The sequence below is a fragment of the Janthinobacterium sp. SUN033 genome, from assembly GCF_030397595.1.
GTDB lineage: Bacteria > Pseudomonadota > Gammaproteobacteria > Burkholderiales > Burkholderiaceae_D > Janthinobacterium > Janthinobacterium kumbetense.
On sequence record NZ_JAPQNV010000004.1, the window covers coordinates 512,285 to 569,043 of the forward strand.

The following is a 56,759-nucleotide window of genomic DNA, read 5'->3' on the forward strand; positions in this document are numbered from 1 at the left end:
TAGAAGCCGGGCTGGTTGCGCATGGTGCCGTTGGCGCGGAACTGGCCTGGCGAGTGCGGGTCCGTTTTCAGCAAGACCAGTTGCTGCGCTTCGCGCATCTTCATGCGCCAGACCTGGGCAAAACCCGCATAGAAGCGCTGCTCGCCCGTGAAACCGTCGATGACGGGGGCTTTCTTGCCGTTCAGCGACAATTTGTACGCTTTATACGCGATCGCCACGCCGGAATTGTCGGCGATGTTCTCGCCCAGGGTCAGTTCGCCGTTGACGAAGTGGCCCTTGACGGGGCTGAAGCTGTTGTACTGCGCCACCAGCTGCTTGGTTTTCTTGGCGAAGTTTTTATGGTCGGCCTTGGTCCACCAGTCGCGCAAGTTGCCGTCGCCGTCGTACTGGGCGCCCTGGTCGTCGAAGCCGTGGCTGATTTCATGGCCGATCACGCCGCCGATGGCGCCGTAGTTGACGGCGTCGTCCGCGTTGGCGTCGAAGAACGGCGCTTGCAGGATGGCGGCCGGGAAGACGATTTCATTCAGTTCCGGGTTGTAATAAGCATTCACGGTCTGCGGCGTCATACCCCACTCATCGCGGTCGATAGGCTGGCCCAGCTTGTTCAATTCGCGGTTGTAGTTGAGCAAGTGCGAACGCTGGATGTTGCCGATCAAATCGTCCGGCGCCACCGTCAGGCCCGAGTAATCGCGCCATTTGTTCGGATAGCCGATCTTGGTGGTGAACTTGGACAGCTTGATTTGCGCCTGTTTCTTGGTGACGGGGCTCATCCAGTCCAGCTTGTCGATGCTTTGCTGGTAGGCCGTCATCAGGTTTTTCACCAGCGCTTCCATGCGCACCTTGCGCTCGGCCGGGAAATACTGCTCCACGTACAGTTGGCCCACGGCTTCGCCCAGCGCGCCTTCGACGGCGCCCACGCCGCGTTTCCAGCGCGGACGCATTTCCGTCACGCCCGTCAGGGTGGTGCCATAAAACGCGAAGTTTTCATCGACATACGCTTTCGGCAGGTAGCCGGCGTTGGCGTGCAGCAAGTGCCACTGGAAGTAGGCTTTCCACGTTTCCAGCGGCGTCTTGTTGGCGATCTCGGCAAAACCTTTCAGGTAGCTGGGCTGGCTGACGATCACGTAATTGACCTTGCCGGCGATGCCCGTGTCCTTCAGGTAGCGGGCCCAGTCGTAGCCTGGCGCCACGGCGGCCAGTTTCGCCAGTTCCACCTTGTTGTAGGTCTTGACGGGGTCGCGGTTCTGCACATTGCTCCATTGCGCCTTGGCCAGTTCCGTTTCCAGCGCGAGGATGGCTTTCGCATTCGCGGCAGCGTTCGCGTCGCCGGCCAGGCTGAGCATTTTTTCCACGTGGGCCAGGTATTTGGCGCGCGTATCGGCCTTGCCTGCTTCCAGGTAGTAATCGCGGTCAGGCAAGCCCAGGCCGCTTTGCACGATGTCGGCCACGTATTTGGTGGAATCCTTGGCGTCCTGGTGGATGCCGAAGTCGTAAGGCGAGGTCACGCCCAGCTTGCTGAAGTGGGCGATTACGGCCGGCAATTCCGCCTTGTCCTGCAGCGCGGCGATCTTCGCCAGCTCCGCGTTCAACGGTGTCAGGCCCAGGCTTTCCAGCTTGGCTTCATCCATGAAGCTGTTATAAAAATCGCCGATTTTCTGGGCATTCGAACCGGCCGCGCGGGCCTTGTCGGCGGCCGCGCCTTCGACGATGCCGCGCAGCTGCGTTTGCGTATCGTCAGCCAGCTTGGCAAAGCTGCCCCAGCTCGACTTGTCGGCAGGAATGACCGTTTCCGCCAGCCATTTGCCATTCAGGTGCTGGAACAGGTCGTCCTGCGCGCGCACGGCAGGGTCGACGTATTCGACGGCGATGCCGGACGTCAGCGCGGCGGCGGCGACGGCCGTGGCGGGAGCGGCGGCAGCTTTCTTGGCCGTATCAGCGGCGCCAGCCATGCCGGACACGCCGGCCAGCAAGCTCAGGGTCAATGCACTTAACAAATAACGATTCACGGTTGTCCTCTATATTGTATTGTGTGGAATATAAGGGTCAGAAGGCCCAGGGCTTCTGGCCCGGTTTTTGACTGTAGCATACAGGCCGAAACGACAGAAAGAACTTTGGCCAGAATGCAAAAAAGACCACGCGAGGTGGCCTTTTCTGTTGTTACAGTAGTACGTTTTTCACGACGACGCGCATGCGCTTACCAGATGATGACGCGGTTTTCCGGCGCAACGTACATCTTGTCGCCCGGTTTCACGCCAAATGCTTCGTAGAAGCCAGGCTGGTTGACCATGGTGCCATTGGCGCGGTACTGGCCCGGCGAATGGGGGTCGGTCTTGATCTGCACGATCTGCTGCGCTTCACGCATCTTGCTGCGCCACACCTGGCCAAAGCCCATGTAGAAGCGCTGGTCGCCCGTCAAGCCGTCGAGCACGGGTGCAGGCTTGCCGCCCAGCGAGATTTTATAGGCCTTGTAGGCGATCGCCACGCCCGAGTTGTCGGCGATGTTCTCGCCCAGGGTCAGGGCGCCGTTGACGTGGTAGCCAGGCAATGGGCTGTAACCGTCATATTGCTTGGTCAGCGCGTCGGCCTTGGCGGCGAAATTCTTGCGGTCGGCCGGGGTCCACCAGTCGCGCAGGTTGCCGTCGCCATCGGACTGGCTGCCCTTGTCGTCAAAGCCGTGGCTGATTTCATGGCCGATGACGGCGCCGATGGCGCCATAGTTGACGGCGTCGTCCGCGTTGGCGTCGAAGAACGGCGGCTGCAGGATGGAGGCCGGGAAGACGATTTCATTCATCGTCGAGCTGTAATAGGCGTTCACCGTCTGCGGCGTCATGCCCCACTCTTCGCGGTCGATCGGCTTGCCCAGCTTGGCCACCTGGCGCGCGGAGCCGAAGTTGGCGGCGCGCATCATGTTGCCCACCAGGTCGCCCTGGACGATTTGCAGCTTCGTGTAATCGCGCCATTTGTTCGGATACGCGATCTTCGGCGTGAACTTGGCCAGCTTGGCTTGCGCTTCCTTCTTGGTTTCCGGGCTCATCCAGTCCAGGGTGTCGATGCTGTCCTTGTAGGCGGCCAGCACGTTTTTCACCAGTTCCTGCATGTGCGCCTTGCGTTCTGCCGGGAAGTATTGCGCCACGTACAGTTTGCCGACGGCTTCGCCCAGCACGCCTTCGACGGCGCCCACGCCACGCTTCCAGCGCGGCTGGTTTTCCGTCACGCCGCTCAGTACCGTGCCGTAGAAGGCAAAGCTTTCATCGACGAAGTTTTTCGACAGGTAGCTGGCATAGCTGCGCAGCAACTGCCATTCGAAATACGCTTTCAGGGTGTCCAGGTCGCTTGACGCCAGCACCTTGTTGTAGCCGGCCAGGTAGCTCGGCTGGTTGACGATCACGTAATCGACCTTGTTGGCGATGCCCAGCGCGGCCAGGCCGGACTTCAGGTCGTAGCCAGGAGTCAGATCGTTCAGCTTGTTGATGTCGGTCTTGTTGTAGCGTTTGACGGGGTCGCGGTTCTCGACCTTGGTCCATTGCACTTCGGCCAGGGCCGTTTCCAGCGCCACGACAGCCTTGGCGCGGGCGGCGGCATTCTTGTCGCCCGCCATGGCCAGCATTTTTTCCACGTGCGCCTGGTATTTTTCCTTGACGCCAGCCTGCTTGGCTTCCAGGTAGTAGTCGCGGTCCGGCATGCCCAGGCCGCTTTGGCTCACGTAGGCTGCATATTTCGTCGAAGCACGGGCATCCTGGCCCACGTAGACGGCGTACGGCGTGGCCACGCCCGTCTGGCTCAGGTGGGCGATCAGGGCGGGCACGCCCTTCTTGTCGCGCAGCGAGCGGATGCGGTTCAGTTCGCCGGCCAGCGGCTTCGTGCCCAGCGCCTCGAGTTTGGCTTCATCCATGTAGCTGGCGTACAGGTCGCTGATTTTCTGCGCTTCGGAACCGGCTTTCCTGTTCTTGTCCTTTTGCGTGGCTTCGATGATGCCGCGCAACTGTGGCGTGGTGTCATCGCGCAGCTTGGCGAACGAACCCCAGCTCGACTTGTCGGCAGGGATCTCGGCCGTGGCCAGCCACTTGCCATTCAAATGGGTAAAGAAGTCGTCCTGCACGCGCACGGCGGGGTCGATGTACTGCACATCGATGCCGGAAACGACGCCGGCGGCGGCAGGTGCGGAAGGTGCGACACTGGGGGCCACGGTCGGGGCGGCAACGGCGGATGCGGGTTCGGCGGCATGGGCAAACGCAGCCAACAGGGTCAGGGTCAGACTGCTCAAGAGATAGCGATTCACGGATTGTCCTTATGGGGCATGTCAAAAAGACCGGGCGGATAGCTTCGGGCGGATAGCCTGCCGCGCCAGGCGCTGCAGGAATGTAGCACGCAAGCATGCCTTTTGGCCATCCTTGCCCCTTGCTTGCCCCCGCACCTGCCACCTGCTTACCCTCAGTTGCCGGGCAAGGTCATACCGGCACCCCCGCTGCCCATGCTCACGCCCGCACCACCCATGCCGCCCTTGCCACCGCCCTTGCGTCCGCCGTGCTCGCCACCGGGCGCGCCGCGCGATTCGCTGCGGGGCATGGCGGCGTCCATCACGCGCGCCATCTGGCCGGCGATGAACTGGGCCACCATCTGGCGCTGGTTCTCGTCCAGGGCATCGTTGACGCTCAGCCACCATTCGCGCAGCTGCTTTTCCTCGGCCAGGCTCTGCGTGCTTTCTATGTCCAGGCCGGCGAGCAGGTCGCGCAGCTCCAGCCGGGGCGCCTGCAAACCCTGCGCCACGCCCGCTTGCAGGCGTTCGCGGCGCGCCTTGCGTTCGCGCAAGAGTTGACGCGATTTCCCTTCCACCTGCTGCCACAAGGTGGTCTGATTCGCATTGAGCTTCAATTCCGTCTTGAAATCGGGCGCCATCGGCAGCAAGTCTTCCAGGCGCATGTCGGCAATCGGCACGGCCGAGGCGGTCAAGGCGGTGGTGCCCAGCAGCAAGGCCAGGCTGAAACGGCGCACGGCGGGGAGGAAGGTCAACGAGGTCATGGGGGCTCCGGATAAAAAAAAGCCTGCGTCCGCAGACGCAGGCAAAACCACTTCGGGTCGAGAATGCGAGTCCACTATAGGGCCGCGGCACACGCTTTTTTTCGACTCTTACAAATGCTTACTCCCCTCAAGAGTAACTATACATCGCATACAAAACCGCAACATATGGCAAGCTGGCGAGCCCGTTTTCGCGCGTAGACTGGGCCCAGGCATGCTTTTTCCACGGCCGGCCCACGCCGGCAGAGATTCAGGTCTATACTTTCAGGAAAGCGCCGCTCCACGGGGACTGGCGCTTGTGCAAGACACGCTAGCTGCAAAGGTGCAATGATGGGCAAACTCAAAAATACCGGCTTGATCGGCCTGGGCGTGGTGGCCGGCGTCGCCGTGTCGCTGCAATTTTCCGCCATGGCGCAAAAAAACGTCGAGCCGCCCCTGCCGCTGGAAGAGCTGCGCCAGCTGGCCGATGTGTTTGGCCTGATCAAGTCCGATTACGTGGAACCCGTCGAAGACAAGAAACTGCTGGAAGACGCCATTTCCGGCATGGTCGCCTCGCTCGACCCCCATTCCGCCTATCTGGACAAGAAAGCCTACGCCGAACTGCGCGAAGGCTCCGAAGGCAAGTTCGTCGGCCTGGGCATTGAAATTGGCCTCAGCGAAGACGGCTACATCAAGATCGTCTCGCCCATCGAGGATTCGCCCGCCTACCGCGCCGGCATCAAGGCAGGCGATCTGATCACCCGCCTCGACGGCCAGCCCGTGAAAGGCGTCAGCCTGGACGACAACGTCAAGCGCATGCGCGGCGAGCCGGGCACCAAGGTGTCGCTGACCATTGCCCGCAAGGATGAACCGCAGCCGCTGGCCTTCACTATCACGCGCGAGGAAATCCACCAGAAAAGCGTGAAGGCGAAGATGGTCGAGCCGGGCTACGCCTGGCTGCGCGTGTCGCAATTCCAGGAACCGACCGTCGACGACATGGCCGCGCAGATCACGGCGCTCTACAAGCAAGACCCGAACATCAAGGGCATGGTGCTCGACCTGCGCAACGATCCGGGCGGCGTGCTGCAGGGCGCCATCGGCGTCTCGGCCGCCTTCCTGCCGAAGGACGCGGCCATCGTCTCGACCAACGGCCAGTTGCCGGACTCGAAACAGGTGTTTTATGGCCGCGCCGAATACTATACGTTCCGCTCGGAAGGCGATGCCCTGGCGAAATTGCCGGCCGCCATCAAGAAAGTGCCGCTGGTGGTGCTCGTCAACACGGGTTCGGCCTCGGCCTCGGAAATCGTCGCCGGCGCCCTGCAGGATTACAAGCGCGCCACCATCATCGGCACGCAAACCTTTGGCAAGGGTTCCGTGCAAACCATCCGCCAATTGACTGCCGACACGGCCGTCAAGCTGACGACGGCCCGCTACTACACGCCGAACGGGCGCTCGATCCAGGCCAAGGGCATCGTGCCCGACCTGCTGGTCGATGAAAATGCGGACGGCGACGGCTTGAACGGCTTGCGCATCCGCGAAGCGGACCTCTCCAAGCACCTGAGCAACGACCGCGACAAGGAAAGCGCCAAGGCCGCGCCCGTCAACGACGAGATGGAAGAGCAATTGCGCATCATCGCCCTGGAAAAGACCCGCAAACCGTTGGAATTCGGCAGCCAGGACGATTTCCAGCTGCACCAGGCGCTGAACCACCTGAAAGGTTTGCCGGTGCAACTGGCCAAGGCCGAACCGGTGGTGGTGCAAGCCGACGTCAAGCAAGAACAGAAGAAGTAAACAGCAACGCCAGCAGCACGGCGGGGGGCGCCATGCCCCCCGTTACCCCGTCCACGCGACAAAAATCAATCTTCCGCCACACTTCCCCCTGCCCCGCAACACGAAACTCTCTACAGTCGAGCCCGTTTGTGTAAAATTTGCTTCACTTATCGGCATCGCGCCGATTGCCAAATTTGAAAGTTTAACCATGAAACAAGTCGTCATCAGCGGTACCGGACTGTACACGCCGCCATTTTCGATCTCCAACGAAGAGCTGGTCACCTGCTTCAATGCCTACGCGGAAAAATTCAATGCCGACAATGCCGACGCGATCGCCGCGGGCACGGTGACGGCGCTGGACCTGTCGAGCGTGGCCTTCATCGAAAAGGCGTCCGGCATCAAGTCGCGCTTCGTGATGGAAAAGGAAGGCATCCTCGATCCGGCCCGCATGGTGTCGCGCATTGCGGAGCGTGGCGATGACGAACTGTCGCTGCAGGCGGAAATGGCCGTCGCCGCCGCGCGCGACGCCTTGGCGCGCGCCGGCCGCACGCCAGCCGATATCGACATGGTACTGGTGGCTTGCAGCAATATGCAGCGCGCCTACCCGGCCATGGCCGTGGAAGTGCAGGATGCGCTGGGCATCGACGGTTATGGTTTTGACATGAACGTGGCGTGCTCGTCCGCCACCTTCGGCATCCAGCAAGCCGTGGCCGCCGTGCAAAGCGGCCAGGCGCGCGCCGTGCTGGTGTTGAACCCGGAAATCACCAGCGGCCACCTGAACTGGCGCGACCGCGACAGCCATTTCATTTTCGGCGACGCCTGCACGGCCATCATCGTCGAAGCGAAAGACACGGCCGTCTCGCAGCACCAGTTCGAGATCATCGGCACGGAACTGAAAACGCGCTTCTCGAATGCCATCCGCAACAATTTCGGCTTCCTCAACCGTTTCGACGAATCCGGCGTGGGTAAAGCCGATAAATTGTTCCGCCAGCAAGGCCGCAAGGTCTTCAAGGAAGTGTGCCCGATGGCCGCCGAAATGATCAAGGCGACCCTGGCCAAGGCCGGCGTGGAAGTGGCGCAAGTCTCCCGCTACTGGCTGCACCAGGCGAATCTGAACATGAACTTGCTGATCGCGCGCCTGATCCTGGGCCGCGACGCGGAAGCCAACGAAGCGCCCGTGATCCTCGACACCTACGCCAACACCTCGTCGGCCGGCTCCATCATCGCCTTCCATAAGTATCAGGATGACATGGCGGCGGGCGCCACGGGCGTCATCTGCTCGTTCGGCGCCGGTTATTCCATCGGCTGCGTGATCGTGCGCAAGGTGTAGAGACACGGGGTGGCATAGAGTGGAGTCCTTGAATTAGGCGAAGATCCGGGTGGATAACATGCGTTCGTGGCCACCTGGACGAAGATATAGCACAGGTTTTTTGCAATAAAGCCGCAGGAAATTTTCCGGCAGGGGCTTTGATGCGTTTATACTTGGTCGCTGAGCAACATCTTTTTCCATCCGCACGTCCCCATAAGGAACCCCACACGCATGCCCCATGACATCAGCCTGATCACCACCATCGCCGCCGCCCTCGGGTTCGGCCTCATCTTCGGCTTCATCGCCGCGCGCCTGAAACTGCCGGCCCTGGTCGGCTATCTGGCCGCCGGCATCATCATCGGACCGGCCACGCCCGGTTTTGTGGCGGATGCGGAAATAGCGGGACAATTGGCGGAAATCGGGGTGATGCTGATGATGTTCGGTGTCGGCCTGCACTTTTCCATCGAGGATCTGTGGGACGTGCGCAAGATCGCGCTGCCCGGCGCCATCCTGCAGATCGGCGTCGCCACGGCGATGGGCATGGGCCTGGCCCACTGGTGGGGCTGGACCCTCGGTGGCGGACTGATCTTTGGACTGGCCCTATCGGTCGCCAGTACCGTGGTGCTGCTGCGCGCGCTGGAAGAACGGGGCATCCTCGATTCCCTGAACGGCCGCATCGCCGTCGGCTGGCTGGTGGTGGAAGACCTCGTCACCGTGCTGGTGCTGGTGCTGCTGCCGGCGTTTGCCGGCGTGCTGGGCGGCAAGGTCGCACCGGATGCCGAGGCCGTCAGCCTGTGGCAAACCCTGGCTATTACCCTGGGGCAAGTAGCCGGCTTCATCGTCTTCATGCTCGTCGTCGGCCGCAAGCTGTTCCCGTGGATCCTGTGGCAAGTGGCGCGCACCGGCTCGCGCGAACTGTTCACCCTGTGCGTGATCGCCGCCGCCGTCGGCATCGCCTATGCGTCGACCAAGCTGTTCGGCGTGTCCTTCGCGCTGGGCGCCTTCTTCGCCGGCATGGTGCTGCGCGAATCGGAACTCAGCCACCGCGCCGCGGAAGAATCGCTGCCCCTGCGCGACGCGTTCGCCGTGCTGTTCTTCGTGTCCGTCGGCATGCTGTTCGAGCCGAACATCCTCATCGAGAAGCCCCTGCAAGTGCTGGCCGTGTGCGCCATCATTATCTTCGGCAAGTCGATCGCCGCCTTCCTGCTGGTGATGGCCCTGCGCTATCCGCCGAAAACGGCCATCATCGTCTCGGCCAGCCTGGCGCAGATCGGCGAATTCTCGTTCATCCTGGCCGCGCTGGGCCTGTCGCTGGGCCTGATGCCGCAGGAAGGCCAAAGCCTGATCCTGGCCGGCGCCATCCTGTCCATCGCCTTGAATCCGCTCGTGTTCAGCATGGCCAAGCCGCTGCTGCGCGTGATGAGCAACAGCGATTTCGCGCGCAAGTTCGAACGCACCACGGACCCGCTGGCCGAGCTGCCGATGACGGTGCCGCAGGAAAAACTGTCGGGCCAGATCGTCCTGGTCGGCTATGGCCGCGTGGGCCGGCGCATCGCCGCCGCCCTGATGGAACGGGGCATCCACTTCGTCGTGGCCGAGGAAAACCGCGAAATCGTTGACCAGCTGCGCAAGCAGGGCATTCCGGCCGTGGCCGGCAATGCGGGCGAACCGGCCGTGCTGATCCAGGCGCACATCACGCACGCCACCATGCTCGTCATCGCCACGCCGGACACCTTCCACGTGCGCGCCATGATCGAGACGGCGCGCGCGCTGAACCCGGACATCATGACGGTGGTGCGCACGCACAGCGAGGAAGAGGCGGAATTGCTGCGCGCGGAAAACGCGGGCAAGGTGTTCATCGGCGAGCACGAACTGGCCAATGGCATGGCCGAGCACGTGCTGCAGAGTTTTGATGCGGCGAAGAAGGGGCATGGCGGGCATTAAGCCAGCGCCCTTTCCGTCCAGCAAGCCTGCCCGCTCCCAGCCGGCAGGCTTTCTTTTTACAGGCTGGCAGCCAGTTCCGCGCCTTCCCGTATCGCCCGCTTGGCGTCGAGTTCCGCCGCCAGCGCGGCGCCGCCGATCTTATGGAAGCCGGGGCCGCCGGTGGCCAGCGGCTTGCCATCCTTGCCCATGTCCGGCATGAGCTCCGTCAAGCTGTCCTGGCCCGCGCAGATGACCACGTTGTCCACCGCCAGCAGGCGCTGCTCGCCGCCCACGGTGATGTGCAAGCCCTGCTCGTCGATCTTGTCATAGCTCACGCCGGCCAGCATGGCCACGCCGTTTCTCGCCAGCGCCGCGCGGTGCACCCAGCCCGACGTCTTGCCCAGTCCCGCGCCCACTTTCGAGGTCTTGCGCTGCAACAGGAAGATTTGCCGCACGGGCGCAGGCGCCACGGGCGGCACCAGGCCGCCGCCGGTGGCCGCATCCAGGTCCACGCCCCACTCGCCCGCCCAGGTGGCCACGGGCAGCGGCAGCGGATGCGCCGGGTCGTGCAGCAGGTATTCGCCCACGTCGAAGCCGATGCCGCCCGCGCCGATGATGGCCACGCGCGCGCCGACAGGCTTCTTGCTTTGCAGCACATCCAGATACGACAGCACTTTCGGGTGGTCAATGCCGGGAATGGCCGGCAAGCGCACCTTGATGCCGGTGGCGACGATGACGTCGTCATAGCCGCCGGCCAGCAATTGCTCGCGCGTCACGCGCTGGCCCAGGCGCAGCTTGACTTCCAGCAGTGCCAGCCGGCGGGCAAAATAGCGGATGGTTTCCGTAAATTCTTCCTTGCCGGGAATTTGCATGGCCACCTTGAACTGGCCGCCCACGCTGTCGCTGCTGTCGAACAGGGTCACCTCGTGCCCGCATTCGGCCGCCACGCAGGCGGCGGACAGGCCGGCCGGGCCGGCGCCGACGACGGCCACCCGGCGCGGCACGGCCTTTTTCGCGTACACGAGTTCCGTTTCATGGCAGGCGCGCGGGTTGACCAGGCAGCTGGCGCGCTTGTTGGCGAAGGTGTGATCCAGGCACGCCTGGTTGCAGCCGATGCAGGTGTTGATCTCGTCCGTGCGCCCGGAGGCGGCCTTGGCGACAAAATGGGGGTCGGCCAGGAACGGGCGCGCCATCGACACCAGGTCGCAGTCGCCCCGCTCCAGGATGGCATTCGCTTCGTGCGGCATGTTGATGCGGTTCGACGCCACCACGGGAATGCCGACTTCGCGGCGCAGCCGGCCCGCCACGGAGGCGAAGGCGGCGCGCGGCACGGAGGTGACGATGGTGGGCACCCTCGCCTCATGCCAGCCAAAGCCCGTATTGAGAATCGTCACGCCCGCGTGTTCCAGGGCCTTGGCCACCGCCACCACGTCATCCCAGGTATTGCCGCCCTCGACCAGGTCGAGCAGGGAATGGCGGTACATGATGATGAAGTTGGGGCCGACGGCGGCGCGGATGCGGCGCACGATGTCCACGGGCAGGCGCATGCGGTTTTCGATGCTGCCGCCCCAGCGGTCCTGGCGCAGGTTCGTGCGCGCGCACAGGAATTGATTCAATAAGTATCCTTCGCTGCCCATCACTTCGATGCCGTCATAGCCGGCCTTTTGCGCCAGGCGCGCGCAGCGCACGTAGTCGCAGATGGTGCGCTCGATGCCCCGTTCGCTCAGGGGACGGGGGCGGAATGGCGAGATCGGCGATTTCTTCGCCGACGCCGAGACGACGAACGGCTGATAGCCATAGCGGCCCGCATGCAGGATCTGCATGACGATCTTGCCGCCCTCCTCGTGCACGGCGCGCGTCACCTTGCGGTGGTTCGGCACGTCGCCGAGGAAATTGAGCGTGCCGCCGAACGGCAGCAGCCAGCCCTGGCGGTTCGGCGAGATGCCGCCCGTGACGATCAGCCCCACGCCGCCGCGCGCCCGTTCGCGGTAAAACGCGGCGAGCTTGCCATAATGATAAAAACGGTCTTCCAGGCCCGTATGCATGGACCCCATGATGACTCTGTTGCGCAAAGAGGTAAAACCCAGGTCGAGCGGGGCCAGCAGGTGGGGATAGGCAGTCATGGTGATCGGTCCGGTAGAGGTGGTATGCAGGCCGTACGGTAGCAAGCATTGCCGCTCGCCGCAGCGTATTTCTCTAGACCGGGAGTTCTAAATCGCCCGGCGCACGGGCCGGCGATGCGTACAGCTTGTGCCGGGCGCAAGTTTCCCGTAGGCTAGGTGCATGACGCGACTCTTCCTTTGCCTGCTGATGCTGTGCGCCGTCCCCGCTACCGCGCTGGCGCAGGCGATACGCCTGGACAAGCTCAAGGTCGACGTCAAGCGCATCGAGGTCGACGGGCAGCGCATGTATGAAGTCGATGCCAGCGGCAGCGTGCAGGCGCCGCCGGCGTCCGTCTGGAAGACCCTGACCACCTACGAGCGCATGCATGAATTCGTGCCGGACCTGAGTTCCTGCCGCGTGCTGTCGCGCAACGGCAATGAAGTCATCATCGAACAGCAGGGCATGGCGCGCTTCCTGTTCATGAACCACCCCATCCACCTGGTGGTGCGGGCCACGGAAACGCCGTTCACGGCCATCGACATCGCCCTGATCTCGGGCGACATGCGGCATTACGAATCGCGCTGGAATCTGTACCCCATCCCCGAGACGGGCGGCACGCGCATCGTCTTTTCCAGCCGGCTGATGCCGGGCTTCTACGTGCCCGGCATGCTGGGCACGACCATGATACGCGGCGATATCGAGCGCATGATGGCGGCCGTGCTGGCCCGCATCGACAGCCAGTACGCCGATAAATCCGGATAAAACTACGCCAGGTAGGTATCGCGGTCGCGGATTTCCGCGAAGTTTTCCAGGCTGCCCAGCTTTACCGTGACGGGGTTCAGGCTCGCCTGCGGCTGCATCGAGCGCCAGGCGAACAGCCATTCCTGCTCGGGCGCTTCGGCGCGCGTCTTGGTGAAGGCGGCGCCCAGGGCGGCGCGCTGGCCATATTCGACCAGGCCATCGATGCCGGCCCAGCTGGGCAAGGTGCGCTGCACGGCGCGATGCAGGCGTTCGCCGAATTCTTCCGTATTGTGGATGATCAAACAGGCGTCGGCCGGGGCGAACAGGTCGAACAGTTGCTTGTCCCACACTTGGGAAAAGCTCAGGGTCAAACAATTGCCCGCAGGCATAAGGCGGAACTGGCCCAGGCTCAGCGCCAGCTCGAGTTCGCTGCGCTGGCCGTAGCGGTGCAGGGTGGGGGGACGTTTGTAATCGTGCATGCTGGACTCGTTCTTCAATAGTAGGGTAAACCGGCGCGCCGCTTAACGTGGCGGGCGGATATGGCGCCGGATGCGCTGGGCCGTCGCGGCCAGATAAATTTCGCGCAGTAAATAAATAAAACAGCCGATCAGGCAAATCACGGCCAGCACAAAGAAGGCCGCGATGTATTTATCCAGGGTCAGGTTCAGAATATCGCCCAAAAACAGCATGGCGATGATGACGCAGACGAAGAAACCGCACGCCGTGCTGAGCGAAATCGAGTAATTGATCAGATGGGTACGCCGATACAAGGTATCTAGCTCATCCATATAGAAATCGTTATAGCCGATGTCGAGCCGGTCTTCCAGCACGCGCGTGCGGTCGATGATGCGGCCCAGGCGGTTGGTCAGCACCACCAGCATGGTGCCGATACCGGTCAACAGGAAAACCGGCGCAATCGCCAGCTGGATGATATGGCCGATGTCGCCGATCTGTATGTTCATGGATAAAAAGTCGTGGGTTTACACCGGCGCCCGACCGTGGCGCCAGCACAGGCCATAGTGTAGCAGGTGGCGCACGCCGGCTGGCCGCTTTGCCAACCGGCGGGCTCTGGCGTCATGCGAAACCGCGCCCCGGCACGAAGCGCTCGGTGGCGTGCACCAGCGCCGAAGCGATGCCATGCTCGAGCGCGCCATGGCCCGCATCCGGGATCATTTCCAGCTGCGCGCCCGGCCAGGCTTGCTGCAGGCGGTAGGCCGACAGCGGCGGGCAGATGGCGTCGTAGCGGCCTTGCACGATGACGGCCGGCAAATGCGCGATGCGCGCCATGTTGCGGATCAGCTGGTCTTCCTCGAAGAAACCCAGATTGGCCATGTAGTGCGATTCGAGCCGGCCCACGCCCAGGTCGAGCGCATCGTTCGGCGCATCTTCCGGCTGCGGCATCAGGTAGACGCGGCGGCCTTCGAAGCGGCTCCAGGCGCGCGCGGCGGGCCAATACACGGCGGGATCGCTGCTGAGGATGCGTTTCACGTAGGCCGCCAGCAAGTCGCCCCGTTCCTCTGCGGGAATAGGCGCGGCGAATTCCGCATACAGTTCCGGATAGAACCAGCGCACGCCGTCGATGAACCAGTCGATTTCCGCCTGCGTGCACAGGAAAATGCCGCGCAGCACGAAACCGAGGCAAGCCTCGGGGTGCGCCTGGCCATACGCCAGCGCCAGGGTCGAACCCCACGAGCCGCCAAACACCAGCCACTGCTCGATGCCGAACTGGACGCGCAAGCGTTCGATATCGGCGATCAGCAGCTGCGTCGTGTTGTTGCGCCATTCGCCCAGCGGCGTGGACTTGCCTGCGCCGCGCTGGTCGAACAGGATCACGCGGTAGCGCTGCGGATCGAAGAAGCGGCGGTGCTGCGGCGACAGGCCCGCGCCGGGGCCGCCGTGCAGGAACAGCACAGGAATGCCGTCGGGGTTGCCGCACTCTTCCCAATAAATGGTGTGGATGTCATCGACCGCCAGCATGCCGTGCCGGTTCGGCGACAGGACGGGAAACAGGGGGGACAAAGAATCGGGCATGGCGGTCCTCAGAATGGCAGTCGGGGCGCCAGGCACGAGTCCTGGCAACTGTTCCAATTATAGTGCGCCGCCGGCGCCTCAGGCCAGCAGCAAGGGCAGGCGGTTCGACGACTTGATTTCGCGCATCGACAGGCTGGACTGGATTTCCGCCACGCCAGGCAGGCGGCGCAGCACGGTCGAGACGAATTCGCCATACGCTTCCAGGTCGCGCGCCACCACTTGCAGGAAATAATCGGCTTCCCCAGCCACATTGTGGCACGACAAGATCTCGGGAATCGTCGCGATCGCCTGCTCGAACTGCGACGGCTGTTCGCCGCCATGGTTGGCAAACACGACCCGCACGAACGCCACCAGGCCGATACCCAGCTTCTTGCGGTTAAGCAAAGCCTGGTAGCCGGTAATGAAACCCTCCTCTTCCAGGCGGCGCAAGCGGCGCCAGACGGGGGTTTCGCTCAGTTTCAAGCGCTCGGCCAGGCGCGCATTCGACAGCCGTCCTTCATCCTGCAACAGCCTGAGTATCTGCAAATCGGTGGCGTCGAGGCTAACTTCTGAAATTTTCATCTATTTTTTGTTTTTATACGAGTGGAATCTACCCGAATACTAGGGCATGCAGGGCAGGAAAAGCAAGCACATTTCATCGCTGCAAGAACATAATGGGACCCGGCGAGCAGGCCGCACCGTGTGCATGCTCCCGCTTTTCTTTTCGACCGAGCCATGTCCGATTCTACCTTCCTGATGTACCTGCTGGCACTGGCCGGCGCCTTTTTATTACCGGGCCCCGACATGGCGCTGGTGCTGGCGACGGGCGCCGCGCGCGGCGTGGCCACGGCGCTGGTGACGGCCGTGGGCATCGCCGGCGCGCGCGCCGTCCACGTGGCGCTGTCGGGCGCGGGCCTGGCGGCGCTGATGGTGACGCATCCGCAAGCCTTGCAGTGGGTCAAATGGGCGGGCGCCACCTACCTGCTGTACCTGGCGCTGCGCCTGCTGCAGTCGGCCCTGTCGAGCAAAACGGCACAGGAAGCGGCCGCCCCCGCCACGGCGCATGGCGCCCGCGCCAGCCTGGTGCGCGGCTTCCTGACGAATCTGCTCAATCCGAAGGCACTGCTGTTTTGCAGCATGTTCCTGCCGCAATTCGTCGTCGGCAGCGAGCAGGTCGGCATGCAATACCTGCGCCTGGGCGCCGTCCTGGTGCTGGTGGGCCTGCTGTTCGACGCCCTGTACGCCGTGCTGGCCGCGCGCCTGGCGCGCCGCCTGCGCGGCAAGCCTTCGCCTTACGGCAAGTTCGTGCTGCCTGCCGTGTTCGTGCTGCTGGCCGGGCGGCTGGTGCTGGGCTGAACCGGCGCTCCGCACTCGAAAAAGACGGGATAGCCCGTCAGTAACTCCTGTTCCCGGCGGTTCACGCTGGCAAACAGGCGATGCGTGGGTACCAGCGTCCGTCCCGCCTCCCAGCTGCGCCAGGCATTGGCAGTATCGAACTGCGCATACAGCGCATCACCCAGCTCCTTGTAGCCGCCGGCCAGCTGCGGCCGCGCTTGCAGCGCTTCCAGATACAGCGCGATCGCCTCCGGCCATTGCCCTGCCTTGCCCCGCATGCTGGCCTCGAACAAGGTCAGCATGGGCTGATCCTTGCCGACCTGCGCGCGCAATGCCTGTATTGCGGCGAGGCCGGCCTTGATGGCATCCTCGTCCTTGGCCGACAGCGCGCGTATCAATTGCTGTGCCTGTTCATTGGTTTCCAGGGCCAGCCTTTGCTGCGGCGATAATTTCCCCACCGGGGCGCCTGTGGAGTAATTGTCTTCCATCATGATCAGCAAGGCAGCAAAAGGCCGTTGCCCGGCAAACGCCTGCTCCGCCTGCGCGCGCATTGCCGGATGCGCCTCGGCGGCCAATGGCTGCAGCCGTGTTGCCTGGTCCAGCACGCGCTCCAGCAAGGGGGCCCCGGCGCCGGCCCTGCCCGGCCGGTAGCCTTGCAGCGTAAAGGTCGCGGGCGCATCCGCCTGCACGCCGCTGACACGAAAGCGGCGTGTGAGCTTGCCTCCCACCTCCCGGTAGTACAGCAGGAATTGCATGGGGATCTGCCTGCTGTCTGCAAACATTTTCAGCACCAGCGGGTGGCCGCCCCAGGTATAACGCAGAAACTGGGCAAATGCCTTGCTATCCTGCCCATCGCCTGCAATGTGGGCCGGCCCCAGGCGCAGCAAGGGGTGTTCATCGAGCGACCACAGGACCTCGCCATCGAGAATGTTGGGGACCAGCCTGCCTCGCACCTTGCCGGCCCGGACCGACAGCGCCTGCTCCTCGTAAGCCTGGGGCGTGACATGATCGGCCCGCTTGGCAAGCGTCAGCACGTCGGCAATGCCCAGCCGGTGGCGCATCTCGCTCTGGCGCTGCCCGACAACATCGAACAGCGAATATTGCTCGTAAGTGCCAGCCGCCTTGTCGATAACATAGCGCCGGCGCGTGGAAAAATCGAGCACGGACAGCGTCTTGCCATCGCTGACGCTGATGTACTGCTGGCCCAGCACCACATCGTTTTCCTCCACTTCTTGCGCGGGCAAGCGGCTTTTCACGCCGGGGAATTTCTCTCGCTCGGTGGTGACGCTCACGTGAAACGAGACAGCAGCCTGGACCGCACTGGCGCCCAGGAAAAGGATGGCGGCCACGCTGGCGCGGCGCAAGGCGGGAACTAGGGTCATGGAGATGATGCAGTGGAGAAATACTGATTTTAAGGCAAATCCGGCGATTCCCTTGTTTTGCTTGCAAGCATAAAAAAAGACAGCCGCAGCTGTCTTTTTGTTTTACCTCAACACCGATTACGACATGTGCTGGCCGCCGTTGATCGAGATGTTGGCGCCCGTGACGAAGGCTGCTTCATCGGAAGCCAGGTAAGCCACCAGGCCGGCCACTTCTTCCGGCTTGCCAAGGCGCGCCATCGGAATTTGCGGGATGATTTTGCTGTCGAGCACTTCCTGCGGAATCGCCATGACCATCTTGGTGCCGATGTAGCCTGGCGAGATGGTGTTGACGGTAACGTTCTTGCGCGCCACTTCCAGCGCCAGCGACTTGGTGAAACCATGCATGCCGGCTTTCGCGGCCGAATAGTTGGTCTGGCCGAAGGCGCCCTTCTGGCCATTCACGGACGAGATATTGATGATGCGGCCCCAGCCGCGTTCCACCATGCCGTCGCAGACGGGCTTGGTCATGTTGAAGACGGAATCGAGGTTGGTGCCCATCACGGCGTCCCAGTTCGGCTTGTCCATCTTCTTGAACGTCATGTCGCGCGTGATGCCGGCGTTATTCACCAGCACGTCGACAGGACCGATTTCCGCTTCCACGGCCGCCACGCAAGCCGCCGCCGAATCGTAGTCGGCCACGTCGCACGGATACGCCTTGAAGTCGTAGCCCATGTCCTTGGTCGTCGCCAGCCATTCCGCGACCTTCGGATTGCCTGGGGAATATGTGGTCACCACGCGATAGCCGAGCGCCGCCAGCTTGAAACACACTGCTTCGCCCAGACCACCCATGCCACCAGTTACCAATGCAACTCTTGCCATTTTCATCCCCTCAGTGTCGTTCTATTGCTAAAAAATTAATAATTTAATGAAAGCAATCCAGCTCCGCCGCGTGACGGCGGCGTACCGCACCCAGTCGTCACGCACAGCGCGCGACGGCCTGGGTGCGGTGCCAGCTACTTAGTCGCGCTCGATGGCTAAAGCTACACCCATGCCGCCGCCGATGCACAGTGCTGCCAGGCCTTTCTTGGCGTCGCGGCGGATCATTTCGTGGATCAGGGTGACCAGGATGCGCGCGCCGGACGCGCCGATCGGGTGGCCGATGGCAATCGCGCCGCCGTTCACGTTGATCTTGCTGGTATCCCAGCCCATTTCCTTGTTGACGGCAATCGCTTGCGCGGCAAACGCTTCATTGATTTCCATCAAGTCCAGCTCTTCATGCGTCCAGCCGGCTTTTTTCAGGCACAGACGCGATGCGGAGACGGGGCCCATGCCCATGACGGCCGGGTCCAGGCCCGACGAGGCGTAGGCCTTGATACGTGCCAGCGGCTTCAAGCCCAGTTCCTTCGCTTGCGAAGCGGACATCATGATGACGGCGGCGGCGCCGTCGTTCAGGCCGGAAGCGTTGCCGGCCGTGACGGTGCCATCCTTGGCGAACGCGGGGCGCAGGCCGGCCAGCGATTCCAGGGTCGAACCGGGCTTGATGTATTCGTCGCTGTCGAAGACAACGGTACCTTTTTTGTTGGCGATTTCCAGCGGCAGGATTTCATCCTTGAACTTGCCCGCCTTTTGCGCCGCTTCCGCCTTCAGTTGCGACTGCAGCGCGAATTCATCTTGCTCGGCGCGCGTCACTTCGTATTTCTTGGCGACGTTTTCCGCCGTGATGCCCATGTGGTACTGGTTGTACACGTCCCACAGGCCGTCGACGATCATGGTGTCGATCATCTTGAAGTCGCCCATGCGGAAACCGTCGCGCGAGCCGTTCATCGCGTGCGGCGAGGCGCTCATGTTTTCCTGGCCGCCGGCGATGATGATGTTGGCGTCGCCGCACTTGATCGCTTGCGCCGCCAGGTGCGTGGCCTTCAAGCCGCTGCCGCATACCTTGTTGATGGTGAATGCCGGGATGCTGCTCGGCAGGCCAGCCTTGATGACGGCCTGGCGCGCGGCGTTCTGGCCGACGGCAGCCGTCAGCACCTGGCCCAGGATCGCTTCGCCGATCAGGTTCGGGTCGATGCCGGTTTGTGCCAGCAAGCCCTTGATTACATGCGCGCCCAGTTCGGACGCAGGAATCTTGGCCAGACTGCCACCGAATTTGCCGACTGCGGTACGGCCGGCGGCCACGATTACGACATCATCCATTTATTTCTCCGATATGCTGGCCACGAGGGCCAAGGTCAAGGTGCTAATAGAATCCCATTGGAATCCTGTGAATCCGGGAAGACACAGCAAGCTGTGTTTCATTCTAGCGCGGCATGCGCCGCAGTTCCAGCGCCGCACCGCAGGCGGCGGCGATGACAGCCTGCCTGCGGTGGCGGCGGGCGGCCTGGCGCGGCGGATAGCCGCTGCCGGGCCGCAACGCGCTTACGCCTGGCGAGCAGGACGCGTGTTTTTATTTTTATCATACCCTTCATCGGCGCCGCCGAAAGTGGTTTTTAGAAAATTATTGAAGGGAATAATCAGGGGTACGGGCGTTTGCTTTACCACCTGCAACAGCTCGCCAAATTTTTGACGCGATGCAGCAAACTCACCCTTTGTCACAGTGTCGAATTTCTCCTGGGTTTCTTGAGCAACATCCTTTGCCTGGCGGCTATATGCACCGATGCGTTCGATGGCCAGTTGCGACTGCGTGCGCGACAGTTCCAGCAGCGCTTGCGGGTCCTTCGCGGACAGCAGCTGATTGCCCGCCACAGTAGCGGCCGCCAGCGCCGTGCGGGCCGCATCGAGCTGCAATTCCAGCACGCTGGCGCCGCTGTCGACAGCGGCCTGGGCATACGCTTGCGCGCTGATCAATTGTGCTTCCACCACGGCCTTGCCGGCCCGTGCCCATTGTTCGGAAAATGAAAACATCGTGTTCCTCCCCAAAGAGTAGGCAGCGCATGTTGCGCCGCACAGTGCTCAACTGTAAGCGGTGGTTCATTGCTGAACCTTGATATTTATCAAACTTTGCTGTTGGTTTGTTTCCAACCCAACGCTGGTCAGGACAACAACTTGATACCGTCCAGCGAGGCCGCGCACTGCTCGCGTATCACGCTGACGAAATCGCGCACATACGCCTTGTCCTGCAGATGCTCGGGCACGGACACGTACAAATCGCTCCACAAGCCGTGTTCGCCCACCGGGCGCGCCACGACGTAATCGTAATCGACGTAATTCTTGATGGCCCAGTTCGGCAAGGCGGCAATGCCGCGCCGGCTCGCCACCAGTTGCAGCACGGCCACCGTCAATTCGGCCGTGCGGCGTTCAAACGCGATGCCGGCCGGCCGCAGCACTTCGCGGATCAGGTCGATGCGCTCTTCCGGCACGGGATAGGTAATTAATGTCTCGCCCGTGAAGTCGGCCGCCGCCAGCCGGCGCTGCGCCTGCAGCCGGTGCTTTTGCGCCATCACCACCAGCATTTCAAAGCGGAACAGGGGAAACACGGTGAAATCGGGGCCGTACGGCGAGCCGATCACGAGGTCCGCCTCGCCCGAACGCAGCAAGTCCGCCGGTTCGCTGTGAAAGCCGGAAACCAGATCGATCTCCACTTCCGGCCAGCGCTGGCGGAAGGCATCCATCACCGGCATGAGCCAGTCGAAACAGGTATGGCATTCGAGCGCCACGCGCAGCTGTCCCTTGTCGCCCTGCGACAGGCGCGCCACGTCGCGCTCGGCCAGCTCGATCTCGGGCAGCAGCTTGTCGGCCAGGGCCAGGAGCCGGCTGCCCGTGGCCGTAAACGCGATCGGCATCGACTTGCGCTCGAACAATGGCGCCTTGTAGCGCTCTTCGAGCAAACGGATCTGGTGCGACAGGGCCGACTGGGTCAGGTTGAGCAGCTGCGCGGCGCGCACCAGGCTGCCGGACGAACGCAGGGCACTCAAGGTGCGCAGGTGACGGATTTCTAGCATCGGAGAAATGGATTCTGTGCGTGAATTATTTTCATGTTATTCGGCAAAATGTTTCGTTTTGATTATAGATCAAGTTGCCGCACACTCTAGCGCATTCACATTAAATCTCGATGACATCATGACCATTCGTACCCACGTCCTTGGCTTTCCCCGTATCGGCGCCGCGCGCGAACTGAAACTGGCGCTGGAAAGCCACTGGCGTGGCGAGCTGTCCGAGGCGGACCTGGAAGCGACGGGCCGGCAACTGCGCGCGCGCCACTGGGCCCGGCAACGCGACGCCGGCCTCGATTACGTCACCGTGGGCGACTTCGCCTTTTACGACCAGGTGGCCAACCATATCCAGCTGCTGGGCTGCGAACCGGCCCGTTTCAGCTTCGCGCCAGAGCAGTCGCCGCTGTCACGCTATTTCACCATGGCGCGCGGCGCAGACACGCACGCCACCCATGCCGGCTGCGGCCACGCCCACCATGCACACGCCGCCGCCACTGCCGCGCTGGAAATGACCAAGTGGTTCGACACCAATTACCATTACCTGGTGCCCGAACTGTCGCCGCAGACCAGGTTTTCTCTCGCGTGCGAACGCCTGCTGGCGGAAGTGGCCGAGGCGCAGGCGCTCGGCCACCAGGTCAAGGCGGCCCTGATCGGCCCCCTCACCTTCCTCTGGCTGGGCAAGGAAAAGACGCCCGACGAGTCAAGCTTCGACCGCCTGGCCCTGCTGGAACAATTGCTGCCCGTCTACGGTGCCCTGCTCGACCGCCTGAAACAGCAAGGCGTGGCATGGGTGCAGCTCGACGAGCCGATCCTGGGCCTGGACTTGCCTGTTGCCTGGCGCAGTGCCTTCGAAAGCGCCTACTGGCAGCTGAACCAGGTAGGTGTAAATATCCTGCTGGCCACGTATTTCTCGCCGCTGGAAGAAAACCTCAGCCTGACGTGCCGCCTGCCCGTGGCCGGCCTGCATGTCGACGGCATCCGCGCGCCGCATGAATTGATCAGCGTGACGGACTGGCTGCCCGCGCATAAAGTCTTGTCGATTGGTATCGTCGACGGGCGCAATATCTGGCGCACCGACCTCGACGCGGCCCTGGCCGTGCTGCGGCCGCTGGCAGCCAGGCGCGACGGCCACCTGTGGCTAGCGCCGTCGTGCTCGCTGCTGCACGTGCCGTTCAGCCTGGAAGCGGAAACGGAGCTCGACACCGACATCCGCAGCTGGCTGGCGTTCGCCACGGAAAAACTGGCGGAGATCGCCGTCCTCAAGGACGCGCTCGCAGGCCGTCCCGATGATGCCGCGCTGGCACAGTCCCGTCTGGCTGTCGCCGGGCGGCGCGCCAGTCCCCGCGTGCACCGCCCGCAAGTGGCGCAGCGCCTGCAGGCGCTGTCTCCCACCGTGGACCGCCGCGATTCCAGCTTCCCGCAGCGCCAGGCCATGCAGCGCGCGCGTTTGCAACTGCCCGACTTCCCGACGACGACCATCGGTTCCTTCCCGCAGACGACGGCCATCCGCGCCGCCCGCGCCAGTTTCAAGCGAGACGAACTGGCTGTGAACGACTACGAACAGCAGATGCGCGCCGAAATCGCCCACGCCGTGGGGCGCCAGGAAGCGCTGGGCCTGGATGTGCTCGTGCATGGCGAAGCGGAACGCAACGACATGGTCGAATACTTCGGCGAGCAACTGGACGGCTTTATCTTCACGCGCCACGGCTGGGTGCAATCGTACGGCTCGCGCTGTGTGAAGCCGCCCGTCATCTACGGCGACGTGCAGCGCCCGGCCGCCATGACGGTGGCCTGGACGGTGCACGCGCAAAGCCTGACCGATAAACCGATGAAGGGCATGCTGACGGGTCCCGTGACGATATTGCAATGGTCGTTCGTGCGCGACGACCAGCCGCGCGCCGCCACGGCGCTGCAGATCGCCCTGGCCATGCGCGACGAGGTAGCCGACCTGGAAGGGGCCGGCATCGGCATCATCCAGATCGACGAGCCTGCCCTGCGCGAAGGCTTGCCGCTGCGCCGCGGCCAGTGGGACGCCTACCTGGACTGGGCCACGCGCGCCTTCCGCATCGCCGCCTGCGTCGTTGGCGACACGACGCAGATCCACACCCACATGTGCTATGCGCAGTTCAACGACATCCTGCCGCAGATCGCCGCCATGGATGCCGACGTCATCACGATAGAGACGAGCCGCTCGGACATGGCGCTGCTGGCGGGCTTTGGCCAGTTCCAGTATCCGAACGAAATCGGCCCCGGCGTATACGACATCCACTCGCCGCGCATCCCCTCGACCCTCGACATGGTGACATTGCTGAAAAAGGCCAGCGCCGTCATTCCCCCGGCGCATTTATGGGTCAACCCGGACTGCGGCTTGAAGACGCGGGGCTGGACGGAAACGGAGGCGGCCTTGCAAAACATGGTCGCGGCGGCACGGCAGATGCGCGCGGCTTGATGAAAATATGACAAGGCCATGCAAGGCCTGACAAAACCGTGGCGAGCGGAAGAAAGTTGTGCTTGAGAAGCGCTACTGTACGAAGGTACAGTGGGCATCGCAGACCGTAAATTACGACGCGCAGCAGGTTTTGATAGGCGGACTCAAGCCGCATTCTCGGCTGCTTTCGGGGCGGCGCACCGGTTTTCCGGGGCGCCGTCCGTTTTTTTTGACATGAAGTAGGTGTTGCCCTGCGGAATAGCACGCGCCAGGCCCCTGATGCCGATTTTTTTGCAGTAGAATGCAAGAAATTTACTGCTCCCATTGTTGCCGTACGGAACATCTGGCCTGCCGCAGTTTCACTTTGATAAATGTTTATGTCCAAAAGCCCGTCGCAGAAGCCTATCGAAATCAAGATTTCCACCGTCGTTGCCGTCTCCGCCATTCTGCATAGCGCCGATACGCAGGCACTCGATGCCGCCTTGCGCGACATGACGGGAGGCGTGGCGGACTTTTTCGAGGACGACCTGGCCGTGCTGGACGTGGCGGCCTTGCCGCCCGGCAGCGTGCCCATCGACTGGGCCGCCCTCGTGGCCCTGCTGAAAAAATACCGTTTGAATGCCGTGGCCGTGCGCAATGCGCCGGCCGACATGCATGACGCCATCCTGGCGCAAGGCTTGAGCCTCGACAGCGGCAAGACGCGCGACGATGCGCCGCCCAAGGATGGTCCCAAGGATACCCCCACTGCCGCCGCCCAGTCGGGCGCCGACGCCCAGGTGATGGTGATCGACACGCCCGTGCGCGCCGGCCAGCGCATCTATGCGCGCGGCTGCGACCTGATCATCACCGCCGTCGTCAACAATGGCGCCGAAATCATCGCCGACGGCAGCATCCACGTATATTCCTCGCTGTACGGCCGCGCGCTGGCTGGCGCCTCGGGCAATGCCCAGGCGCGCATCTTCGCGCTGGCCATGGAACCGGAACTGGTCTCGATCGCCGGCGTGTACCGCACGTTCGAAGATGGTTTCCCCCCAGAAATGGCGCGCGGACCCGCGCAAATTCGTTTGGCTGGAGACAGAATCGATATACACTCTGTCAATCCGGTCACTCCCGTGAACCGCTCTTAAGCTGCACAATTCAAGAGATATCTGAAAAGGATTATTTGTGGCAAGAATTATTGTTGTGACGTCCGGCAAGGGCGGTGTCGGCAAGACGACCTCTAGCGCCAGTTTTTCCACTGGCCTGGCCATGCGCGGCCACAAGACAGCCGTGCTCGACTTCGACGTGGGCCTGCGTAACCTCGACCTGATCATGGGTTGCGAGCGCCGCGTCGTCTACGACCTGATCAATGTGATCAACAAGGAAGCAACCCTGAACCAGGCCTTGATCAAGGACAAGCACTGCGACAACCTGTTCATCCTGCCAGCCTCGCAAACGCGCGACAAGGATGCCTTGTCGGAAGAAGGCGTGGAACGCGTGTTGAACGACCTGATCAACATGGGCTTCGAATTCATCATCTGCGATTCGCCGGCCGGCATCGAGCATGGCGCGCTGATGGCGCTGACGTTTGCCGACGAAGCCATCATCGTCACCAACCCGGAAGTGTCGTCGGTGCGCGATTCGGACCGCATCCTGGGCATCCTGCAAGCCAAGTCGCGCCGCGCGCAGACGGGCGGCGAGCCGGTCAAGGAACACTTGCTGATCACCCGTTACTCGCCGAAACGCGTGGAATCGGATGAAATGCTGTCCTACCAGGACGTGCAGGAAATCCTGCGCATCCCGCTGGTGGGCATCATTCCGGAATCGGAACAAGTGCTGGCCGCCTCGAACCAGGGCAACCCGGCCATCCATTTCACGGGTACGGACGTGGCGCAAGCCTATGAAGACGTGGTCTCGCGTTTCCTCGGCGAAGATGTCGAGTTGCGCTTTACCAACTATGAAAAGCCTGGATTACTCCAGCGCATTTTTGGGGCGAAGTGATATGGCCTTGCTTTCTTTCCTGTTCCCCCCCAAGCCGAAGACGGCCACCGCGGCCAAGGAACGCCTGCAGATCATCATCGCCCGCGAACGCAGCGGACGCGATGGTCCGGACTTCCTGCCCGCCCTGCACAAGGAATTGATCGCCGTCATTTCCAAGTACACCAAGGTCAATGCCGACGACATCAAGATTTCGCTGGACCGCCAGGGCAACCTGGAAGTACTCGACGTCAACGTGGTGCTGCCGGACGCGTAAGGCCTAATCCGGCCTGACCGTAAGCAATTCCTGCGCCACCGCGGCGCAGGCGTTCACGTGCTGGTTGCCGATCTGGCGGAACACGGCGTAGCCGATGGCTGCCGCCACCGCCTGGCCGGCAAACGGCACGAAGCGCGCCACCTGCTTGGTGGCAATCTTGACGCCACTGCGCTTGAGCAGCTGGAGGATCAGTTCGCGCGACACCAACTTTCCCACCAGCATGCCGCCCATGCCCACCGCCGCGCGGTAGGCCATCATCTTGAACTGCGGGTTGAGGCGCTCGATCTGCTCGGGCGTGAGGCCGAATTCGTGGTTGATATCGTTGATCAGCATGGAAAACAGGCCTACGTCGGACATCAGGTCGATGCCGGGAATGGGAATGGCCGAGGCGCCCGCCGACATCATGGCACGCCGCTGCACCAGGCGCCGGCACCGTTCGCGCACTTGCTCGATGTCCGCGCGGCTGGCCGGTATCAGGGTCCAATCGGTGGTGCTCTTGTCTGCCATGGCCGTTTCTCCGCGAGTGATGGGTAGATGAACAAGTGTAACGTAAAGGCCTGCGCTGCCGATTTCACTGGACACAGTTGCAATCTCTGTTATATTTCACTTGAGCATTCCTTAACATTACGATAAGCAGAGCGGACCGTCTGTTTGTTGCTACACACTCCAGCCCATTATGCGAATTGCCGTACTCGATAGCGACCATAGCCAGGCAGAACTGATCTGCCAGGTGCTCACCGCCGCCGGCCACGCTTGCCACGAGTTTCAGAGTGCCAAGGACATGCTGGGGCAACTGCGCAAGGACAGTTGCGACATGCTCATCCTCGACTGGCATGTGAGCGATCTGGACGGTGCCGAAGTGTTGCGCCGTGCCCGGGAAAAACTGGCGCCCAAGGCGCCCGTGTTGTTTATGACCAACAGTTCCGGCGAAGACGACGTGGTGGCGGGCATGACGGCCGGCGCCGACGACTACATGATCAAGCCCTTGCGGCGCAGCGAACTGACCTTGCGCACCCAGGCGCTGCTGCGCGTGGCGTACCCGGCCCAGAATGGCGCCGAAACCTTGCAATTCGGTCATTACACGTTTGAAACCCGTCCCGGCCGCCTGCTGCGCGATGGCGAAGTGCTCGACGTGACGCACAAGGAATTCGCCCTGGCGCTGCTGTTTTTCCGCAACCTGGGCCGTCCATTGTCGCGCGCCTACATCCACGAAGCCGTGTGGCAGCGCGACACGGCCCTGCCCTCGCGCACCATGGATACCCACGTCTCGCGCGTGCGCAACAAGCTGCAGCTGAAACCGGAACACGGCTACAGGCTGGTGCCCGTCTACAGTTACGGTTATCGCCTGGAAAAACTGGGCGGCTGAACGGCGGCAAACGGCTGACCTGCTCAAAGCACGGGCACAAAGCGTTATAATGTCGGCATAAGCCATCCCAACAGCCCTGAAATGCAACTGCTCGCCGTAGGCCTCAACCATACCACCGCCCCAGTGTCGCTCCGCGAACAGCTGGCGTTTGCGCCTGAGCACCTGGGCCAGGCGGTGATGGCGGCGCGCACCTGGTTCCAGCGCATCGACTTGCGCGACAACGACGAAGCGGCCATCCTGTCGACCTGCAACCGCACCGAGCTGTATGCGGCCAGCCACGTGCCCAATCCGCTCGACGCGGGCGCGCATTTCCTGGCCGATTATCACAAGCTCAACTACAGCGAGCTGCGCCCCCACTTATATATGTTGCCGCAGCACGATGCCGTGCGCCACACCTTCCGCGTCGCCTCCGGGCTCGATTCGATGGTGCTGGGCGAAACGCAGATCCTGGGCCAGATCAAGGACGCCATCCGCACGGCCGACGAGGCGGGCGGCCTGGGCACGTATCTGCACCAGTTGTTCCAGCGCAGCTTTTCCGTCGCCAAGGAAGTGCGCAGCAGCACGGAAATCGGCGCCCACAGCGTGTCGATGGCGGCGGCCGCCGTGCGCCTGTCGCAGCGCATCTTCGACAAGATTGCCGAGCAGAACGTGCTGTTCATCGGCGCCGGCGAAATGATCGAATTGTGCGCCACGCACTTTGCGGCGCAAAACCCGAAAAGCATCACCATTGCCAACCGCACCATGGAACGGGGCGAGGAGCTGGCGCACCGCTTCAACGGCAAGGCCATCCGCCTGGCCGACTTGCCGGAACAGCTGCACCAGTTCGACATCGTCATCTCGTGCACGGCGTCATCGTTGCCGCTGCTGGGCCTGGGCCTGGTCGAGCGCGCCATCAAGGCACGCCGCCACAAGCCCATGTTCATGGTCGACCTGGCCGTGCCCCGCGACATCGAAGCGGAAGTGGGCCGTTTGAACGACGTCTTCCTGTACACGGTCGACGACCTGGGCAAGGTCGTGCAGACGGGCCTGGAAAGCCGGCAAGCGGCCGTGGCGCAAGCCGAAGCCATCATCGAGACGCGCGTGCAATCGTTCATGAGCTGGGTCGACGACCGCGCCATGGTGCCCGTCATCCAGCATTTGCATGAAAACAGCGAATCCTTGCGCCTGATGGAAGTGGAACGGGCGCGCAAGATGCTGGCCAAGGGCGCCGACATCGACGCCGTCCTGGAAGCGCTGTCGAAAGGCTTGACGGCCAAGTTCCTGCACGGCCCGCAGCAAGCGCTGCACCACGCGCAAGGCGACGAGCGCAAGCAGCTGGTCACCCTGCTGCCGAAACTGTTCCGCCCCCGCCGTTAGCGCAGCCCCGCTGGCCGCCCGCGCGGCCGCCCCTGCCCGCCTGCCGGGCCCGTATCATCCCTACACCTTTTACCGCGAATCGCTATGAAACCATCCATGCTGGCCAAACTCGATCAACTGGCGAACCGCCTGGTCGAACTCGACGAACTGCTGATGCATCCGGACGCCACGTCGAACATGGACAGCTACCGCAAGATGACGCGCGAGCACGCCGAACTGGGTCCGCTGGTCGCCCTGTACCATTCCTACCAGGAAGCGGGCAACGATATTACGACAGCGCAAGAGATGTTGTCCGATCCGGACATGAAGGAATTCGCCCAGGAAGAAATCGAGGCGGCCAAGACCACCATGGCGCGGCTGGAACGCGAATTGCAAACCATGCTGCTGCCGAAGGATGTCAACGACGAGCGCAATATCTTCCTGGAAATTCGCGCCGGCACGGGCGGCGATGAATCGGCCCTGTTCGCCGGCGATTTATTGCGCATGTACACGCGCTTTGCCGAGCGCAACCGCTGGCAGGTGGAACTCGTGTCTTCTTCCGATTCCGACCTGGGCGGCTACCGCGAAGTGATCGTGCGTATCGTCGGCAATGGCGCGTATTCGAAACTGAAATTCGAGTCGGGCGGCCACCGCGTGCAGCGCGTGCCGGCCACGGAAACGCAGGGCCGCATCCACACGTCGGCCTGCACGGTAGCCGTGATGCCGGAAGCGGACGAAGTGGAAGACGTCAACATCAACCCGGCCGACCTGCGCATCGACACCTACCGCGCCTCGGGCGCGGGTGGACAGCACATCAATAAAACGGATTCCGCCGTGCGCATCACCCACTTGCCGACCGGCATCGTGGTGGAATGCCAGGATGACCGCAGCCAGCACAAGAACAAGGCGCAGGCGATGAAAGTGCTGGCCGCGCGCATCAAGGACGTGCAGCTGCGCGAACAGCAGTCGAAGGAAGCGGCCACCCGCAAGAGCCTGATCGGCTCGGGCGACCGCAGCGAGCGCATCCGCACGTATAATTTCCCGCAAGGCCGTCTGACGGACCACCGCATCAATTTGACCTTGTACAAGCTGGACTTCATCATGGATGGGGATTTGACGGACTTGACGAATGCCTTGGCGGCAGAGCACCAGGCGGAGCTGCTGGCAGCCTTGGGCGATTAAAAAGCGTCCATGGCGGCGTTGCATCGCCTGGCCGTACATTCGTACTGCCTGCGGCGCTGCGCCTTGCCCTGAACACTTTTTAACGTGCCCAGCCAAATCAAGGGTTTAAGTAGCGGCTAAGCAATAAAAATCCGCCCTTGTGCGAAAATGACCAGCTCGATTCCATCCACCTCACCGTGTCGCCCATGAAAAATTCACGCACCGTCCTCCTGTTGACCGCCGCCCTGTGTTTCCTGATGCTGGGCGTGGCCATGTATTTGCAGCATGCCATGAACATGGCGCCGTGCCCGCTGTGCGTGATCCAGCGCTACCTGTTCCTCGCCATCGGCATTGCCTGCCTGGCTGGCGCGGCGGCCAACCGGCCGAAAATCGGCGCAGGCGTCGGCGTGCTGGCGGCCCTGGGCGGCCTGGGCGTCGGCGCCAAGCACCTGTACGTGCTGGCCAACCCCGGCTTTTCGTGCGGCATCGACCCGGTGGAAACGGCGCTGAACAAGGTCTTCACGGCCGAACTCATGCCCTTCATGTTTGAATCGTATGGCGCCTGCGAAAACGCCGGTGAGCCATTCTTCGGCCTGTCGATCCCGCAATGGGCGTTCATCTGGTTCGCCATCTTCGCCCTCACCTTGCTGTGGACCTTGCTGCGCCGTCAGAAATAATTGAAAGCACTATGCCAGAAACACTGATCCCCGCCGGCAGCACTGTCGGCGCCCTGCAAATCCGTCCCCTGCTCGATCCGCTCGACAACCGCATCCTGCTGGGCCACGCGCTGGGCCTGTCGCGCGTGAGCCTGATCACGCAATCGGAGCGAGTCCTCACTTCCGACGAAGCGGCGCGGTTATCAGCCTTGCTGGCGCGTCGCCTGCAGGGCGAGCCGATCGCCTACATCGTCGGCCAGCGCGAATTTTTCGGCCTGCCGTTCGAAGTGAACGACGCCGTGCTGATTCCCCGCCCCGACACGGAAGTGCTGGTGGAACTGGCGCTCGAACGCCTGCCGCCCGGCGGACGGGTGCTCGACATGGGCACGGGCAGCGGCGCCATCGCCGTCGCGCTCGCGCATACGCGGCCCGACGCCGTCGTCACGGCACTCGATGTGAGCAGCACGGCGCTGGCCGTGGCGCGCCGCAACGCCAGCGCCAACGGCGTCAATATCACCTTCATGGCCAGCGACTGGTTCGAAGCGCTGGGCACGGAAAAGTTCGACCTGATCGTCTCGAATCCCCCCTACATCGCCAGCGGCGACCGCCACCTGGCCGAAGGCGATCTGCGCTTCGAGCCGGCCGGCGCGCTGACCGACCACGCGGACGGCCTGTCGGCCCTGCGCACCATCGTCTCCGGCGCCGCGCGCCACCTGGCGTCAGGCGCCTGGCTGCTGATGGAACACGGCTACGACCAGGCGGCATCCGTGCGCGGCTTGCTGGCCGACGCCGGCTACAACAAAGTGCAAAGCTGGCGCGACCTGGCCGGCATCGAACGGGTCAGCGGCGCCCGCCACGGCTGACCGCCATTCGCTGCGCAAAGCTTGATCCGGCAGCGCGCCAGATCCCCCGCAGTTTGTTAAAATATCAAGCGAATTCCTGACCGAAGCGCCGTCCCTGTTCCCCGGGGCGGACGCTGGCGACGCGGCGTTTTTTGGGCCGGCGCCGACGCATTTGCCAAAATTCGGTTAATCTCAGCACAAATTATTTATATGCTGCACAAGAAAGGAAGCTCAAATTGCCCAACCTGTTGACTCGCCGCCTGGCATTGCTGACCGAAGATGCCAACCGCGCGCTGCTGGGCGGCTTGCGCGGCATCGAGCGTGAAACCCTGCGCGTCGACCATGCCGGCCATCTGGCTTCCACGCCCCACCCCGCCGCCCTGGGCTCGGCGCTGACGCACCCTGAAATCACCACCGATTACGCCGAAGCGCTGCTCGAATTCATCACGCCGGCGGAACAGGACATCGCCACGACATTAAGCAAACTGGACACCGTGCACCGCCACGCCTACAGCCGCCTCGGCGACGAGTTGCTGTGGAGCCAGTCGATGCCGTGCCAGCTGCCGCCCGAAGCGGACATCGAAATCGCCAACTACGGCAGCTCGAACATGGGCATGCTCAAGCACGTCTACCGGCGCGGTCTGGCATTGCGCTATGGCAAAGCCATGCAATGCATCGCCGGCATCCATTACAACTACTCGCTCGACGAGCAGCTGTGGCAGGCGCTGGCCGGCAATCCGGACACCAGCGCCAGCCCCACCCACGCGGCGGCCACGCCGAAAGACGTGCAGTCGGAAAGCTACCTGGCGACGATCCGCAATTTCCGCCGCTACAGCTGGCTCCTGATGTATCTGTTCGGCGCTTCGCCTGCCCTGTCGGCCGGTTTCCTGCGCGGCCGCGCGCACAAGCTCGACACCCTGTCCGACGACACCCTGTTCCTGCCGTACGCCACCAGCCTGCGCATGAGCGACCTCGGCTACCAGAACGATGCCCAGTCCGGCCTGCGCCCGCACGAAAACAGCCTGGACGACTACGTCAACGCCCTCACGCACGCCGTCAACGACCCATATCCGCCGTACGCGGCGCTGGGCACAAAGAAGGATGGCGAGTGGATTCAGCTCTCCACCAACGTGCTGCAGATCGAAAATGAATACTATTCGACCATCCGTCCGAAACGCGTGATCCGCACGGGCGAGCGCCCGATCCAGGCCCTGTGCCTGCGCGGCGTGCAATACATCGAAGTGCGCTGCATGGATGTCGACCCGTTCGAACCGGTCGGCATCAGCCTGGAAACGGGCCGCTTCCTCGACGCCTTCCTGCTGTTCTGCGCGCTCGACGACAGTGGTCCCATCTCGGCCGAGCAAAGCGCCTGCTACACGAACAATTTCGCCCGCACCGTCAAGGAAGGCCGCAAGCCGGGCCTGACCCTGCGCCGCGACGGCGAAGAGATCACCCTGCAGGCCTGGGGCGAAGAGTTGCTGGCGCGCATCGCGCCCGTGGCGGCCTTGCTCGACGCGCGCCTCGGCGGCACGCAGCATGCGGACAGCCTGGCCGCGCAAGCCCGCAAACTGGCCGACCCGGATGCGACGCCATCGGCGAAGGTATTGGCCGAACTGCGCGCCAACGGCGGCTCGTTTGCCGCCTTCGGCCTGCGCCAGAGCGAACGCCACGCCGCCTATTTCCGCGCGCAGCCGGCAACGCAGGAACAAAGCGCGTATTTCGACGAGATGGCCGCCAGCTCGCTGGCCGAGCAGCGCGCCATGGAAGCGGCACCGGCCGGCAGCTTCGACGATTTCGTCGCCGCCTACCGCGCCAGCACCCTGTGCTCGCACACCTGAGTCTGACCTTGCGCAAAGCGCCCCCATGCTGACCTTCTACAATGAATTGCACAGCCAGCACCGGGGCCGCTTCGAAATGTTTCGCGGCACCCTCGTGCCCTGCTTCGAGACCCCCGAGCGGGCCGACATGGTGGTGGCCGAGCTGGGACGGCGCAACCTGGGCCGCATCGTCACGCCGCACGGCGTGCCGCTGACGTCGCTGGAGCGCATCCACACACCCCGTTACCTGCATTTTTTGCGCCACGCCTGGCACGACTGGCTGGCGCTCGATCCCGACAACGCGGGCAAGGACGCCTTGCCATCCGTGTGGCCCGTGCGCACCTTGCGCAGCGACATCGAACCGGATGACTTCACGGCCAAGCTGGGGCTGTACTCGATGGACAATGGCACGCCGCTGACGGCCGGCACGTGGACGGCGGCCAAGACGGGCGCCGACTGCGCCGTCAACGCGGCCCATGCGCTGCGCCTGGGCGAGCGGGCCACGTTCGCCCTGACGCGCCCGCCGGGCCACCATGCGGGCAGCGATTTCTTCGGCGGCTACTGTTTTCTGAACAACGCGGCGCTGGCCGCGCAGCATCTGCTCGACGACGGCGCGCGCAAGGTCGCCATCCTCGATATCGATTACCACCACGGCAACGGCACGCAAAGCATCTTTTACCAGCGCGACGACGTGCTGTTCGCCTCCCTGCACGCCGACCCGCGCAGCGAATATCCGTTTTATCTGGGCCACGCCGATGAAACAGGCAGCGGCGCGGGGCTGGGCTACAACGTCAACTTGCCGCTGCCCCCCGGCACGTCCACGGCCAGCTGGTTCGCCGCGCTGGAAACGGCTTGCCTGCGCATCAATATGTATGCGCCCGACGCGCTGGTGGTCTCGCTCGGCGTGGACACCTTTGCCGGCGACCCGCTGTCGCACTTCGCCCTGCAAAGCGGCGACTACCTGCGCGTGGGCGAGCGCCTCGCGCATCTGAACCTGCCCACCGCCTTCATCCTCGAAGGGGGCTATGCGGTGAAGGAAATCGGCATCAATGTCGTCAATGTGCTCGAAGGCTTTGAAACGGCCGATTAAGCCAGCCTACATATTGCGGAACAGCGCCATGAACGGCTGGCTCACTGCCAGGGTTTCCGGCCGCGTTTTCAGGCGCAAGGCGCCACGCCCCACCTCGTCGCGCGTGACGGACGCCACCATCTTCATGTTGACGATGGTGGAGCGGTGGATCTGCTTGAAGATGGCCGGGTCGAGCACGTCGAGCAGTTCGCGGATCGGCTTGCGCAGCAGCGCCTCGCCTTCCGCCGTCATGACGGCCGTGTACTTGGTGTCGGACTGAAAATAGGCGATGTCTTCCACCATGATCAGCCGCGTATCCTTGCCGCTGCTGGCCGTCAGCCACACCAGCGGCGGCGACTTGGCCGCCGCCGGCAAGGCGCTGCTCAATTGCTGCAGCAGGCCGGCCAGCGCGCCGTCGCCCGCCTGGGTCTTGCCGGCCCGGGCCTGCACGCGCTGCACGGTCGCCTGCAGGCGCTCGCGGGCTATCGGTTTCAATAAATAATCGACGGCGCCGTTATCGAAGGCATCGATCGCGTACTGGTCGTAGGCGGTGACGAACACCACCTGCGTGGCGGGACTCGCTTCCAGCGCGCCGGCCGCCACTTCCAGCCCCGTCAAGCCCGGCATGCGGATGTCGAGGAAGGCGATATCGGGGCGCAGGGTGGCGATGGCCTCGAGCGCCGCGCCGCCGTCGTCGCAGGCGGCGACGATGCGCAAACTGGGCCACTCTTCGGCCAGCAGGGCCACCAGCGCGTCGCGCAGCAGGGCTTCGTCTTCGGCAATGACGCAAGTCATCTCAGGCTGATGCATAGGAAACTCCTTGCGCCGTGCTGTCGGGCACCGTGATGGTGGCCGTCACGCCATCGGGGAAATTGGCGACAATGGCAAACGCGGCGGCATTGCCGTAGGTCAAACGCAGGCGCTCGCGCACATTGCGTAAACCGATGCCCGTGCCGGCGCCGTCATCGCTGAGCCCCTTGCCGTCATCAGCCACCGTGACGATCACCGTACCGTTGCCGCTGCGCGCCATGATCCAGATGGTGCCGCCGCCGCTTTTCGGCTCCAGGCCGTGCTTGATGGCGTTTTCCACCAGGGTTTGCAGCATCATCGGCGGCAGTTCCGCCTGGCGCAGGTATTGCGGCACCTCAATCTGCAGGTTCAGGCGTGCGCCCATGCGGATTTTCAGGATATCGAGGTAGGCGCGCGCCCGTTCCAGCTCCGTGCCCAGGGTCGACATGGCTTGCTCCGTGCGCGGCAGCGAGTGGCGCAAGTACAGGATCAGGTTGCCGAGCATTTCGTCGGCGCGCACGGGGTCGCTGCGCGTGAGCAGCTGCGCGCTGGCCAGGGTGTTGTACAGGAAGTGCGGCTCGACCTGCGCATGCAGCAGGCTCAGCTTGGCCACCGTGAGTTCCTTTTCCGTCACCGTCTGGCGCGCCTCGGCCTGCTCGCCGCGGCGGCGCTGCGCCACCCGGCGCGTCATCGCCCGCGTCACCGCCTCCGCGTTTTCCAGGTTGCTGCCATGGTCGACGAGGAACCAGTCGGTCCAGGCGTTGCGCGCCGGTTCGCAGATCAGGGTGACGCTGCCCGCTTCGCCATTCGGCGTGACGGTGGCGAGAATCTGGTTCGGCCGCGGCTCCAGGAAGCCCAGCAGGCGCATGCGGGGCAAGCCCGTGTGCGTGTAGGGCGCGGCGCGGCGCACGCGGGCCTGCACCTGCAGGCTGTCGCGCGCGCTTTCGACCACTTCGCTGCCCGGCAGTTCGCGGATGGCCGCATCGATCATGTCGAACGCCTCGCCCGCCTCGAACGGAATCTCGATCTGGCGCCGCTGGCGGCTCGACAGGGTGCCGGCATTGACGGCGCCGGCGATCAGGCGCACGCGCCGCACGTGCGAAAACGCATTCGTGACGACGGCGCTGGCCAGCAGCGCGCCGACGATGACAAAAAAGCCTTCCGTCTGCCCGAAGACATGGCGCAGGAAATTCTCGACCAGAATCGCCGTGGCGATGATGTAGGCGACCATCGTGGCCACGGTGATGCGCAGGATAAAGAAAAGGCTAGTCATGATTTTTCCTTGGGGAGTGAAGTGGGGCCAAGCATAACTATCGGCGCCAGCGGCGGTGGCCATTATGCGATGGAAGGGCAATACTGGCGACAAAGGCAAGAAAATAAAGCTTCAATCCGCGCCGCGCGCAAATAAAATCGCTTGCAATTAAATAGTGCACGATATATATTGTGTACATGGACGCCGCACACCGCTTCTTCAGACGGGCATCCTGGGGCACCCGCCCACGAAACAAGTAGCACACTATTTAGTAGTCAACTATTTAATCAACTCAAGGAAAACCATCATGTCGATCAAACAAGTCCTGTACCGCGCTCAAGCTACCGCCACCGGAGGCCGCGAAGGCCGTGCCGTGTCGTCCGACAATGTGCTGGACGTCAAGCTGACCACGCCAAAAGAACTGGGCGGCAATGGCGCCGTCGGCACCAATCCGGAACAACTGTTCGCCGCCGGCTACTCGGCCTGCTTCATCGGCGCCATGAAATTCGTCGGCGGCCGCGACAAGATCGCCCTGCCGGCGGACTTGTCGATCGAAGGCAACGTCGGCATCGGCGCCATTGAGACGGGCTTCGGCATCGAAGTGGAACTGAAGATCTCGCTGCCAGGCATGGAACGCGCCGCCGCCGAAGCGCTGGTCGCCGCAGCCCACATCGTGTGCCCGTACTCGAACGCCACGCGCGGCAACATCGACGTCACCCTGACGATCGTGTAATAGCACACGCGGCGCTGCACGCGTTGCACCTCCCCGGCCGCGCCCTAAGGCGCCGCCGGGGATTTTTTTCAGCGCAGCGCCTGCAGCAGCTGGTCCGCCAGGGCCGGCGCCGAGGCGGGATTCTGCCCCGTGATCAGTTCGCGGTCGACCACCACGTTGCTGCTCCACGGCGCCTGGTTCTGCACATACTGCGCGCCGGCCGCCTGCAAGCCCGACTGCGGATAGAACTTCATCGTGCCGCCGCCGAGCGCGCCCTGCGCCGCCGCCTCTTCCTGGTTGCTGATCACCGTCATGCGGTAGCCGCTGTAGATCCAGCCGGCCGGCGCGGGCGGCGTCTGGCCCGCTTCCAGCGCGGCCGTAAATTGGGCCGCCTGCGGCAGGGCCGACAGCAGGGAGATGGGGCCGTGGCACAGCAGCGCCGTCGGCTTGCCGTCCGCGTGGAACTGGCGCAGCAAGGCGCCCAGGCCGGCATCCTTCAACAAATCCTGCATGGGCGCGTGGCCGCCCGGCACCAGCACGGCCGCATAGTGGCCATAGCCGATCTGCGCCACCCGTTTCAGGCTGATCACGGGCGAGCGGCCCGGCACCGTCAGCGCCAGCTGGTCCAGCAGCGCCTTGTGCGCCGCGTGCGCGGCCGCGTCGCCGCCAAAGTAGGCGGCCGTATCCGAGCTGGCGTCCAGCGTGGGCGCCTGGCCCTGCGGCGTGGCGAACGTCACCGTGTGGCCCGCGTCGAGCAGCTTTTTGACGGGCTGCATCAATTCATTCAGATAAAAGCCCGTCGCGAAGACCTTGCCATCGCGCAATTCGAGGTGGTTCGCGTCGGACAGCACGACGAGAACGTCGGCCGCCTGGGCGGTGGAAAAGGCGGCGAGCAGCACACTGCTTAAGAGTAATTTTTTCATCATGAGGATTCCAGTAGAGAAGCCGCCAGCATATTCCGAATCAAAATGGAGAAAAATGATGAATAATGCAGCTGACTAATGCTGAATACGACCGAATTGGAATGAAATGGATAAATTGCAGGCGATGCAGCTGTTCCGCCGCGTGGCCGAGCTGGGCAGCTTTCGCCGCGCGGCCGATGAACTGGACCTGTCGGCCTCGTATGTGAGCCGGCGCATCGGCCAGCTGGAGCAGGAACTGGGCGGACGCCTGATGACGCGTACCACGCGCCAGCTGGCCCTGACGGAAACGGGCGCCGCCTACCTCGAGCACTGCCGCAAGCTGCTCGACGAACTGGCGCAAGCCGAGGACATGGTGGCCCACTCGACGGCCCACGTGACGGGCCGCCTGCGCATCAACGCGCCATTATCGCTGGGCGTGGGCGAGCTGGCCGAGGGCCTGGCCGATTTCATGGCCGAGTGGCCGGCCTTGCGCCTGGACGTCGACCTGAAGGATGAATACGTGGACCTGGCGGCGGCCAACTACGACCTGGGTTTCCGCGTCACCACGGCGCTCACCGATTCGAGCTATGTGGCGCGCCACATCCACGACTACCGCCTGCACATCTGCTGCGCGCCCGCCTACCTGGAACGCCACGGTCCCCTGCTGGCCCCCACGGACCTGACGCGCCAGCGCTGCTTCATCTACAGCCACGCCCTGTTCGGCAGCCGCTGGCCGCTGCGCCATGCGGGGCCGCACAGCGACATCGAAGTGCCGAACTGGGTGCGCACGAATAACACCCTGTTCATGCGCAGCCTGATCCTGCGGAGCCTGGGCATCGGCATCCTGCCCACCTTTGTCTGCCGCGAAGAACTGGCCAGCGGCGCGCTGGTCGAGCTGTTTCCCGAGGTGGAGCGTCCCAGCCTGGCGCTGTTTGCCATCTACCCATCGCGCCAGCTGGTGGCGCCCCGCGTGACGCGCTGCATCGAGCACCTGAAGCAGTGGTATGCGCAGCGCTATCCCGCGCCGGCGGCGTGAAGCCGGTAAAATCATGGCCACTCTCAATCAAGGATGACCCATGATCAGCTGGCAATGGAACACGTTCGACGAACTCGGCCCCCACGATTTGTACCAGGTGCTGGCCTTGCGCCAGCGCGTGTTCGTCATCGAACAGCAGTGCATTTACCCGGACCTCGATGGCCATGACCAGCAAGCCATGCATTTGCTGGGTTGGCAAACGGTCGACGGCGAACGCCGGCTGGCCGCCTATCTGCGCGTGCTGGCGCCGGGCGCCAAGTATGTGGAAATGTCGCTGGGCCGCGTGCTGACGGCGCCCGAGGCGCGCACCACGGGCGCGGGCAAGCAGCTATTGCTTGAGGGCATCGCGCGCGCCGAACGCCGGCACCCGGGCCACGCCATCCGCATCGGCGCGCAGCACTACCTGGAGCGCTTCTACCAGTCCTTCGGCTTTGTCACCGTCAGCGCGCCCTACGACGAAGACGGCATCGAGCACGTCGACATGCTGCGCGCCGTGCAGCCAGGCGCGGCGGCATGACGACGGCCCTGATTTCCTGGAGCGGCGGCAAGGATTCCTGCCTGGCCCTGTGGCGCGCGCGCAACGCCGGCACGAGCGTGCCGCTGCTGATCACGGCCATGGATGAAGACGGCCGCAAGTCGCGCTCGCACGGCGTGCCGCCGGAATTGCTGGCAGCGCAGGCAGCCAGCCTGGGCGCGCGCCTGCAGCGCTATCACGCCAGCTGGGCCAGCTACGAGGAGCAATTCGTCGCCATGCTGCGCGCGGCGAAAGACGCAGGCATAGAACACGCCATCTTCGGCGACATCGACTTGCAGCCCCACCGCGACTGGGAAGAAAAAGTCTGCGCCACAGCCGGCCTGACGGCCCATTTGCCCCTGTGGGGCGAGGATCGGCGCGCGCTGGTCGATGAGTTCCTTGCCGCCGGCTTCAAGGCCATCGTCGTGTGCATCAATGGCCAGCACCTGCCGCGCGAATTTTGCGGGCGCGAGTTCGACGCCGCCTTCCTGGCCGACCTGCCGCCCGGCGTCGACGCCTGCGGCGAAAACGGCGAATTCCACACCTTCGTCTACGACGGCCCCGCCTTCAGCGCACCGGTGGCGCTGCGCCGCACGCAAGTGCTGCAATATGACGCGCCGACCAATCTGGGCGGCGCCACGTATTACTTCCAGGAACTGGCGCCAGTTTGAATCCGCCGTAAAAACAACAAGGGCGACTCCATGGAGTCGCCCTTTGTCCGTGCACCTTGCGCGTGCTTACTTTTTTTCCACTTTTTGCAGCGTGATGTCGAACACCAGGCCGGCGTAAGGCGGGATCACCACCGCATTCGTGACCCTGTCGCGGGTGCCGCTCACGCCATAGCCGAGGTCATACGGAATGAGCAGGCGGCGCGTGCCGCCTACCTGCATGCCGACCAGGCCGCGATCCCAGCCCAGGATCATTTTGCCGATGCCGAGGACAAACGTAAAAGGCTGGAGAGGGGGCGACGTTTCGAATTGCACGCCTTTGCCGTCCGGCTTGCTCGCGTCATACAGCCAGCCCGTATAGGCCACCGTCAGGGTATCGCCCGCCGCGGCCGCCGTGCCGGTGCCTTTCACCAGGTCGGGAAAGAGGAGTTCCTTCACTTGCGTATTCGGGTCAAGCACGACCGGCTTCTCGGTATTGGCAGCAGCGCCGCAAGCGGTCAGGGCCACGGCGCAAGCGAGGGTGGCGATCATTTGAAATACCGATTTCATGGTTTCCCTTTAAATATTGGTGTGTGGCTAAGCCCGTACGGTGCGGACCGGTACGGGCTGGAGTTTAACAGGACTCGCGTAGCCCATTTGTAAGCAGACGTAAGCACGGCAATAAATGTGCCTCGCTGCAACGTTGACACAATATCTATATTTCTACCTGCGTACCCAGTTCGATCACCCGGTTGCTCGGAATCTGATAGTAGTCGGCCGCCGTGCGCGCATTGCGCGACATGGTGACGAACAGGTGCTCGCGCCACGGCATCATGCCGGCGCCCGGCGTCGAGATGATGGTCTGGCGCGCGATGAAGAATGACGTTTCCATCATCTCGAAGTCCAGTCCCTGCTGGGCGCACTGCGCCAGCGCGGCCGGAATGTCGGGTTCATCCTTGAAGCCGTAATGCACGTTGACCTGGTAGCACTGGTGGCCCAGGTCCACCACGCGCACGCGCTCCGATGGCGCCACCCACGGCTCTTCATGCATGAAGACGGTGAGGAAGATTACCCGTTCATGCAACACCTTGTTGTGCAGCAAGTTATGCAGCAGCGCGTGCGGCACGCCATCCGTTTCGCCGCGCAGGAAGATGGCCGTGCCGGGTACGCGCAGCGGCGGCGCGATGAACAGCGACGAAAGGAAATCGTCGAGCGGAATCGCATGCTTTTCCAGGTTCTGGAACACCAGCTGGCGGCCCCGCTTCCAGGTCAGCATGACGATGAACAAAATCGAGCCCAGCAGCAACGGGAACCAGCCGCCGTGGAACAGTTTCAGGGCAGTCGCCGACACTAGGTTGACGTCGATGATCAGGAAAAAGCCCGTGGCGGCCCAGCACAGGGCCAGGTTCATCTTCCAGCGGTAGCGGATGACGAAGAAGGTCAGGATCGTCGTCGACAGCATGGTGGCCGTCACGGCGATGCCGTAGGCGGCGGCCAGGTTTTCCGAGGAACCGAAGCCGATGACGGCCAGCAGCACCACGGCCAGTTGCAGCCAGTTCACGGCGGGGATGTAGATCTGCCCGATTTCGCTTTCCGACGTGTGGCGCACGCGCATGCGCGGCAGGAAGCCCAGCGCGATGGCTTGCTTGGTCATCGAGAAGGTGCCGGAAATGGTCGCCTGCGAGGCGATCACGGTGGCCATGGTCGACAGGATCACCAGCGGATACACGCTCCACGGGCCCAGTTGCTGGTAAAACGGATTCGAGACGGCTTCGGGATGCGCCAGCAGCAAGCCGCCCTGGCCCAGGTAGTTCAGCGCCAGCGCGGGAAAGGCGATCAGGAACCAGGCCAGGCGGATCGGCTTCTTGCCGAAGTGACCCATGTCGGCGTACAGCGCCTCGGCGCCCGTCAGCGCCAGCACCACGGCGCCCAGGGCAACGAAGGCGACGAAACCGTTATTCATCAGGAAAGTGGCTGCGTGCAGGGGATTGAGCGCGGCCAGGATGGCCGGCGACTTGATGATGTTGACCACGCCCATGCCGGCCAGCGCGGCAAACCACAGCACCATGACGGGAGCAAAATAGCGGCCGATGCCGGCCGTGCCGTGCGACTGCACCGAATACAGGCCCACCAGCACGGCGATCGTCAGCGGCACCACGTACGGACTGAAGGCGGGCGTGGCCACTTCCAGGCCTTCGATCGCCGACAGCACGGAAATGGCCGGCGTGATCACGCTGTCGCCATAGAACAGGGTGGCGCCGAAGACGCCGATCACCATCAGCGGGAAATGCCAGCGCGACAGGCGGCTGACGGATGACAGCACCAGCGCCATCAGGGCCATGATGCCGCCCTCGCCGCGGTTGTCGGCGCGCAACACCAGGGTCACGTACTTGAGCGAAACGATCAGGGTCAGGCCCCAGAAAATCAGCGAGACGATGCCCAGCAGGTTCTCGTGCGAGAGCAGCAGGCCGTGGGCCGGGTCGAAGACGGTCTTCAGGGTGTACAGCGGACTGGTGCCGATATCGCCGTAAACGATGCCGACGGCCGCCAGCGTCAAGCCGGCAAGGCCGCTTTTTTTATGTTCCGACGTCAAGGTTGCACCCGTTTTTGTTTTGTTGCATCGCACAATATGATAGGTATTAGCAAATAGCAAGAGTATTTTTGCATGGTTCCGCAGCTGCCCCAAGGTCGTGGTTTTGTGCCGCTCCGCCTTGCTGCGCAGACATGCGGCCATTGATTTGTTGCCATTCTACGCCTCGCCAGCGGCGCCGGGCAGCCCCCGATGTTTTCAGCCATAATGACAGACTGTCTACTCTCCAGCGAAGCCCATCATGAATCCAGGCATGCTCTACGCCTCCCTCGCCTTCCTGTGCTGGGGCCTGTTCCCCCTGTACTTCCACGCCATCGGCGAGATCGCGCCGCAGGAAATCCTGGCGCACCGCATGGTCTGGTCGCTGTTGTTCCTGGGAATCGTGCTGACCGTGCGCCGGCAGTGGAGCTGGCTGGGCAGCCTGAAAGCGCAGCCCAGGGTCGTGGCCAGCTTCGTCGCCAGCGCATTTTTGCTGTCCGCCAACTGGTTCATCTATATCTGGGCCGTCAACAACGGCCACGTGGTCGACGCCAGCCTCGGCTACTTCATCACGCCCCTGATCAATGTCATGCTGGGCTTTTTGCTGCTGCACGAGCGCCTGCGCCGCCTGCAATGGCTGGCCATCGGCCTGGCCGCCTGCGGCGTGGCCTGGCTCACTTGGCAGGCGGGACAGGTGCCGTGGATTGCCCTGCTGCTGGCGGCCACCTTCGGCGGCTATGGCTTGCTGCGCAAGACGGCCGCGCTGGGCGCGCTGGAAGGCTTGTCGTTCGAAACCTTGATTCTGTTCCCCCTGGCGCTGGCCTACATGCTGTGGCTGGCGTGGCATGGCCAGAGCGGCTTCGTCAACACGGATTCCACCGCCACGCGCGCGCTGCTGCTGGCGTCCGGCCCCATCACGGCCATTCCCCTGCTGCTGTTTGCCGCCGGCGCGCGCCGCCTGCCGCTGGCCGTGCTGGGGCTATTGCAATACATCGCCCCCACGGGTCAGCTCTTGATCGGCGTGTGGGTCTTCCACGAATCGTTCACGCCCGAGCGCATGCTGGGCTTCCTCGTCATCTGGACGGCGCTGGCCCTGTACGCGGCCGAAGGGCTGTGGACGGCCCGCAAGGCGCGCGCCGCCTAGTCCTGCCCCTGGCGTCCGTTTCCGCAGCGCGCAGCGCTGGCCGGAAGCGGGCGTTTACCGTATCCTGTCCGTCTTTGTATATCACCCGAGATTTCTAATGGCAAATTACGTCTACACCATGAATCGCGTGGGCAAAATCGTCCCGCCCAAGCGCCAGATTCTGAAAGATATTTCCCTGTCCTTCTTCCCAGGCGCGAAGATCGGCGTGCTGGGCCTGAACGGCTCCGGCAAATCGACCCTGCTGAAAATCATGGCAGGCATCGACACCGACATCCAGGGCGAAGCCGTGCCGATGCCGGGCCTGAACATCGGCTACCTGCCGCAGGAACCGCAGCTGGACCCGGCCAAAACCGTGCGCCAGGAAGTCGAGTCGGGCCTGGGCGAAGTGTTTGAAGCGCAAGCCAAGCTGGAAGCCGTGTACGCCGCGTATGCCGAGGAAGACGCCGATTTCGACGCCCTGGCCACGGAACAGGCACGCCTGGAAGCGATCATTTCGACCTCCGACGGCGGCAATCTGAATCTGCAGCTGGAAATGGCCGCCGACGCGCTGCGCCTGCCGCCATGGGACGCCACCATCGGCGTGCTGTCCGGCGGTGAAAAGCGCCGCGTGGCGCTGTGCAAGCTGCTGCTGTCGAAACCCGACATGCTGCTGCTCGACGAGCCGACCAACCATCTGGATGCGGAATCGGTCGACTGGCTGGAACAATTCCTGCTGCGCTTCCCCGGCACTGTGGTGGCCATCACCCATGACCGCTACTTCCTCGACAACGCGGCCGAGTGGATCCTGGAACTGGACCGCGGCCACGGCATTCCATGGAAGGGTAACTACTCGACCTGGCTGGACCAGAAGCAAGCCCGCCTGAAGCAGGAAGAGGCGACGGAATCGGCGCGCCAAAAGGCGCTGCAAAAGGAATTGGAATGGTCGCGCCAGAACCCGAAAGCGCGCCAGGCCAAGTCGAAAGCCCGTCTGGCCCGCTTCAACGAGCTGTCCGAGCACGAATACCAGAAGCGCAACGAAACGCAGGAGATCTTCATTCCCGTGGCAGAACGCCTGGGCAATGAAGTCATCGAGTTCAAGAACGTGTCGAAAGCGTTCGGCGACCGCCTGCTGATCGATAACCTGAGCTTCACCGTGCCGCCAGGCGCCATCGTCGGCATCATCGGCCCCAACGGCGCCGGTAAATCAACCCTGTTCAAGATGATCACCGGCAAGGAAACGCCGGACAGCGGCGAAGTGGCCATCGGCCAGACGGCGCGCGTCTCCATCGTCGACCAGAACCGCGATTCGCTGGCCGACAACAAGTCCGTCTTTGAAGACGTGTCCGGCGGCGCCGATATGCTGACGGTGGGCCGCTTTGAAATGCCGTCGCGCGCCTACCTGGGCCGCTTCAACTTCAAGGGTTCGGACCAGCAAAAGCAAGTGGGCAACCTGTCCGGCGGTGAACGCGGCCGTCTGCACCTGGCGAAAACCCTGTTGATGGGCGGCAACGTCCTGCTGCTCGATGAACCGTCGAACGATCTGGACGTGGAAACCTTGCGCGCGCTGGAAGACGCCCTGCTGGAATTTGCCGGCAGCGTCATGGTCATTTCCCATGACCGCTGGTTCCTCGACCGTATCGCCACGCACATCCTGGCTTTCGAAGGCAACTCGCAGGTCACCTTCTTTGACGGCAACTATCAAGAATACGAAGCCGACAAGAAGAAACGCCTGGGCGAAGAAGGCGCGAAACCGAAACGTATCCGCTACAAGCCCTTGACCACGTAATTTCGGTCCGGCAACGCAAAAAGGCAGTTACCTCGCGGTAACTGCCTTTTTTTTCAGCATACTTCCAGTTTTTAAAACCGTAGCGAGCGGCAACGAATTGTGGCTGAGAAGCGGAGCTGTGCTATAGCACAGTGAGCATCGGAGGCCGCAAAGCGTACCGCGCAGTAGGTTTTTAGAAGTTGTAGCGTGCGCCCAGTGCCAGGCCGGTAGCCTTGCGGCCCTGGTCGGCGCTCTTGCCGAAGTGTTCCACTTCCGCCGTCAGCGAGACTTTCTCGTTGATCGCGTACTGGGCGCCGACGGAAGCGTACACGCCCGTCTTGTCGTTGCCGCTGATGCCGGTCGACAAGCCGGTGCCGCTCAAGCTGTTCTTGACCTTGGCCACGCCCAGCTTGCCGAACACGCCGACCTTGTCGGTCACGGGCATGGTGGCCTTGCCGGCCAGGTAGTAGCCGTGCGAATCGCTTTTCACGGAACCGTTGCCGGCGCCGGTGACATAGCTGTAATCCTTGCTGCCGAAATCGGCATAGCCGCCTTCGATTGCCCAGGTTTTATCGAAATCGTAACCGGCGAAGATCTTGGCGCCAGCCTTGTAGCCACTGTGATTATCGGCGCTGGTGGCGCCAGGAATATCGAAGTTATAACGGTTGCCTGTGACGCCGGCACCCACATACGCGCCTTCGGCGTGGGCGGCGCTCATGCCGGTCAGTGCGGTAACGGATGCGATCATTGCAAACAGGATTTTCTTCTTCATCATGTTCTCTCTCTCAATTAGTGAATGGTGCCTGGATTCGCAGTTCAGCGAAGTGCGATGACTACACAATAACAGCCGAAAAAAGCTACGTCTTTCTCCATTCCGTAAGAACTGTGACAAGATGTAAGCTGACATTGCAAACTGACAATAACCGTAAAATGCGCACCGTTGAGCGAACTTAAGATAGACTTAAGAGCATTAGCTATTTTCAGTCCAGAGGAGAAGTGCATGCACAAACGCCAGTTTCTCGCCGCCGGCATGGCCGCCGCGGCCTTGCCCGCCATCGCCCGGGCGGCGCCCGCCGGCCTGCGCGGTCCCGCCCTGCTGACCATCACGGGCAGCATCGACAAGCCGAACCGGGGGCCGTTCGACGCCGTGCGCGACCAGATGATGCACAAACAAAAGATCAGTTTTGAGCGGGCGCGGGCCTTCGACTTTGCGGCGCTGGCGAACTTGCCGGCGCGCACCATCCACCCCACCCTGGAATACGATAGCAAGGCGCATGCCCTGCGCGGGCCGCTGCTGGTCGACGTATTGAAGGCGGCCGGCGCGCCCGAGGACGATGCCGTGCGGCTGCTGCTGCGGGCCGTGGATGGCTATGCGGCGGCGCTGACCATGGCGCAGGCGCGCACGCAGCGTTTTATCGTCGCCACCCACCTGGACGGCCAGGCGATGGCGCTGGGCGGCCTGGGGCCCCTATGGGCGATCCACGATGCGGACCGCATCGCCGCCGTGGCGGCCCTGCCCCTGGCCGAACGCTTCGCCAGCTGCCCGTGGGCGCTGTATCACATTGGCGTGGAGGCGGGTTGACGCTACTTAAAACGCCAAACAAAACCGTAGCGAGCGGAAGAAAGAGGTGGCTGAGAAGCGGAGCTGTGCTAATGCACGGGGCCGCCGAGGCAGTGAGCATCGCAGGTCGCCTATACCGACGCGCAGTAGGTTTTGATAGGCGTTTACGCGTAGGCTTCCGCCATCGACATGACGCGCGGCGCGATGGTGATGCCGTGTTCCTCGAACAGCGCCGTGATGGCCGCCAGGTTGTGCGTGCATTCCTCGGTTTTCCAGCCCTTGAAGATATCCGTGCCATCCTTCTGGAAATGCAGGTCCAGCACCTTGCCCGCATCCTTGTGCAGGTAGGGCGAACTATAGGTGTTCTCGAAGCCGAGCGCCTTCAATTGTCCCAGCAAGGCATGCGGTGGATGGTCGGGATCGGTGGCGAGAAAAATGCCGAAGGTCTTGCCCGGTGGTTTCGCGGCGATGTCGACCTCGTAGATGCCGGGGGCCTTGCTGACGGACGTACTCTTTAAAAATAACATACAACACTCCCTGCGCGTAATGTCCCGCGCCTGAAACGGGCGGCAAGACAGGGGCGGTGCGCAATGATTCCCCTCGTCAAATCTTATTGCTAATTTGCATCTTTGTCGACAAATCGGCACTTTTATTTGGTAAGTCGTGGTTATCTTGTCGCGTTCGCCAAGGTAAATTGTCAATAAAGCCAGTTATCATTGCGCCAATACCCGGCCTGCTGCATACTTTTGGCTTGCGTCACGATTGCCTTCCCGCCGGCCACCCCTCGTCTCCATGCGTCTTCTGTCGATCAAGTACCGCCTGCTCATACTCCTGACCCTGATCCTGGGTGCGGGCTTCATGGCCACCAGCCTGGCCAGCTACCTGGCTTCGCGCCAGGCCATCGAGCACGGCATCGCCGACCAGACCTTGCCATTGACGGGCGACAATATCTATTCCGAAATCCAGAAGGACATGCTGCGCCCCGTCTTCATTTCCTCGCTGATGGCGCACGACACCTTCGTGCGCGACTGGATACTCGCCGGCGAAAACAAGCCGGAACAGATCGTGCGCTACCTGGCCGAGGTCAAGAAAAAATACGGCGCCATCACCAGCTTTCTCGTCTCGGACAAGAGCAGCAAATACTACTATGCGGAAGGCACCCTGAAATCCGTCAGCCCGCAAGCGACGCGCGACATCTGGTACTACCGCGTGCGCGCCATGGACACCACCGACTATGAAACGAATGTCGACGTGGACATGGCCAACCGCGACAGCATGACCATCTTCATCAACCACCGCGTCTACGACTACGACGGCCAGTTCATCGGCGCCACCGGCATCGGCCTGACCCTGGCCACCATGAGCCACATCATCGACCGCTACCAGGCGCGCTTCCACCGCAACATCTATTTTGTCGACGGCGCCGGCGCCCTGGTGCTGGCGGGCAAGACCATGCGCAACGGGCACGGCAATATCCGCAGCCTGCCCGGCGTGAATGCCATTGCCGAGCAAATCATCAACCATCAGAGCGAACCGACGCACCTGTCGTACCAGCTGGGGCGCGCGCAAATCCTCGTCAACTCGCGCTTCATTCCCGAACTGGGCTGGTACCTGGTGGTCGAGCAGAATGTCAGCGACGAAGTCCAGTCGCTGCAGCGCGTCTTCATCTTCAACCTGGCCATCAGCTTTGGCGTCACCCTGCTGGTGCTGGTATTGACCCTGCTGACGGTGAACCGCTACCAGCGCCGCATCGAACGCATCGCCTCGACGGATGCGCTGACGGGGCTATTGAACCGCCAATCGCTGGAATTGCTGTTCCAGCGCGCCATGCTCTTGTCCAAACGCAACGAACAACCGATGTCCGCCATCCTCTTCGACATCGACTTCTTCAAGCGCGTCAACGATACCCACGGCCACCTGTGGGGCGACAAGGTGATCCGTGGCGTGGCCGACGTGGCGCGCGCCACCGTGCGCGAAAGCGACGTCATCACGCGCTGGGGCGGCGAGGAATACCTGGTACTGCTGAACAATTGCAGCCTGGCGCAAGCGGCGGAAGTGGCGGAAAACCTGCGCGCCGCCGTCGAACGCCACGATTTCGGCCTGCCCGCGCCGCAACTGCCCGTGACGATCAGCCTGGGCGTGACCGAGTACCGGCCAGAGGAAAGCGAATCGGCCTTCTTCTCGCGCGCCGACAGCGCCTTGTATCAGGCCAAGCATCACGGCCGCAACGGCGTGCACGCCGCCTGAGTCACTCCCCGCGCTTGCGCCTGGCCAGATCCTGCGTGGGCGCCACCAGCGCCCGGTACAACTCGCCCGTGGCGGCATCCCAGCTTTGCACGGCCAGTTGCTGGCGTTGCACGGTGGCAGAGTCGCCGCGCGCGATGGGGCCGGACAGCGCGGGCGCGGCGCCCAGGCGGAACACGTTCGCCACCGCTTCCGTCACCAGGGGCTGCGCCAGTTCGCGCGCCACGGGCTCGGGAATGCCGGCCGCCTGGTAGGCGCGCAAGGCGGCGTCGAGCACCGTCACCAGGTAATTGCTGGCGAAGACGGCGGCAGCGTGATACAGGGTCTTGGCGGCCGGGTCGATGGGCACGGGACGCGCGCCGATGGCGTTCAAGGCGGGCGTGAGGAAGGCCAGCGCCAGCGCATCGCCTTCGACGCCGCAAAACGTGCCGTCGAAGGTGGCGGCCACCTGCTGCGGGTCGGCAAAGCTGCGGATCGGGTGGGCGCTGGCGACAAACGCGCCCGCCTGCGTGGCGGCCAGCAGCACGTTCGAGGCCAGCGCGCCGCTGCAGTGGAACACGATGGCGCCCGCCTGGCGTCCCTCGGCCACCAGCGCCGCGCAGGCCGGGCCGATCTGGTCGTCGGAGACGGCCAGCATGGTGACGTCGGCGCGCCGCAAGGCCGCATAGCTGGCGACGGGAGTGCCGGCGCCGATGAAATCGACGGCCGCCTGCGCCGACGCCATCGAGCGCGTCAGCACATCCTGCACCAGGATTGCTCCGCCCTGCGTGCCATCCACGCGGGCGAACAAACGGCCCAGCACACGGCCCACGTGGCCGGCGCCGATGATATTGAGGGTAACGTTCATGGCGATTTTCTAGAAGCTCGATCCCGGCTGGCGCAAAAATTCCAGCTCTTGTGGCGAGGAGGCTCGGCCGAGGATGGCGTTGCGGTGCGGGAAGCGGCCAAAGCGGGCGATCACTTCCTGGTGGCGCTCGGCGTAATCGAGCATGCCGTCAAAGCCGGGCTGCGCCTGCGACAGCAGCTGGAACAGCTCGACGGCGCGCGCCTGCATGGCCAGGTCTTCCGCGTGTTCGAACGGCAGGTAGGCAAAAGCGCGCAGCATCGGCGGCAGCTGGCGGTCCTGCCCCGCGTCCGTCAAGGCGACGGCCAGCGCCAGCGCCCGGGCGTCGCCGGCAAAGGCGCGCGGCGTGCCGCGATGCACATTGCGCGTGAATTGATCGAGCACGATCAGGCGCGCCAGCGCGCCGTGCGGCGTGGTATCCCATGCGAGCAAGCCGCCCTCGATGGCGGCATCGATCAGCGCGCCGAAACGCGCGCGTATCTGCGCATCGAAGCCGTCATCCTTGCGGAACCATTCCACGCGCGACTGGCCGTAATCGGGGTTATCCGGCGGCAGGAACCAGAAATCGAGTACCTCTTGAGCCTGTGCATCCATGTCCATCCTCTCGGCATCCGTATCAGTTGCGGGCATGCGACAGCTGGAAGCCGGCGATGCCTTCGAAGGCGGCCAGTTCGGCCGACATGGCCGACAGGCTGGCGCCCGTGTTCTTGCCATGCGCGATGGCAACAAAACGCCATTCCTGCATGCCGTCCGTGCTGCCGATGGTCAGCGAGCCGCCGGCGATGTCGTAGCCGCGCTTGGCCGCCATGCGCCGCAGCGCATCTTCGCGCGGAATGAAATCGCGCTTGAAGCGCATGGTGATGGCCACCGCGTGGCGCGACGGCAGCCAGTTCTCCAGTTTTGACAGGAAAATCATCGCCATCGCACACAGAAAGGCCAGGCCCATGGCCGACAGATAAAAGCCGATGCCGACCATGATGCCGATCACGGACGAAGCCCAGATCGAGGCAGCCGTCGTCAGACCGCTGATATTGAAGCCCTCGCGCATGATCACGCCGGCGCCGAGGAAACCCACGCCCGTGACGATGCCCTGGATGACGCGCGTGGGGTCGCTGCCGACGATGGCGCCATGGCCGCCGTACCAGAACTCAGGATAGCCGCCCAGCACCGTCAGCGCGGCCGAGGCCATGCAGACGAGGCTGTAGGTGCGCATGCCGGCCGCGCGCCCGTGATACGAGCGCTCATACCCCACCAGCAAGCCCAGCAGCAGTGCGCCGAGCAGGTTCAGCAGGATCACGCCATTCGTCGCCAGCTCGGCCGGCGACCAGTAGGCGCGCAGGAAGTCGATGGTCGGCATTTAGTCCTGGGGCTTTTTCGTCAGCTGCTTTTCAAACGCCACGTCGAGCTTGCTGACGCGGCGCGCCTTTTGCGGTCCCAGGCCATTCACGAAGGCGACGAAGGCGTCCAGTTCCAGCGGCGGGCACAGGGGTGGCAAGCCCGGGCCTTCCGTGAGGAAGAACAGTTCATCGCCCGTGCGCGCCATCGTGTACAGGCGGTGGCCGGTGCGTTCCTTGAGCCGCTCGATGGCGGACGTGGCGCGGGTCGAGCGCATCAGATGGCTCCCGTGCGCTGTTCCAGCCACGCCAGCGCAGGCGCATCGGCCGGCGCGGCCAGGTGCGGCGCCAGGCGCGCACGCACGGTGGCGTGGTAGTCGTTCAGCCAGGCCGCTTCGTCATCGCGCAGCAGCGAACGTTCCACGCAGCGCGTGTCGATCGGGCACAGGGTCAAGGTTTCGAAGCGCAGGAATTCGCCGAAGGGCGTCGTCCCCGCGGGAACGTTCAGCACCAGGTTCTCGATGCGGATGCCCCACTGGCCGGGACGGTAGATGCCCGGCTCGACGGAAGTGATCATGCCCGGTTCCATGGCCGTCTGCGGCTCCGGCATGGCGGACTGCGAAATCGATTGCGGCCCTTCGTGCACGTTGAGGAAGAAGCCCACGCCGTGGCCCGTGCCGTGGCCGAAGTCGATGCCTTCGGCCCACAGGGGCGCGCGGGCGATGGAATCGAGCATGGGCGACTTCACGCCGCGCGGGAATTGCGCGCGCGACAGCGCGATCATGCTGCGCAAGACCAGGGTGAAATCGCGCCGGTGCTCGGCCGTGATCGCGCCGACGGGGACCACGCGGGTGATATCCGTGGTGCCGCCCCAATACTGGCCGCCCGAGTCGATCAGCAGCAAGCCGTCGCCTTCGATAGTGGCGGCCGAATCCGCATGGGCGTGGTAATGCATGATGGCGCCATGCGCATTGAAGCCGGCGATGGTGCCGAAACTGGGGCTGACAAAACCGGCGCGGCGGGCGCGGGCAGCCGTCAGGTGCTCGTCGACGCCGATTTCCGTCAACGGCGCACGTTGCGGGTCGGCCAGGGTGCGATCCAGCCAGCTGAAAAACTCGCACAGGGCGGCGCCATCCTGCTCCATGGCGGCGCGCACGTGCGCCGCTTCGCCATCCGTCTTGCGCGACTTGGCCAGGGTGGTCGGGTTGATGGATTCGACCACCTGCACACCATCGGCCACGGCCTGGCGCGTGCCGAACGTGATGCGGCGCGGGTCGAGCAGCAAGGTGGCGCCGGCCGGCAAGGCGGCCAGTGCGGCAGCCGTGCGGTCATAGGCTGCCACGTCCACGCCCTCGCTCTCCAGCGTGGCGCGCAGGGCCGCCGGCACCTTGCCATCGGCGACGAACAGGGTGGCGCGCTCGGGTCCCACCAGCGCATGCGCGAGGAAGACGGGGTTGTAGTTGACGTCGGCGCCGCGCAGGTTGAACAGATACGCGATGTCGTCGAGGGTGGAAATCACGTGGTGGCTGGCGCCGTGGGCCGCCATGCCGGCGCGCAGGGCCGCCAGTTTTTGCGCGCGCGACAGCGAGGGATACGCGGCCGCATGCTCGAACACGGGCGCGGCGGGCATGGCCGGGCGATCCGGCCACACGGCTTGCAGCACATCGGTGTCCGTGCGCAAGGTAACCTGCTCCCCCAGCGCCTGCTGCAGCAGGCGCGCATTGGCCAGGCCCAGCACGGCGCCATCGACGGCTACCGTCTGTCCCGGCCGCATGGTTTCGCCCAGCCAGTCGATATACAGCACGCTGGCGCCGGACGGGATTTTCTTCAGGACGATGCCGCTGCCGGCCAGTTCGTCTTCCGCCTGTTCCCAGTAGCGGCCATCGGTCCATACGCCGGCAAACTCCTGCGTCACGACCAGGGTGCCGACCGATCCCGTAAAGCCCGACAGCCACTCGCGGCCCTGCCAGCGGGCCGGCAGGTACTCGGACAAATGCGGGTCAGCCGAAGGCACGATGCAGGCGTCGATGTGCTGCGCGCGCATGGCGCTGCGCAGTTGCGACAAACGGGAGGCGGGAGTGGCTTGGTCAGGTGTCTGCATGGGTGCGAAAATGGAGCGGTGCTGGGAAGTGCCTATGATACCGCGATTAGCAGCCGGGCTGCACTCGGTGCAGCGCCAGCAGCACCCCGGCGGTAGCGGCGATTTTTTCCAGCAGCGCCTCGTCGTAAGGCAGCCACGGCACGGCGGCCAGCTTGTTCCCCTTCGCGAGCACCTCGGTCGCCACCTCGGCGCCGTCCAGCGTGACCCTGCCGGTGGTCAGGTGGATGGCGTGCCTGCCCACCATCAGGTGACGGGGCTCGAGCGCCATGCGCCCTGCTTCGATCTGCTGCGCAAACACCTGACGCAGCACGGTGCGCCGCATGCCCGCCATCGGCCCCGGGGGCAAGTTGGCCAGGTAAGACAAGCGCTCTTCGCGCTGCACGCTTTGCTCTTCTTCCACCAGCGCCAACGCGCTGGCGCTGACCAGCAGATCCACCGCGCGGCACGCTTCCGAATAGGCCACAGGCGCCAGCGGCAGCATCTGCGCGGGCGCCAGCCCGTTGGACGTGCAGGCGCCGCCCGCGCCTGGATAGACGCGTCCCTCGAGGCGCAGCAATACGCGCCAGGTGCCGAACCCGCGCGACAAGCCTTCATCGTCGTCCAGCCGCCAGCCTTCGCGGCGGGCCAGTCCCAGCAAGGCAGGCAGCGACAGCTGGTAGCCGGAAAATGGGGCACTGCCGTCGCCGGGCGGTGCATATATTTCACGATACACCTGGCGCAGCGGCTGGCGCACGCGCCGCTGTGTGAGCAGCGCCTGCCAGGCGGCGCGCTGCTCTCCGCTGCCATGCAGGGGATGCCACAGGCCGATCTCGCCTTCTCCCTGTAGCAGCACATCCATCGGCTGCCCCCATGCATTGATGGCACCCTCGCCATCGAGCATGAAAGCCTGGCCGTCGCCCGTGCGCCACACCAGCGCGCGCGCCACCGTATCGATATCGGCATCGTCGCGCAAGGCGCGCCATTGATCCAGCCCCAGACGCACGTCGCTGGCATAGCCCGCTTCCAGGCGGCGCGCCAGCATGGCCTGGCGCCGCTTGCCCATGGGGCCGGGCATGCCGATCCTCCAGGCGATATCGGGCCGTTCCGCCAGCGCCCGTTCGGCCGGTTTCAGATTGCGTTCCAGCTTCTTGCGGATGCCCGCATGGCGCACCTGCGCCAGCGCCGTGCGCAGGGCCAGCAAGCTTTCCGGCGTGGGGATGGTTTCCACCGCATGGCCCAGCGCCATCGCCAACGACTGCGACGGCGCGCTCTTGGCCGTGCCGGGCGCGACGCATACCAAGGGCAGCAAGACGGTGATCACGGGCCTGAACCATGCATCATCGCGATAGGCGGCGACCCGCGCGGCGCGCGCCAGCACTTGAGAGTCTGCCGTGGCAAAGGCGGCATCGGCCGCATACGGCACGCCGCCGTCATGGATGGCGGCGATATGGCGTGCCGCCTGTTCCAGTATCGTGCGCGCAAATTCGACATACGCCGCATCGTCGGCCAGCACGGCGGCGGGATCCGCCTCGCCGATACTGTCGCGGCTCCAGTGGCCGCTGTAGCGCGAGCCGGCCAGCGCCAGCAGGGACGCTTGCGCCAGTTGCGGCAGCAATTCCAATTCATGCAAGGTCAATGGCATCGGATAATGGGTGTGACGCTCCTCCATTGCCTGCGCAAATTGCGCAGGGGCGTCGCCGCCAGCAAGGCGCGCCAGCAGGTAGGCCTGGTAGGGGCACTCGGCCCAGCCCGAGGTTTTGCCGAGAATGCGCCGCGCCTGCCCCGCCGTGCCTGCCGGTGCCTCGCCCTGCAGGCAAGCCAGGCAGCCGATGACATACTCCCATTCCCGGTTGTAATCGCCGGCCGCGTCCAGCGCATCGAGGAACATGGCGCCTGCCAGCGCCGGCGCCAGGTTCATGCTGGTCGCTTGTGCCAATAGCGCCGTCGCCAGCTCGCGCCGCGCCGTATCGTCATGGCCGAAGCGCGCCGCGCGATGCAACGCCCCCCAGATGGCGCCCAGTTCTTCCGGTGTCCAGTCGTTGAAATCGACGGGCGGCCCCGTGAATCGCGCATGCTCGACAAAGCCGCCATCGAGGCGTACGCGCAGGGCTGCGGCACGCGTGGTCTCAGATGGCATCATCGGCCTCGTAGCGGCGCAAGCCTTCCAGGTCCAGCACGCGGATGCCGCCGTAATCGAGGCGCAGCAAGCCTTTCTTTTCCAGCACCTGCAAGGCCTGGTTGGCGCGCTGGCGCGAAGAGCCCGACAGCAGGCCGATTTCCTCCTGCGACAGCTGCACCAGCGTCTCCACGCCGGGGTACAAGTGCGAGTTGAACATCGACGCCAGGCAGCGCGCCACGCGCGTATTCAGGTCCAGCAAGCGTTCGTTTTCCACCATGCCGATGAACTGCCCCAGGCGCTCGTTGAGCTGCATCAGCAGGAAGCGCGTAAACGGCAAACTCGTTTCCAGCAGCCAGTGGAAGGTGGCGCCTGGCAGGCGCGCCACGCGCGTGTCGCGCAGGGCCATGGTGTCGTATTTGCGGATTTCATTCTTCAGCAGTGAACCTTCGCCGAACCAGCTGCCGGGCGGCACGCCGATGAAGGTCATGGCCTTGCCGGAGGCGGAAAAATTATTCATCTTGACCATGCCGCTGATGACGCCGATCCAGTTGTCCACCGGCTCGCCCTTTCGGCAGACAAAGCCGCCTTTCGGCACGAAGGTTTCAAACACATCCGCCTCCACCCGGGCCATTTGCACGGGATCGAGCAGCTGCGCCCAGTTGGCCGCGCGCACGGCATCCTTGAGACTGATATCAGGGTTGGTCATTGTGCGATGCACCATCGAAAAGTGGGTAAATGTCCCCGAAAAGACAACTCGGCAAACTAACGCAAGCTACTATCATTGCACAAACGCCTTACACATAAAAAACACAGAGCACCATCCAACGAGGTGGGGCCTGAGACAAGCAACAGGGAGACACTGGTGCAAACGAATACCACAGC

At 63.6% G+C, this 56,759-nt stretch carries 52 protein-coding genes (1 of these 52 cut by a window edge); 24 read left to right on the forward strand and 28 right to left on the reverse strand.

The annotated features are described in order from the left end of the window. The 3 genes from OX460_RS19440 to OX460_RS19450 form a co-directional block, all read right to left on the reverse strand. Positions 1-2,006, reverse strand: partial view of a M13-type metalloendopeptidase gene (locus OX460_RS19440; RefSeq protein ID WP_099665867.1) — the 5' portion only. The gene continues 70 nt to the left of window position 1, outside the view; the window shows 2,006 of its 2,076 coding nt (coding positions 1-2,006); it begins with the start codon at positions 2,004-2,006; its stop codon lies off the left edge, out of view. A 188-nt stretch (positions 2,007-2,194) separates the two neighbouring features. After that, complete coding sequence (locus tag OX460_RS19445) at positions 2,195-4,279, reverse strand: M13-type metalloendopeptidase (protein WP_289899623.1); 2,085 nt, start codon at positions 4,277-4,279, stop codon at positions 2,195-2,197. Positions 4,280-4,431: 152 nt separating this feature from the next. Continuing rightward, the gene (locus OX460_RS19450; RefSeq protein WP_289899624.1) at positions 4,432-5,019 is read right to left on the reverse strand and encodes a hypothetical protein; all 588 of its coding nucleotides are present in this window, start codon (positions 5,017-5,019) and stop codon (positions 4,432-4,434) included. A gap of 324 nt (positions 5,020-5,343) precedes the next feature. Between OX460_RS19450 and OX460_RS19455 the strand changes: the two genes are divergently transcribed. From OX460_RS19455 to ybaL, 3 genes are all read left to right on the forward strand, one after another. Then, a complete protein-coding gene (locus tag OX460_RS19455; protein ID WP_289899625.1) occupies positions 5,344-6,786 on the forward strand; it encodes a S41 family peptidase in 1,443 nt (480 codons plus the stop codon). 187 nt (positions 6,787-6,973) lie between these two features. Continuing rightward, complete coding sequence (locus OX460_RS19460) at positions 6,974-8,095, forward strand: beta-ketoacyl-ACP synthase III (protein ID WP_289899626.1); 1,122 nt, start codon at positions 6,974-6,976, stop codon at positions 8,093-8,095. 210 nt (positions 8,096-8,305) lie between these two features. Further along, complete coding sequence (gene ybaL / locus OX460_RS19465; protein ID WP_099665872.1) at positions 8,306-10,018, forward strand: YbaL family putative K(+) efflux transporter; 1,713 nt, start codon at positions 8,306-8,308, stop codon at positions 10,016-10,018. Between the two features lie 56 nt (positions 10,019-10,074). On the opposite strand, the gene OX460_RS19470 is transcribed toward ybaL, so the two are convergent. Further along, on the reverse strand, positions 10,075-12,120 hold the full coding sequence (locus tag OX460_RS19470) for an NADPH-dependent 2,4-dienoyl-CoA reductase (protein ID WP_289899627.1): 2,046 nt from the start codon (positions 12,118-12,120) through the stop codon (positions 10,075-10,077). A gap of 160 nt (positions 12,121-12,280) precedes the next feature. On the opposite strand from OX460_RS19470, the gene OX460_RS19475 reads away from it, so the two are divergent. Next, positions 12,281-12,862 (forward strand): SRPBCC family protein, encoded by a 582-nt coding sequence (locus tag OX460_RS19475; RefSeq protein ID WP_289899628.1) that lies wholly within the window; start codon positions 12,281-12,283, stop codon positions 12,860-12,862. Between the two features lie 2 nt (positions 12,863-12,864). Here OX460_RS19475 and OX460_RS19480 read toward each other — a convergent pair whose 3' ends face one another. The 4 genes from OX460_RS19480 to OX460_RS19495 form a co-directional block, all read right to left on the reverse strand. Then, on the reverse strand, positions 12,865-13,320 hold the full coding sequence (locus tag OX460_RS19480) for a hypothetical protein (RefSeq protein WP_099408108.1): 456 nt from the start codon (positions 13,318-13,320) through the stop codon (positions 12,865-12,867). Between the two features lie 42 nt (positions 13,321-13,362). Next, positions 13,363-13,803 (reverse strand): DUF2721 domain-containing protein, encoded by a 441-nt coding sequence (locus OX460_RS19485; protein ID WP_034783716.1) that lies wholly within the window; start codon positions 13,801-13,803, stop codon positions 13,363-13,365. 112 nt (positions 13,804-13,915) lie between these two features. Then, positions 13,916-14,872 (reverse strand): prolyl aminopeptidase, encoded by a 957-nt coding sequence (pip, locus tag OX460_RS19490; RefSeq protein WP_289899629.1) that lies wholly within the window; start codon positions 14,870-14,872, stop codon positions 13,916-13,918. Positions 14,873-14,950: 78 nt separating this feature from the next. Next, positions 14,951-15,433 carry an Lrp/AsnC family transcriptional regulator gene (locus OX460_RS19495; protein WP_034752896.1) on the reverse strand — a complete coding sequence of 161 codons (483 nt, stop codon included), beginning with the start codon at positions 15,431-15,433 and terminating at the stop codon, positions 14,951-14,953. A 153-nt stretch (positions 15,434-15,586) separates the two neighbouring features. Here OX460_RS19495 and OX460_RS19500 point away from each other — a divergent pair, with 153 nt between their 5' ends. Continuing rightward, positions 15,587-16,207: a LysE family translocator gene (locus OX460_RS19500; protein WP_289899630.1), complete on the forward strand. Its 621-nt coding sequence runs from the start codon at positions 15,587-15,589 to the stop codon at positions 16,205-16,207. Here the strand turns inward: OX460_RS19500 and OX460_RS19505 are convergent. The 5 genes from OX460_RS19505 to OX460_RS19525 all read right to left on the reverse strand — a co-directional run bounded on the left by OX460_RS19505 (position 16,144) and on the right by OX460_RS19525 (position 21,488). Continuing rightward, positions 16,144-17,568, reverse strand: coding sequence for a hypothetical protein (locus OX460_RS19505; protein WP_289899631.1), 1,425 nt, complete (start codon positions 17,566-17,568; stop codon positions 16,144-16,146). The genes OX460_RS19500 and OX460_RS19505 overlap by 64 nt on opposite strands. Before the next feature lie 117 nt (positions 17,569-17,685). After that, complete coding sequence (gene phbB, locus OX460_RS19510; protein ID WP_035823615.1) at positions 17,686-18,426, reverse strand: acetoacetyl-CoA reductase; 741 nt, start codon at positions 18,424-18,426, stop codon at positions 17,686-17,688. Between the two features lie 138 nt (positions 18,427-18,564). Then, the gene (locus OX460_RS19515) at positions 18,565-19,743 is read right to left on the reverse strand and encodes an acetyl-CoA C-acetyltransferase (protein ID WP_034783723.1); all 1,179 of its coding nucleotides are present in this window, start codon (positions 19,741-19,743) and stop codon (positions 18,565-18,567) included. A 222-nt stretch (positions 19,744-19,965) separates the two neighbouring features. Further along, a complete protein-coding gene (locus OX460_RS19520; protein WP_077398509.1) occupies positions 19,966-20,451 on the reverse strand; it encodes a phasin family protein in 486 nt (161 codons plus the stop codon). Positions 20,452-20,579: 128 nt separating this feature from the next. After that, complete coding sequence (locus OX460_RS19525) at positions 20,580-21,488, reverse strand: LysR family transcriptional regulator (protein WP_099665877.1); 909 nt, start codon at positions 21,486-21,488, stop codon at positions 20,580-20,582. 118 nt (positions 21,489-21,606) lie between these two features. Here OX460_RS19525 and metE point away from each other — a divergent pair, with 118 nt between their 5' ends. The 4 genes from metE (at position 21,607) to minE (ending at position 26,140) form a co-directional block, all read left to right on the forward strand. After that, positions 21,607-23,928 carry a 5-methyltetrahydropteroyltriglutamate--homocysteine S-methyltransferase gene (gene metE / locus OX460_RS19530; protein ID WP_289899632.1) on the forward strand — a complete coding sequence of 774 codons (2,322 nt, stop codon included), beginning with the start codon at positions 21,607-21,609 and terminating at the stop codon, positions 23,926-23,928. A gap of 356 nt (positions 23,929-24,284) precedes the next feature. Continuing rightward, positions 24,285-25,034 (forward strand): septum site-determining protein MinC, encoded by a 750-nt coding sequence (gene minC / locus OX460_RS19535; protein WP_251349518.1) that lies wholly within the window; start codon positions 24,285-24,287, stop codon positions 25,032-25,034. A 37-nt stretch (positions 25,035-25,071) separates the two neighbouring features. Then, complete coding sequence (minD, locus tag OX460_RS19540; RefSeq protein WP_034783730.1) at positions 25,072-25,887, forward strand: septum site-determining protein MinD; 816 nt, start codon at positions 25,072-25,074, stop codon at positions 25,885-25,887. 1 nt (position 25,888) lies between these two features. Further along, complete coding sequence (gene minE, locus OX460_RS19545; protein ID WP_034752886.1) at positions 25,889-26,140, forward strand: cell division topological specificity factor MinE; 252 nt, start codon at positions 25,889-25,891, stop codon at positions 26,138-26,140. Positions 26,141-26,143: 3 nt separating this feature from the next. On the opposite strand, the gene OX460_RS19550 is transcribed toward minE, so the two are convergent. After that, positions 26,144-26,647 (reverse strand): YcjF family protein, encoded by a 504-nt coding sequence (locus OX460_RS19550; protein ID WP_251349519.1) that lies wholly within the window; start codon positions 26,645-26,647, stop codon positions 26,144-26,146. A 169-nt stretch (positions 26,648-26,816) separates the two neighbouring features. On the opposite strand from OX460_RS19550, the gene OX460_RS19555 reads away from it, so the two are divergent. From OX460_RS19555 to OX460_RS19585, 7 genes are all read left to right on the forward strand, one after another. Next, a complete protein-coding gene (locus OX460_RS19555) occupies positions 26,817-27,506 on the forward strand; it encodes a response regulator transcription factor (RefSeq protein ID WP_099665880.1) in 690 nt (229 codons plus the stop codon). Positions 27,507-27,587: 81 nt separating this feature from the next. Beyond that, positions 27,588-28,862 carry a glutamyl-tRNA reductase gene (gene hemA / locus OX460_RS19560; protein WP_077398499.1) on the forward strand — a complete coding sequence of 425 codons (1,275 nt, stop codon included), beginning with the start codon at positions 27,588-27,590 and terminating at the stop codon, positions 28,860-28,862. A gap of 84 nt (positions 28,863-28,946) precedes the next feature. Then, the gene (gene prfA, locus OX460_RS19565) at positions 28,947-30,023 is read left to right on the forward strand and encodes a peptide chain release factor 1 (RefSeq protein ID WP_289899633.1); all 1,077 of its coding nucleotides are present in this window, start codon (positions 28,947-28,949) and stop codon (positions 30,021-30,023) included. A 185-nt stretch (positions 30,024-30,208) separates the two neighbouring features. Further along, positions 30,209-30,679, forward strand: a complete 471-nt coding sequence (locus tag OX460_RS19570) for a disulfide bond formation protein B (protein WP_077408913.1) — start codon at positions 30,209-30,211, stop codon at positions 30,677-30,679. 11 nt (positions 30,680-30,690) lie between these two features. Next, a complete protein-coding gene (gene prmC, locus OX460_RS19575) occupies positions 30,691-31,521 on the forward strand; it encodes a peptide chain release factor N(5)-glutamine methyltransferase (RefSeq protein ID WP_099665882.1) in 831 nt (276 codons plus the stop codon). Positions 31,522-31,736: 215 nt separating this feature from the next. Further along, positions 31,737-33,338: a glutamate--cysteine ligase gene (gene gshA / locus OX460_RS19580; RefSeq protein WP_289899634.1), complete on the forward strand. Its 1,602-nt coding sequence runs from the start codon at positions 31,737-31,739 to the stop codon at positions 33,336-33,338. A 25-nt stretch (positions 33,339-33,363) separates the two neighbouring features. Then, entirely contained in the window at positions 33,364-34,407 is a 1,044-nt protein-coding gene (locus tag OX460_RS19585; protein WP_099665884.1) for a histone deacetylase family protein, read from the forward strand. A 6-nt stretch (positions 34,408-34,413) separates the two neighbouring features. Here OX460_RS19585 and OX460_RS19590 read toward each other — a convergent pair whose 3' ends face one another. Next, complete coding sequence (locus tag OX460_RS19590) at positions 34,414-35,196, reverse strand: LytTR family DNA-binding domain-containing protein (protein WP_289899635.1); 783 nt, start codon at positions 35,194-35,196, stop codon at positions 34,414-34,416. Then, a complete protein-coding gene (locus OX460_RS19595; RefSeq protein ID WP_099665886.1) occupies positions 35,183-36,448 on the reverse strand; it encodes a histidine kinase in 1,266 nt (421 codons plus the stop codon). The genes OX460_RS19590 and OX460_RS19595 overlap by 14 nt, the downstream gene beginning before the upstream one ends. Before the next feature lie 286 nt (positions 36,449-36,734). Here OX460_RS19595 and OX460_RS19600 point away from each other — a divergent pair, with 286 nt between their 5' ends. After that, positions 36,735-37,160, forward strand: a complete 426-nt coding sequence (locus tag OX460_RS19600; protein ID WP_034783746.1) for an organic hydroperoxide resistance protein — start codon at positions 36,735-36,737, stop codon at positions 37,158-37,160. 68 nt (positions 37,161-37,228) lie between these two features. Here the strand turns inward: OX460_RS19600 and OX460_RS19605 are convergent, their stop codons facing one another. After that, entirely contained in the window at positions 37,229-38,065 is an 837-nt protein-coding gene (locus tag OX460_RS19605) for a type 1 glutamine amidotransferase domain-containing protein (RefSeq protein ID WP_289899636.1), read from the reverse strand. A gap of 103 nt (positions 38,066-38,168) precedes the next feature. Here OX460_RS19605 and OX460_RS19610 point away from each other — a divergent pair, with 103 nt between their 5' ends. Genes OX460_RS19610 through OX460_RS19620 form a run of 3 tightly spaced genes read left to right on the forward strand, consistent with a single transcriptional unit; the run spans position 38,169 to position 40,262 of the window. After that, on the forward strand, positions 38,169-39,077 hold the full coding sequence (locus OX460_RS19610) for a LysR family transcriptional regulator (RefSeq protein WP_289899637.1): 909 nt from the start codon (positions 38,169-38,171) through the stop codon (positions 39,075-39,077). Between the two features lie 40 nt (positions 39,078-39,117). Continuing rightward, on the forward strand, positions 39,118-39,594 hold the full coding sequence (locus tag OX460_RS19615) for a GNAT family N-acetyltransferase (RefSeq protein WP_289899638.1): 477 nt from the start codon (positions 39,118-39,120) through the stop codon (positions 39,592-39,594). Continuing rightward, positions 39,591-40,262 (forward strand): diphthine--ammonia ligase, encoded by a 672-nt coding sequence (locus OX460_RS19620; protein WP_289899639.1) that lies wholly within the window; start codon positions 39,591-39,593, stop codon positions 40,260-40,262. The genes OX460_RS19615 and OX460_RS19620 overlap by 4 nt, the downstream gene beginning before the upstream one ends. A gap of 66 nt (positions 40,263-40,328) precedes the next feature. Here the strand turns inward: OX460_RS19620 and OX460_RS19625 are convergent, their stop codons facing one another. Next, a complete protein-coding gene (locus OX460_RS19625) occupies positions 40,329-40,808 on the reverse strand; it encodes an FKBP-type peptidyl-prolyl cis-trans isomerase (protein ID WP_257218787.1) in 480 nt (159 codons plus the stop codon). A gap of 145 nt (positions 40,809-40,953) precedes the next feature. Next, positions 40,954-42,831 (reverse strand): potassium transporter Kup, encoded by a 1,878-nt coding sequence (locus OX460_RS19630; RefSeq protein WP_289899640.1) that lies wholly within the window; start codon positions 42,829-42,831, stop codon positions 40,954-40,956. A 238-nt stretch (positions 42,832-43,069) separates the two neighbouring features. Here OX460_RS19630 and rarD point away from each other — a divergent pair, with 238 nt between their 5' ends. Both rarD and ettA read left to right on the forward strand, forming a co-directional pair. Beyond that, positions 43,070-43,951, forward strand: a complete 882-nt coding sequence (rarD, locus tag OX460_RS19635) for an EamA family transporter RarD (protein WP_289899641.1) — start codon at positions 43,070-43,072, stop codon at positions 43,949-43,951. 97 nt (positions 43,952-44,048) lie between these two features. Beyond that, positions 44,049-45,716 carry an energy-dependent translational throttle protein EttA gene (gene ettA / locus OX460_RS19640; RefSeq protein WP_034752850.1) on the forward strand — a complete coding sequence of 556 codons (1,668 nt, stop codon included), beginning with the start codon at positions 44,049-44,051 and terminating at the stop codon, positions 45,714-45,716. A gap of 172 nt (positions 45,717-45,888) precedes the next feature. Here ettA and OX460_RS19645 read toward each other — a convergent pair whose 3' ends face one another. Further along, positions 45,889-46,470: a porin family protein gene (locus OX460_RS19645; RefSeq protein WP_099665893.1), complete on the reverse strand. Its 582-nt coding sequence runs from the start codon at positions 46,468-46,470 to the stop codon at positions 45,889-45,891. A 225-nt stretch (positions 46,471-46,695) separates the two neighbouring features. Between OX460_RS19645 and OX460_RS19650 the strand changes: the two genes are divergently transcribed. After that, positions 46,696-47,277 carry a molybdopterin-dependent oxidoreductase gene (locus tag OX460_RS19650; RefSeq protein ID WP_289899642.1) on the forward strand — a complete coding sequence of 194 codons (582 nt, stop codon included), beginning with the start codon at positions 46,696-46,698 and terminating at the stop codon, positions 47,275-47,277. Positions 47,278-47,420: 143 nt separating this feature from the next. Here OX460_RS19650 and OX460_RS19655 read toward each other — a convergent pair whose 3' ends face one another. Continuing rightward, positions 47,421-47,783 (reverse strand): hypothetical protein, encoded by a 363-nt coding sequence (locus tag OX460_RS19655; RefSeq protein ID WP_077398469.1) that lies wholly within the window; start codon positions 47,781-47,783, stop codon positions 47,421-47,423. A 265-nt stretch (positions 47,784-48,048) separates the two neighbouring features. On the opposite strand from OX460_RS19655, the gene OX460_RS19660 reads away from it, so the two are divergent. Then, a complete protein-coding gene (locus tag OX460_RS19660; RefSeq protein WP_289899643.1) occupies positions 48,049-49,503 on the forward strand; it encodes a sensor domain-containing diguanylate cyclase in 1,455 nt (484 codons plus the stop codon). A 1-nt stretch (position 49,504) separates the two neighbouring features. Here the strand turns inward: OX460_RS19660 and OX460_RS19665 are convergent, their stop codons facing one another. The 7 genes from OX460_RS19665 to OX460_RS19695 are packed head-to-tail and all read right to left on the reverse strand — an operon-like array spanning position 49,505 to position 56,508. Beyond that, positions 49,505-50,347: a Rossmann-like and DUF2520 domain-containing protein gene (locus OX460_RS19665; RefSeq protein WP_289899644.1), complete on the reverse strand. Its 843-nt coding sequence runs from the start codon at positions 50,345-50,347 to the stop codon at positions 49,505-49,507. A 9-nt stretch (positions 50,348-50,356) separates the two neighbouring features. Next, positions 50,357-50,944, reverse strand: a complete 588-nt coding sequence (locus OX460_RS19670) for a DUF924 family protein (RefSeq protein ID WP_289899775.1) — start codon at positions 50,942-50,944, stop codon at positions 50,357-50,359. A 16-nt stretch (positions 50,945-50,960) separates the two neighbouring features. After that, positions 50,961-51,701, reverse strand: a complete 741-nt coding sequence (locus tag OX460_RS19675; protein WP_099665898.1) for an MgtC/SapB family protein — start codon at positions 51,699-51,701, stop codon at positions 50,961-50,963. Then, on the reverse strand, positions 51,702-51,956 hold the full coding sequence (locus OX460_RS19680; RefSeq protein WP_077398459.1) for a hypothetical protein: 255 nt from the start codon (positions 51,954-51,956) through the stop codon (positions 51,702-51,704). Next, positions 51,956-53,779, reverse strand: coding sequence for an aminopeptidase P family protein (locus tag OX460_RS19685; RefSeq protein WP_289899645.1), 1,824 nt, complete (start codon positions 53,777-53,779; stop codon positions 51,956-51,958). The genes OX460_RS19680 and OX460_RS19685 overlap by 1 nt, the downstream gene beginning before the upstream one ends. A gap of 46 nt (positions 53,780-53,825) precedes the next feature. Further along, entirely contained in the window at positions 53,826-55,898 is a 2,073-nt protein-coding gene (locus tag OX460_RS19690; protein ID WP_289899646.1) for a DUF4132 domain-containing protein, read from the reverse strand. Continuing rightward, positions 55,885-56,508: a Crp/Fnr family transcriptional regulator gene (locus OX460_RS19695; RefSeq protein WP_251349718.1), complete on the reverse strand. Its 624-nt coding sequence runs from the start codon at positions 56,506-56,508 to the stop codon at positions 55,885-55,887. Before OX460_RS19695 ends, OX460_RS19690 begins: the two co-directional genes overlap by 14 nt. Between the last annotated feature and the right edge of the window lie 251 nt (positions 56,509-56,759).

Excerpts from the sequence above, each read along its gene's own strand:
- OX460_RS19450 (WP_289899624.1), bottom strand. The coding sequence starts at position 5,019 with ATGACCTCGTTGACCTTCCTCCCCGCCGTGCGCCGTTTCAGCCTGGCC.
- OX460_RS19455 (WP_289899625.1), top strand. The coding sequence starts at position 5,344 with ATGATGGGCAAACTCAAAAATACCGGCTTGATCGGCCTGGGCGTGGTG.
- OX460_RS19460 (WP_289899626.1), top strand. The coding sequence starts at position 6,974 with ATGAAACAAGTCGTCATCAGCGGTACCGGACTGTACACGCCGCCATTT.
- ybaL (WP_099665872.1), top strand. The coding sequence starts at position 8,306 with ATGCCCCATGACATCAGCCTGATCACCACCATCGCCGCCGCCCTCGGG.
- OX460_RS19470 (WP_289899627.1), bottom strand. The coding sequence starts at position 12,120 with ATGACTGCCTATCCCCACCTGCTGGCCCCGCTCGACCTGGGTTTTACC.
- OX460_RS19475 (WP_289899628.1), top strand. The coding sequence starts at position 12,281 with ATGACGCGACTCTTCCTTTGCCTGCTGATGCTGTGCGCCGTCCCCGCT.
- OX460_RS19480 (WP_099408108.1), bottom strand. The coding sequence starts at position 13,320 with ATGCACGATTACAAACGTCCCCCCACCCTGCACCGCTACGGCCAGCGC.
- OX460_RS19485 (WP_034783716.1), bottom strand. The coding sequence starts at position 13,803 with ATGAACATACAGATCGGCGACATCGGCCATATCATCCAGCTGGCGATT.
- pip (WP_289899629.1), bottom strand. The coding sequence starts at position 14,872 with ATGCCCGATTCTTTGTCCCCCCTGTTTCCCGTCCTGTCGCCGAACCGG.
- OX460_RS19495 (WP_034752896.1), bottom strand. The coding sequence starts at position 15,433 with ATGAAAATTTCAGAAGTTAGCCTCGACGCCACCGATTTGCAGATACTC.
- OX460_RS19500 (WP_289899630.1), top strand. The coding sequence starts at position 15,587 with ATGTCCGATTCTACCTTCCTGATGTACCTGCTGGCACTGGCCGGCGCC.
- OX460_RS19505 (WP_289899631.1), bottom strand. The coding sequence starts at position 17,568 with ATGACCCTAGTTCCCGCCTTGCGCCGCGCCAGCGTGGCCGCCATCCTT.
- phbB (WP_035823615.1), bottom strand. The coding sequence starts at position 18,426 with ATGGCAAGAGTTGCATTGGTAACTGGTGGCATGGGTGGTCTGGGCGAA.
- OX460_RS19515 (WP_034783723.1), bottom strand. The coding sequence starts at position 19,743 with ATGGATGATGTCGTAATCGTGGCCGCCGGCCGTACCGCAGTCGGCAAA.
- OX460_RS19520 (WP_077398509.1), bottom strand. The coding sequence starts at position 20,451 with ATGTTTTCATTTTCCGAACAATGGGCACGGGCCGGCAAGGCCGTGGTG.
- OX460_RS19525 (WP_099665877.1), bottom strand. The coding sequence starts at position 21,488 with ATGCTAGAAATCCGTCACCTGCGCACCTTGAGTGCCCTGCGTTCGTCC.
- metE (WP_289899632.1), top strand. The coding sequence starts at position 21,607 with ATGACCATTCGTACCCACGTCCTTGGCTTTCCCCGTATCGGCGCCGCG.
- minC (WP_251349518.1), top strand. The coding sequence starts at position 24,285 with ATGTCCAAAAGCCCGTCGCAGAAGCCTATCGAAATCAAGATTTCCACC.
- minE (WP_034752886.1), top strand. The coding sequence starts at position 25,889 with ATGGCCTTGCTTTCTTTCCTGTTCCCCCCCAAGCCGAAGACGGCCACC.
- OX460_RS19550 (WP_251349519.1), bottom strand. The coding sequence starts at position 26,647 with ATGGCAGACAAGAGCACCACCGATTGGACCCTGATACCGGCCAGCCGC.
- OX460_RS19555 (WP_099665880.1), top strand. The coding sequence starts at position 26,817 with ATGCGAATTGCCGTACTCGATAGCGACCATAGCCAGGCAGAACTGATC.
- hemA (WP_077398499.1), top strand. The coding sequence starts at position 27,588 with ATGCAACTGCTCGCCGTAGGCCTCAACCATACCACCGCCCCAGTGTCG.
- prfA (WP_289899633.1), top strand. The coding sequence starts at position 28,947 with ATGAAACCATCCATGCTGGCCAAACTCGATCAACTGGCGAACCGCCTG.
- OX460_RS19570 (WP_077408913.1), top strand. The coding sequence starts at position 30,209 with ATGAAAAATTCACGCACCGTCCTCCTGTTGACCGCCGCCCTGTGTTTC.
- prmC (WP_099665882.1), top strand. The coding sequence starts at position 30,691 with ATGCCAGAAACACTGATCCCCGCCGGCAGCACTGTCGGCGCCCTGCAA.
- OX460_RS19585 (WP_099665884.1), top strand. The coding sequence starts at position 33,364 with ATGCTGACCTTCTACAATGAATTGCACAGCCAGCACCGGGGCCGCTTC.
- OX460_RS19590 (WP_289899635.1), bottom strand. The coding sequence starts at position 35,196 with ATGCATCAGCCTGAGATGACTTGCGTCATTGCCGAAGACGAAGCCCTG.
- OX460_RS19595 (WP_099665886.1), bottom strand. The coding sequence starts at position 36,448 with ATGACTAGCCTTTTCTTTATCCTGCGCATCACCGTGGCCACGATGGTC.
- OX460_RS19600 (WP_034783746.1), top strand. The coding sequence starts at position 36,735 with ATGTCGATCAAACAAGTCCTGTACCGCGCTCAAGCTACCGCCACCGGA.
- OX460_RS19605 (WP_289899636.1), bottom strand. The coding sequence starts at position 38,065 with ATGATGAAAAAATTACTCTTAAGCAGTGTGCTGCTCGCCGCCTTTTCC.
- OX460_RS19610 (WP_289899637.1), top strand. The coding sequence starts at position 38,169 with ATGGATAAATTGCAGGCGATGCAGCTGTTCCGCCGCGTGGCCGAGCTG.
- OX460_RS19615 (WP_289899638.1), top strand. The coding sequence starts at position 39,118 with ATGATCAGCTGGCAATGGAACACGTTCGACGAACTCGGCCCCCACGAT.
- OX460_RS19620 (WP_289899639.1), top strand. The coding sequence starts at position 39,591 with ATGACGACGGCCCTGATTTCCTGGAGCGGCGGCAAGGATTCCTGCCTG.
- OX460_RS19625 (WP_257218787.1), bottom strand. The coding sequence starts at position 40,808 with ATGAAATCGGTATTTCAAATGATCGCCACCCTCGCTTGCGCCGTGGCC.
- rarD (WP_289899641.1), top strand. The coding sequence starts at position 43,070 with ATGAATCCAGGCATGCTCTACGCCTCCCTCGCCTTCCTGTGCTGGGGC.
- ettA (WP_034752850.1), top strand. The coding sequence starts at position 44,049 with ATGGCAAATTACGTCTACACCATGAATCGCGTGGGCAAAATCGTCCCG.
- OX460_RS19645 (WP_099665893.1), bottom strand. The coding sequence starts at position 46,470 with ATGATGAAGAAGAAAATCCTGTTTGCAATGATCGCATCCGTTACCGCA.
- OX460_RS19650 (WP_289899642.1), top strand. The coding sequence starts at position 46,696 with ATGCACAAACGCCAGTTTCTCGCCGCCGGCATGGCCGCCGCGGCCTTG.
- OX460_RS19655 (WP_077398469.1), bottom strand. The coding sequence starts at position 47,783 with ATGTTATTTTTAAAGAGTACGTCCGTCAGCAAGGCCCCCGGCATCTAC.
- OX460_RS19660 (WP_289899643.1), top strand. The coding sequence starts at position 48,049 with ATGCGTCTTCTGTCGATCAAGTACCGCCTGCTCATACTCCTGACCCTG.
- OX460_RS19665 (WP_289899644.1), bottom strand. The coding sequence starts at position 50,347 with ATGAACGTTACCCTCAATATCATCGGCGCCGGCCACGTGGGCCGTGTG.
- OX460_RS19670 (WP_289899775.1), bottom strand. The coding sequence starts at position 50,944 with ATGGACATGGATGCACAGGCTCAAGAGGTACTCGATTTCTGGTTCCTG.
- OX460_RS19675 (WP_099665898.1), bottom strand. The coding sequence starts at position 51,701 with ATGCCGACCATCGACTTCCTGCGCGCCTACTGGTCGCCGGCCGAGCTG.
- OX460_RS19680 (WP_077398459.1), bottom strand. The coding sequence starts at position 51,956 with ATGCGCTCGACCCGCGCCACGTCCGCCATCGAGCGGCTCAAGGAACGC.
- OX460_RS19685 (WP_289899645.1), bottom strand. The coding sequence starts at position 53,779 with ATGCAGACACCTGACCAAGCCACTCCCGCCTCCCGTTTGTCGCAACTG.
- OX460_RS19690 (WP_289899646.1), bottom strand. The coding sequence starts at position 55,898 with ATGATGCCATCTGAGACCACGCGTGCCGCAGCCCTGCGCGTACGCCTC.
- OX460_RS19695 (WP_251349718.1), bottom strand. The coding sequence starts at position 56,508 with ATGGCCCGGGTGGAGGCGGATGTGTTTGAAACCTTCGTGCCGAAAGGC.